We start from the raw sequence: 57,454 nt of genomic DNA on the forward strand, positions 1-57,454 counted from the left end.
AGGTTCAGGGCCAGGACGACGACGAGGGCGATCAGGGCCCAGGCCCATTGCGGGACGGCGGCCATCCAGGGGATGTAGTTGCCGAAGAAGTTCATGTACAGGGCCGCGGCGGTGATGTCCACGATGGTGGTGGTGGCCCAGTTGATCCAGTAGAACCAGCCGGAGACGAACGCTGCTTTTTCGCCGAAGAATTCCCGGGCGTAGGAGACGAAGGACCCTGAGGAGGGGCGGTGGAGGACGAGTTCGCCCAGGGCGCGCAGGATCAGGAACGCGAAGAACCCGCACACGGCGTACGCGATGACCAGGGACGGGCCCGCGGCGTTGAGCCGGCCGCCGGCACCCAGGAACAGGCCGGTACCGATCGCACCGCCGATCGCGATCATCTGGATCTGCCTGGGCTTGAGGTTCTTGTGGTAGCCCTTGTCCTCGGCATGCAGCGCCGACTCAGAAGCATGGGCATGGCCGCCGTCGGCCTGTATCAGTACAACCTCGTCATTGGGGTTGATGGGCATGGGTGATCCTTTCGATCCGGTGAAGATCTGACTGGGTGGGAAAGAAGTAGTGGTGGGCCCAGTGGCGCAGGTCAGAAAACGGACCAGCCGGTACGGTCGGAAAGGTCGGCGAGGGCGGCAGTGCCGGCTAGTGAGTTTCCCTTGGCGTCCAGCCGAGGACTCCATACGGAAATGGCGCATTCACCCGGAACGATGACCAGGATGCCGCCGCCCACACCGCTTTTGCCGGGAAGGCCTACACGGTAGGCGAACTCTCCGGCGGCGTCGTACATGCCGCATGTCAGCATGATGGAGCCGATGCGTTTCGCGTCGCTCGGGGACAGGACAGCCCCAAGCCTTCCCGGTCCTTCCTTGGCCAGGAAGAGCCCTGCCTGGGCGAGTTCAGTGCAGGTCATCATGATGGAGCACTGGCGGACATAGTTTTCCACCACTGATTCAGCCGGCTGCTTCAGGTTGCCGAAGTCTTTCAGGAAGTGCGCCAGCGCCAAATTGCGGCTGCTGCTGGATAGCTCGCTGGCGGCCGCGCCCTCATCGATGAACGGCCCGGCGCTGCCCGCCTCCAAGGTGAGGAACCGCAACAGCTGCGTGGCGGCGTCGGACGTTTCTTCCATCAGGTGGTCCGTGACCACCAGCGCGCCGGCGTTGATGAATGGGTTCCGCGGGATGCCGTGCTCCACTTCCAGCTGGACGAGGGAGTTGAACGAGGTACCGGAGGGTTCGCGCAGGACCCGGGACCACAGTGTTCCGGATTTATCGCCCCCAAGGGCCATTGCCAGGGTGAAGACCTTCGAGATGCTCTGGATCGAGAACGGGACGTCCGCGTCGCCCGAACTGAATACATTGCCGGAGGTCGTGGCAACGGCTATCCCGAATTTATCGAAGGGGACCGCTGCCAGGAACGGGATGTTGGCGGGGACAGATCCCCTTTCACGCTGCGGCCTGTGGTAGCGGACGAGGTCGTCGAGGATGGGGCCGAGCGGCGGCGCCTCAAGTGCTGTTTTCATTTCCTGCCTGAATGTTCTTTGGACGTTCCGGCCCATTCCTGGATATGGAGCAAGGCCACCAGTGAGTCCCGCGGGTTGCCGAAATCCAGCCCTGTGACCCGGGAGGCTTTGCTGATCCGGTAGTAGACCGTGTTCTTATGCAGTCCCATCCGCTGGGCGCATTCAGCGACATCGAGCGAGGCGTCGAAGTACGCCCGCAGGGTTTCCGCGAGTTCGAGGTCCTCCTGCAACAGGGTGGAAAGGCCGCGGTGGCGGAAGGTTGAGGATGTGAAATTGTGGACTGCCTCGCGGAAAAGGATTTCTCCCTCGAAGTCGTCCACTGTGGCCACGGACGTGTCGGGAGAGGTGCCTACGCAGCTCAGCAGCGCTTCAGTGATGCTGGTGATTGAGTGGATGGACAGCAGGTCCGGTACCAACGGGCCCACAGCCGCAAACGGGCTGATGCCCAGGTGTTTGGCAGCGTCGCGGACGATGGCCTCGGCCAGGCTCCGCAGCCCCGACTCCGTCGCAGTGGATTGCAGGCCGGGAACAATCACGGCGGTATCGCCCTTGAACTGCCCGACGACGGCGGAGGCCTTGAAGGCAGCCGCATGGATGGAGGCCAGGTTGGCGAGTTCGCCGTGCTTCAGTGCGGCGTCGTCGGCCTGCGCTTCGGCATCGGAGATGCCGATCAGGATCAGCGCGGCAGGGCGCTCAGCCGGAATCTTCTCGCTGTGCGCGCTGGCTGCGGCTTCCGCAGGCCCCGACAGGATCCGCGCGACGCGGTCTTCGCGCATGTGTACGGACTGCTGGTTGCGGTACCTGATCAACTCTGCTGCGGTCCGGGCGGCCGACCCCTTCAGCACATGATCCACGTCGGGGCCAAAGCCGGCACCGGTTTCCTGGAGCCAGATGTAGCCCATAATCCGGTCTCCGGCGAAAAGCGTGATGGCCACCCGTTCCCGCAACCCGTCCTGGGGGCGGGCCGGCACCCTGACGGGCAGCCGTGTTCGGTGCAGCTCCCGGTAGGCGCCGAGGTCCTTCAGCAGCAGCTCGTATTTCCGCGGGCCGCGGCGGGCCAGGATGGAGGCTTTGCGCAGTTCGTCAATGTCGTTCGAGACAGTGGAGTACGCAAGCACCTTGTTGGCGGCGTCTTCGATGAGCACGTGGCTGGATGTAAGCCGCGCAGTGGTTTGGGCGATGGCAAACAGGTCTTCCTCCAGCAGCGTCAGCACTTCACTCTGATAGCTGCGCGGCTGGATCCGGTCCTGGGCGATGGACAACAGCCGGTCCCAGTCAGCTGCAGGGTTCACCAGGAGCAGGCCCGTCCCGGCGTCGCGCAGCAGTTCTTCGGCTTCGGAGAGCTCTTCCCGGGTTCCCTTTACGGCGACTACCGGTGGCGGGTTCTGCAGGAGCCGCCGCAACGCGGGCAACGCCGACCGCCCGCGGACGCCGATCAGCAGGACCAAAGCAGCGCCGCCGTCGGGTGCAGCATCGTCAGCATCCACGATAAGGAAACGCTCGATGGCGGAACCGGTAGGAGCGGGCCGGAGGATGAGGCTGGCGAACCCCAGGGGGAGATCCGAGAGGATATCGTCCACCGTAACCGCGGCCATGGTTTCCTTCGCGTCGATCGGGCCGGACGGCTCTGTCCGGTCAGATCATGGTATCCAGCTCCGATCATCCAAAAATTGGAAGGAGACCCAAAGGGGGAGGCAGTTTTTCGGTTGGCATTCCAAGCCAGGGGTGGGGATCTTGCCGTAGGCCGGGAAGCGGTTCAGCGGCGCGGCAACCACTTGCGCCAAACAAAAGACCCCTGCTTCCCGGTAAACATGAAGCAGGGGTCTTTTCACATGGCGGTGACGGTGGGATTTGAACCCACGTTGGCTTTTACACCAAACAACATTTCGAGTGTTGCACCTTCGGCCGCTCGGACACGTCACCAACCTCAATAGGGTACCGGAGCGAGGGGCCCATCCCCAAAACGGGATCATCGGAGAGCGCCTTCGCCCATCTTCGGTTTTCCTCCTTTTCTTTCTGCCGCGAATGATAGTGGGGGGAGCATGACTGGAGCGCCCCTGAACGATGAACGGTTTTCATCCGTGCGGTTTGAGGAGGTGCGCGAAAAAAGTTTGAAGAATTTTTTTGGGGGCATCCGCTTTTGGGGCCCGGAATGTCAGACCCTTGCAAGAGGATTGGTGCATGGATACGAAACCGGCAGTGGCACAGGCGGAGGCGGCCCTTGTCGCTGCTGTCGCTGCGTTTGCTGCGGTGCTCACTGCCGACGATACTGCTGCATCTGGTGGCGCTGATCCCGGGTCCGCGGTTGAGTTCAATGATCCGTTGCAGCGGGTTGCTGATGGGGCTTTGGATGTTCTTGCCGCGGTGGGGCGGGGGGAAGCGAAGCTGGCGGCGGTGAAAGCGGAGGCGGTGGCGGTGTTTGCTGCGGCCACGAAAGCGCTGAACGCTCCTGTTTCGTCGCCCTATGAGGCCACGGCGCAGGAGCGGAGCCTTGTGGCTGAGGTGGGGTGTGTGCTGGCGATGGGTGACCGGGCCGCCGGTGCCCTGCTCGCCGACTCCCATGCCCTGACCACTTCCCTGCCGCGGACCCTGGCGGCACTGCAGGCCGGGACGATTTCCTGGGCGCATGCCCGGACCATGGTGGACCAGACCGCGAGCCTTGATGCTGCCGGGGCGGCGGCGTTGGAGGCGCACTTCCTGGACCCGGACGTGCCGAGACCCGCCGCGGCCGCCGCGGTCGGGGAGATGCCGGCGTACCGGTTCAAAGCCAAGGCCAGGCAGTGGCGGGAACGCCATCACCCGGAGAGCCTGGAGAAGCGGCACGCCAGGAGTGTGGCGGACCGGCGGGTCGAGTTCTGGCCGGACAGTGACGGGATGGGCTGGATCGCCGCGTGCCTGCCCGCGGACCAGGCGTCTGCGATCTGGGACCGGCTCACCACAATCTCCCGGGACATGCAGGGACCGGACGAACCCCGCACCCTCACCCAACTCCGGGCCGACAACTACACTTCAGCGCTTCTGGATACCGGGCCCGGGATCAGCGCCGGAAACACCAGCACCGGCGCCGGAAACAGTCCCAGCAACGGCGGGGCCAACAGTGCCAACAGCACCGGCGACGCCGGCGGGGAGGGCACCGGTCCCGGGAAGGGATCTTCGATTCGGGCGCAGGTCCTGGTCACGGTGCCGGTGTTCTCGCTGCTGGGCCTGACCGATGAACCGGCGATGCTGGACGGGTCCGGCCCCATCCCCGCCTCAATGGCCCGGAACCTCGTCGCCAATGGGGCGGACTCGTTTTACCGGGTGCTGGTGGATCCGCGGGACGGGGCGCCACTGGAGATAGGCCGCACCAGCTACCGGCTGACCAAAGCGATGCGGAACTGGCTGCAGCTGCGGGACGGTAAATGCCCGTTCCCCGGCTGCAACAACAACTCCCTGGACAACGAAGCGGACCACATCCTCGCCTGGCACAAAGGCGGCACAACCGGAATATCAAACCTGGGACAGCCCTGTCCAAAACACCACAAACTCCGGCACACCGGCGGCTGGAAACCCACCCCGCCCACCAAAAATGAACCGCCCGGCTGGACCTCACCCACCGGCCGGCACTACAAAAGCGAACACCAGGAATGGGAACCACCCCACTGGCCGAAAAGCATTGGAGACGCAGCCATGCCCAGCACTCACGGCTGCCCTGCTGAAGACGCTCTATTTCTGGAGCCCCCACTGGAGGAACCTCCGGGTGACAACTTCCTGGACCCGGACGATCTTCCGGCTGAGGACCCTCTTTGGGAAGACTTCTATGCCGCGCCGATCGTTTTGCCCAAAGACCCGTTCAGGGACTGGGAGCTGGGACTGACCTAGCAGCTTTTGGTGGAGCGAGCCTTCGCCAAGCGCTCCAATGCGGGGATGAGGCCGTCAAACTTTCCCCGGCGAACGCAGGCAGCTAGATTCATCAGCAAGATGACTAATTCACGCGCGCCCATCCATGCAACTGCCTACTGGACCACAACCCGGGAGCACGGCGAGCTCCGGTCGGAGGAGCTGGCGGGGCCCGGTCCCGGCGAAGTGCTGGTCCGGGCCCTCTACTCCGGCATCAGCAAGGGCACCGAGATGGTGGTCCACCACGGCTTGGTCCCGCCACGCGTCGCCAAGGAGATGCGGGCCCCGCATCAGGAGGGCCAGTTCCCGGGGCCAGTGAAGTTCGGCTACCTGTCGGTGGGAGTCGTGGAGAAGGGGCCGGCAGAGTGGATAGGCCAGCGGGTGTTCTGCCTGAATCCGCACCAGGACCGATACGTGCTGCCCCTTGATGCCCTCACCAAAATTCCCGACGCCGTCCCTTCGCAACGTGCTGTCCTCACCGGAACGGTGGAAACGGCAGTGAATGCCCTGTGGGAGGCCGGCCCGCGGCTGGGAGACAGAGTAGCCGTGGTGGGTGCCGGCCTGGTGGGCGGCATGGTTGCCACCCTGCTAAGGACCTTCCCACTGCAGCGGCTTCAGCTCGTAGACGTGGACCCGGGCCGGAAGCAGCTGGCGGACGCCCTTGGCGTCGAATTCACCCACCCGGATGACGCCCTGGATGACTGCGACGTGGTGTTCCACTGCTCGGCATCCCAGGAAGGCCTCGAGCGCAGCCTCCAGCTCGCCGGCGATGAAGGCGATGTGATCGAAATGTCCTGGTACGCCAACCGGGAAGTCACACTGCCGCTGGGCGAGGACTTCCACGCCCGCCGGCTCTCAATCCGCGCCAGCCAGGTAGGAGTGGTGGCACGTGCCCGGCGCCACCGCAGGACCAACGCTGACCGCCTGGACCTCGCCGTATCCCTGCTGACCGATCCGGTGTTCGACGCGTTTGTGACAGGTTCGTCGCCGTTCACCGAACTGCCCGAGATTGTTCAGGGGCTCGCTGACGGCACGCTGGATGCGCTGTGCCACGTCATCGAATACCCCCAAGCCGAAAACCCGCAAGCCGAAAACCCCCAAGCCGAAGACCGGCAAGACCAGTACCCCGAGGATCAGCACGCCCAGGAACCCACCCGCGAAGAGCAGAGGTAGCCCATTGTTCAGCCTGACCGTCCGACGCCACTTCATGATCGCCCACAGCCTTCCGCGGGAGGCTTTCGGCCCCGCCCAGGCCCTGCACGGGGCCACCTTCGTCGCGGAGGTGGCCTTCCGCCGTCGGACGCTCAACGACGACGCGATCGTGCTGGACATCGGCGCCGCCGGCAGCATTATCGAGGAGGTGCTGTCGGGCTTGAACTACCGCAACCTGGACGAGCACCCTGACTTCCAGGGAAAGCTCAGCACTACCGAGGCGCTTGCGGAGTACGTCGCACAGTCGGTTGCCGGCAAGATCAAGGACACCGACGACGGCCGCGAACTTGCGGGCATCGACGTCACCCTGCGCGAAAATCCGGACGCCTGGGCCACGTACTCGCTGGACCTCTCCGCCGCCTGACCATGCGCGCCATCCGGCTCCTCGTTCCTGCCAACATCCGGCATAACTCCGGCGGCAACGTGTACAACGCGCGCCTGGTACAGGCTCTGCGGGCCCTGGGCGTGGACGTGGATGTAGTGGCAGTTGAAGGCTCCTGGCCGGAGTCCACTGCAAAAGAACGACGCCGGCTGGGCAGCTTGCTGGGCGCGTGGGAGCCGGAGCGCCAACACGGGTCCGTCGTGACCCTAGTGGACGGGCTGATCGCCATGGGTGCGCCGGACGAACTGGAGTTCGCGGCCAAAGCCCGGCAGGAGGCCTGGGTGCTGGTGCACATGCCGGCCCCATCGCGCCACGAACTGGAGGCACGGGCCCTGCGCGCGGCATCGGGAGTGATCTGTACCAGCAGTTGGGCGTCCGCCACCCTCGAAGCCCGCCACGGCCTTTCCGGGCTTCGGGTGGCCCTGCCCGGTACAGACCCCGCACCCGTGGCCCAGGGATCCATTCCGCCGCACATCATCACCGTAGCCGCACTCCTGCCGAACAAGTACCAGTTGCTGGCCATTGAAGCACTGGCACGGATCCAGGAACTCGAGTGGACAGCATCACTGGTGGGATCGGACCGGGCGGACCCGGAATACGCAGCCGCCGTACGGGCCGCGGTCGCCGCGCACCGGCTGGGAAACCGGGTGCGGCTAACCCGTGAGCTGAAAGGCCGGGCGCTCGAGGACGAATGGAACCGCGCAGACCTGAGCGTCCTGGTGTCTCAGGCTGAGGCCTTCGGCATGGTAGTGACGGAGTCGCTCGCTCACGGCATTCCCGTGGTTGTCCGCCAGGGAACAGGCGCCGTCGAAGCCCTGAGTTTTGCCGCGCCTGGAATGGAGTCGGGAAAGCGGTCGGGCGCCCACCTTCCCGGAACTGCCGTAGCTTTTCCGTCCGATGCTGACCCAAAAAACCCTGCCCTGCTGGCAGAGGTCCTGCGGCGTTGGCTGCAGGACGGAGCAACCAGGGACACTTGGCGGGCAGCCGCGCTTGGGACGAGGAACCGCCTGCCGGGGTGGGAGCAGACGGCTGCGCACGTGCTGGACATCCTTCGTGGCTAAAGTTTCCACGCGGACCGGAACAAGCACAAGCACCTACAGCCGGCTACGGTGCCCCACAAAGAAGTCACGCAGCAGCCCGCCGCACTCGGCTTCACGCACCCCGGCGTAGACCTCAACCCAGTGATTCAGACGGCGCTCGCGCAACACGTCGAACACGGATCCTGCTGCGCCGGCCTTCTCGTCCCAGGCGCCGAAAACCACCCGGGGAATCCGTGCAAGGACAATTGCACCGGCACACATCGCGCAGGGCTCGAGGGTCACCACCAACGTGCAGTCGGCCAGCCGCCAACCATCTCCGCTCCCGCCGTCGGCCAATCGCAGGTCCCGCAAGCGCGCCGCCGCCTCCCGGATCGCAACCACTTCGGCGTGTGCGGTGGGGTCGCCCAGCTCCTCACGCTGGTTCCGGCCGGAACCGAGCACGGCGCCGTCGGGCCCTAACACCACGGCGCCGATCGGCACGTCCTCCGTGGCAAGGGCACGGCGCGCCTCCGCGAGGGCGAGGCCCATCCAGGCATCGTATTTGCTATCTGCGGAGACCATGGCTCAATGATAGTTTCGAAGGATACCCAGAGCCCGTGACGTATATCCGCCGGGAGGCACAATGAGCACCGTCCGAGACCGCATGGACAAGTGGATCAAGCCCTATGCCGCCCTGTGGCTGACGATGATCATCGGCGGTGCGCTGGTGCTCACCATGGCCCTGCTGGGAGCCGAGGTGTACTCGGACGTGGTGGACGAGGAAGGACTGACAAGCCTCGATATTCCTGCATTGGAATATTCACAATCCTTGCGGAACCCCGAAGTGGATGCCTTCGCTACCGCCTTCACGAACGTAGGCGGCGGGATCGGTATGCCAATCCTCGCAAGCATCCTCACGGCCTGGCTGACACTCCTGAGCCGGACCTGGCGCCCCATCGTCCTGGTGGGCGGCGCAGCCCTTGTTTCCACCACCGCCACCACGCTGGGCAAGCGCCTGGTGGGCAGGACCCGCCCGGACCACTCCGAAGCAGTACCGCCCTTCGAGACCACGCCATCATTCCCCAGCGGCCACACCCTGAATACAACAGTGGTGATCGGCGTCCTGGTGTACATCATGTGCCTTCAGTTCCAGATGCTCTGGGCAAGAATCACTGCCATCACCGCCGGGGCAATTTTCATCATCGCCATGGGCTTGAGCAGGGTGTTCCTGGGGCATCACTGGATGACCGATGTGATGGCGGGATGGTTCCTGGGGCTGGCATGGGTGTGCATGGTGATCCTGGCCCACCGGCTGTTCCACCTGGTCCGGAAGCGGGAACATGCCGGTCCGGCACCCACCTTCGAGCACCCGGTCCTCCGCGAGGACCACAGCGGGGACCCTCTCACAAACAGCGCGGGCACCTCCGGACAGCGCGACGCCGGCTCCTCGCGAGGGACCGCCGGCACCTCCGAAAGGAACGACGGCGGCACCGCGGGAGCGTCCGACGGCGGCACGTTCCGTGGGAGCGACGGCGGTTCCTCACGGACGGGTGCAGGAGGCTAACGGCAGGAAAAGGCCCAGCGGCCGGGTGATAGTTTTGACCCATGCGCACTCTCGTTGTGGACCACCCGCTGGTCGCCCATAAGCTCACTGTCCTGCGGGACAAGAACACCCCGTCCCCGGTCTTCCGGCAGCTGACGGAGGAGCTGGTGACGCTCCTTGCCTACGAGGCCACCCGCGAGGTCCGCACAGAACCTGTCACCATAGAAACGCCCGTCAGCACCACTGTAGGTACGGCGTTCACCAAGCCAACCCCGCTGGTGGTCCCCATCCTGCGGGCCGGCCTGGGCATGCTCGAGGGCATGACCAAGCTCGTTCCCACCGCTGAAGTCGGCTTCCTGGGAATGGCCCGGGACGAGGAAACCCTGGACATCATCACCTATGCCGAGCGCCTCCCCGAGAACCTCACGGACCGGCAGATCTTCGTCCTGGACCCCATGCTGGCCACAGGCGGAACCCTGCGCGAGGCCATCAAGTTCCTCTTCAAGCGCGGCGCTTCAGACGTGACCTGCATCTGCCTCCTGGCCGCCCCGGAAGGTTTGGCCAAGCTGGAGGAGGAACTCTCCGATGCCAACGTGACCATAGTCCTGGCCTCCATCGACGAAAAGCTCAACGAGAAGTCATACATCGTTCCAGGGCTGGGGGATGCGGGCGATCGCCTTTACGGCATCGCAGGGTAGTCCTCAAGCCTTTTTCATTCCGCCTCCCGCCGTTAGCCTGTGCGGATGGACTGGAAACTCGAACTTGTGTACGTCCCTGTGTCCGATGTGGACCGCGCCAAGGACTTCTACGTCAACAAGGTGGGCTTTGTTGCCGACTTTGATGAGCGGCCCACGGACTCCATCCGCTTTGTCCAGCTGACGCCTCCCGGCTCCGCCTGTTCAATCTGTATTGGCGACGGGCTTACGGAGGCGCCTCCCGGTACCGGCTCCAACCTTCAACTGGTGGTCAGCGACATTAATGCCGCCCACCAGCAGCTCAAAAGCAACGGAGTGGACGTCAGCGATGTGGATGTGCAGGACTGGGGCCACTTTGTGTACTTCGCCGATCCCGACGGCAACAGGTGGGCGGTCCAGTACATCCCCGGCCGCGGCGCCTGACATGCCGTAAGCGGCAACGGGATCCGGGAGGCGCAGCAGTGATCCCCGAACGCAGAGCCTGAGGCACAATGGGGACCGTGAACGCCTCCATGCCGGCTGCTGTCCGGACCCTGACCTGCCGCGCCGTCCTCTTCGACATGGACGGCACCCTGGTGGACTCCACGGCAGTGGTGGAACAGGTGTGGGGTGAGTTCGCGGCGCGCTACGGGCTGGACATCGAGGAGATACTCCGGACGTCGCACGGGGTCCAAGCCGGCGATACCGTCAGGCGTTTCGCGCCGCCAGGGGCGGACGTGCTGGCGCTGACAGCGGAACTCGGTGCCATGGAACGGGTCCGGACCGAGGGCATCCTGCCGCTGCCCGGAGCCGCCCGGCTGCTGGCCTCCCTGCCGGCGGACGCCGTGGCGCTGGTGACATCAGCTGACCGGGTCCTTGCTGACATCCGGATGGCTGCAGCGGGGCTTGCCATGCCGGCCACCGTGGTGACGGCCGAGCTGGTGACCCGGGGCAAACCGGATCCCGAGGGATACCTGAAGGCCGCTGCCGGTCTTGGCGTGGATCCCTCCGACGCCGTGGTGTTTGAAGACGCTCCCGCCGGCATTGCGGCCGGCGTGGCCGCCGGTATCCCAACCGTAGCCGTGGGGCGGAACACCGGTCCGCTTCCGGCGGGGGGTCCTGCACATTCCTGATTACAGTGCCATCGCCGCCCGCGTGGACAAGGACGAGGAGGGCCGGACGGTCATTTCTTTCCGGCTTTGAGGTCCTCCACCACTTTGGCAATGCGTCGCGACCGGGTCTCGGGAGTTTTGGCTTCGCCCAGCGGCTCCACGTACCGCCGCTGGGCGCTGTAGCTCAGGGTCGCGTAGAACTCCTGCGCCGCCGGCTCCGCAGCCATTGCAGCGGCAAGATCCTCAGGGACCTCAACAATCCGGGGCTGCGTGTCCAGTTCCACGTCCACGTCAACGGTGTCTCCGGCTTCGACGCCAACAAACTCCTTGTTGGCTGCGCTCAGCGATATCAGGTTTTGCCCGCCCATCACTGCGATGCTGCTGCGATAGCTTTTGCCGTTGATGCTGACCACCACAGGCGGCCGCTTGCCAGCTCCCAGCTCCGAAACAACCTGCTCGGGGACTACGATGCCGGTTTTATTGCCGCTGCCCTGGATGGTGGTAGTGAACTTCATGGACCACAGTATGCCGGGCGCCCCGGTCCTTCAAAAGGTGCGCGGCGTTTAGTACGCCGCCCGCGTGTTGCAGCACCGGGTGTGCCAGGACTGCTTAGTACCAGTTATTCGACAGGTGGAAGTTCAGCGCACCACACGGGGACTGGTAACGCTCCTGGATGTAATTCAGGCCCCAGTTGATCTGCGTGCGGTAGTTGGTGAGGTAGTCCGCACCGGCGCTGGCCATCTTCTCGGCGGGCAGGGACTGCACGATGCCGTAGGCGCCGCTGCTCGGGTTGGTGGCCGTGGTGGTCCAATCCGATTCCTTGTCCCACAGGGTTACCAGGCACTGCATCTGGTCAGGAGCCCAGCCGTAGTTCGCGAGCTGGCCAGCGGCGTACGCCTGGGCGCCTGCGGGATCGTTGACCGCGACGACGGGCGCAGGCTCGGGCGCTGGGGCCGGAGCAGGTTCGGGAGCAGGCTCGGGCGCTGGGGCCGGAGCCGGCTCAGGAGCGGGTGCCGGTGCAGGTTCGGGAGCCGGCGCAGGGGCGGGCTCGGCCGCCTGCGGGGCTACAGCTATCTCCGGAGCGGCGGGCTCAGGCGCGGGATTAGAGGTAATCTCGCTCTTCTCGATGCTGAGGTTCGACTGCGCCTGGGCGGCCTGTGTCTCAGTGGCCGCTACACGGATACTGGTTTCTGTAGCCTGTCCCGCAGCTCCCACTCCAACGAGGAGTGCGCAGGATGCGGCAACAACGGCCGCGCGCTTTCCGAAGGAAGGGATTTTGCCGGTTTCCGCTCCAGCGTGCGGTGCGGAATCGGTTTTCGGACGTGGTTTTGCCAGGATTTTGAACATGATGGATCGCCTCTCACACCTGCGGAGTTAGCTGTCGGGTTCGGATGAGGGCATCCGGCCACACGGAAAGATCACGTGCTGGCTTAACCCCAAGGGCAATCAGTGCCCGGGACGGTGGGTCCCCCGCCTCTGCCTTTGTTCAAAGGGAATCCGGGAAGTGGCAGAGCTTGGCGTCATCCGGATATGCGGCTCGAACACGAGCTGCACCCAATCGACGGTACAGGAATGCAGCGCGTAAGTCACATTTTGGTAACAGAGATCACGACGGCGGCGCGTCGCCTTGCCGCTAGCGTCACCGCAAGGGGAGCTGTAAGGCGAACTCTGTGCGCCCTGGTCGTGATGTCACCGTTACCCTTCCGCCGTGGGCCTCCACGATGGATTCCACGATGGACAACCCCAGGCCGCTGGTGCCTTCGGCTGCTGCAGCCCCCGCCTCATCTCCCGCGCCCTTCCGGGCCGCGTCTGCGCGGGCGAAGCGCGAAAAAACATGGTCCACAAACTCCGCCGGGATTCCGCCGCCGTCGTCCGTTACCGTTATCAGCGCGGCACCTCCCGCCGTCTTTCCAACGCCGGAAACAACAGTGGTGCCGGCAGGGGTGTGTTTGCGCGCGTTGGAGAGCAGGTTCATCAGCACCTGGCGCAGCTGGGAGGCGTCACCGGTGACCACCACGGGCTCATCTGGAAGTTCCAGCCGCCAGTTGTGGCCCGGCGCCATCACCTTTTCATCACTGACGCTTTCCACCACCAGCTGCGTAAGGTCCACCTCGCTGAGCTTCAGCGGCTGGCCCTCATCGAGCCGGGCCAGCAGCAGCAGGTCTTCCACCAAGGCGGTCATCCGCTCTGACTGGCTCTGTACACGGGCAAGGGACTTTTGGCCGTCGGGGGTGAAGTCCTCCGTCATCCTCATCAATTCGGTGTAGCCGCGGATGGCGGTCAGGGGAGTACGCAGCTCGTGGGAGGCGTCGGCCACAAACTGTCGCACCTTTGTTTCGCTCTTCTGCCGCGCCTGCAGCGCGTTCGCCACGTTATCCAGCATGAGGTTGAGCGCGTGACCGACGCTGCCTACTTCCGTTCCCGGATTGGAGTTCGACGGCGGCACCCGCACCGCGAGTGCCACCTCGCCGGCATCCAGGGGAAGCTGCGAAACCCGGGTGGCAACCTCCGACAGCTGCTCGAGAGGTTTCATCGTGCGTCGGATCAGGACCGTGCCCACTAATCCGATCAAGAGCAACCCGCCAAGCGAGACGACCACAAAGGTCCACACGAGGGAGGCAAGCGTGCTTTCTTTGGCAGCGAGGGGGAGCCCGGTGACCAGGACATCACCGAAGTTCGTTTTCACCGCTACCAGCCGGTAGTCACCGTTTGAAAGGCTACGGTCCACGGGCTCCACGTCTGCCGCCAGTGCCAGCAGCGTCTGCTTGTCCTCGGCGGTCAGCGCAGAACGCGTGGTGTCCGAGGTGAGGAATCCTCCACTGTTCACCTGGCCGTTCAGGATGCGCGCGTTCATGGTTCCCACGCTTTGGCCGCGGGCGTCCAGGGGGTCCCGTCCGTTGAAGCCGCCCATGGGAGGGCGGCCCGGATTGTTGGACCGGTCTGCAGCCTGGCTCAGCTGTTCATCCAGCTGGCGGGTCAGGAACGCATCCATGGAAGCATAGCTGGCAACGCCCACGGCACCGCAGATGGCGATGAGCAGGGCCATGGCCAGGAGGATGAGGCGGGTACGCAAGTGCCAGGTGCCGGGTTTGAGCCAGCTCCGGCGGTGGGGATCGGCTGCCTGGTGTGACGCCATGGTGCGACTACTCGGCAGGCTTGATGACGTACCCGGCGCCGCGCACGGTGTGGATCATGGGCGGGTGAACTGCGTCCACCTTCTTGCGCAGGTACGAGATGTAGAGCTCCACAATGTTGGCCTGGCCACCAAAGTCGTAGTCCCACACGCGGTCCAGGATCTGTGCCTTGCTGATCACGCGCTTGGGATTCTCCATAAGGTAGCGGAGCAGTTCGAACTGCGTGGCCGTGAGCTGGACCTCCGCCCCGGCCCGGGTCACTTCCCGGGTATCGACGTTGAGGACGAGGTCCCCTACCACCAATTCGGCCGTGTCCATAGCGGCAACTCCGGAGCGCTGGACCAGGCGGTGCAGCCGAAGCAGGACTTCCTCCATGCTGAACGGTTTGGTGACGTAGTCGTCGCCACCGGCCGCCAATCCCACGATCCGGTCCTGGACCGCGTCCTTGGCAGTGAGGAAGAGAGCGGGTACCTCGGGCGCGAACGTGCGGATCCTTCCCAGCAGCTCGACGCCGTCGAACCCCGGCAGCATCACATCAAGGACCAGGACGTCGGGACGGAAGTCCTTGGCCAGTTTCACTGCTTCCGGGCCGTCGGCCGCCACCGCCACCGACCAGCCGGCCATGCGCAGGCCCATGCTCATCAGCTCCGAAAGGCTTGGCTCGTCGTCGACCACCAGGGCGCGGATGGGGGAGCCGTCGGGGTGGGAAAGCTGGGGGAGGTTGTTGGTCATGGAGTGCGAAGTGGCCATGGAACAACTCTCCGATCAGTCGTTTAGCCGGGGCTATGGGCTTCCTGTGCCTCAGCTGTGAATACCAGCCTAGCCAGCTGGGCAGGTAACGGCGGGCGGCGGAAGGGGCGGCTGCTGCCCGGCGGCTGCTGCCCGGTCAGCGGCGGTCGACGGGAAGCTGGGCAGTCGGGTGCCCTGCAGAGTTGGCCTTACAGCGGAGGAGGTGCGATTTTTTCTTCTCCAGCTCCGGCTCCCACTGGACAGGCGGGGCGCACAAGGAGGGCAATTTCGGCATTCCCCGTCCAACTGAAGAAAAGGGCGGCTGCTGGAGCAATGGACGAATTAAGTTCACCAGTGGTGGTTTTCACGCCCTGAAAGCGGGACAATGATCAGCAATCTGACCATTGTCCAGAATCGTGATCTGTGCCACATCAAGCGCTTTTGTCTCATAATGCGGACGGAAGCGTCCATTGTTACTTGCAAGTTCGCATTGTTACGCTGCACACTTCCATTGTGAACAAGAACTCAACAGCACCTGCAGCCGCAGACTATTGGCCCAGCACATCCGCTGCTGCCTACATGCGCTGTTGTCGAATGTACGCCTGATCTTCCCACCCCTCGAAGTTCGTCGGCATACGCCCCCAGCCCAGCGTCGGGCGTCCCTCCCCAGCTACATTGCGGGGAACCCAGCATTCGAGCCGCGATGACGGCCATTCACATTGAGGTAAGCAATACATGTCAGTTGCATCCGGATACGTCCACATTTCTGTCCGTAACGCCGCCAAGGGTGGCCAGCCTTCCGGCCTCCGCCCCGGCTTCGGACCACGCACGGCGCTCGCTCCCGCCACGTCCGGAAGCAGCTTTCCTGGCTCGGGATACGGCCCCCAGGGCTATAACCCCAACTCCTACGGCCAACTCCGCGCCGTTCCGCCGGCCGAGTCGGCGCCGGTCACTGCTCCCACTCCGGTAGTTGCCGGGCCCAACCAGGTCCGCCCCGTGGCCAGCGACACCGTGGCCCGTGGATTTGTTCTCTACATGGGGATCGACGAGGAAACCGCAGCCGCCGCAGGCACCTCCATCGCCAAGCTCGCCCAGGAGATCCGCGCTTACGCCCAGTCCCTGGTATCGGGAGCCGAAAGCTACGCCGCCGTCGCCGTCGCCCCTGCGGGCACGCCCGGCTCAGCACTCGACGTCGTCCGCTCCACCTTCGGTGACCCCACCGTCAACACCCGCCAGCGCACCGAAAGCCCGCGGCCGCAGCAGCCGCAGGAGCCGCGCCCCTCCGGCGTCCTGATCGACCTTGCACGCCGCGAAGTGCACCTGGACGGTGAATCCCTGAACCTGACTTTCAAGGAGTTTGAACTCCTCAACTACCTCGTGGAAAACGGCACGCGCACTGTTGGCCGTGACGAACTGCTCGAGGGCCTGTGGCGCAACGCCGAAGAGGTGCCCAACGAGCGCACCATTGATGTCCACATCCGCCGTCTCCGGTCCAAGCTTGGCCGCCTCGCCAACACGGTGCGCACCGTCCGCGGCCAGGGCTACCGGTTCTACGAGCACCCCGAGGTTGTTGTCTGGGCCGCTCCGGAATACTCGATCTAGCACTCAGAGGCACGCAGGAGGCATGTGGGCGGTGCCTTAGGCTTGGGCCATGAGCCAGCACCATCTTCGACGCCTTGTGATCATGCGCCATGCCAAGGCCGATTGGCCCGGTGGCGTGGCTGATCACGAGCGGCCGCTGGAAGAGCGGGGCCACCGGGAGGCGCCGCTTGCAGGACGCTGGCTGCTCAAGCACAACATCGTGCCTGACTTCATCCTGTGCTCAAGCGCGCTGAGGACCCGCCAGACCTGCACGTGGGTATGTTCTGAACTGGGGGACAAGGCGCCCACGCCCAAGCTCGAAGACGGCCTCTACGCTTCGTCCGCCCTGCGCATGCTTACCGTGGTCAACCACGTGCCCGATACCGTCACCACGCTGATGCTGATAGCGCACCTGCCAGGGGTACAGGACCTTGCCATGCACCTCGCCTCACGCGATTCCGACCACGATGCCTACATGGACGCCGCAACGAGGTACCCCACCAACGCGCTCACCGTCCTCGAAACGGAAAAGTCCTGGGCTGAGCTGGACGGACAGGACGCACGGATCACCAAATTCAAGGTGCCGCGGGCGCATTAGCGCAGCTATTTCCTCGTTGCTGCGCGGCCCTGAGGCAGCTTTGCGGAACTTTGTTTTGTGGCACTTTGCCTGGCGGCGCCCTGCCTCGCCGCGCCTGGTCCCTGGGATGACTGTCCCTGGGACGCCTGCCGGGCGGACGACGTCGGCTGCCGCACTTGCGCCCGCGCCCCGGACGGGGTGCGCGGCTGCGCTGCGCCGGCCTGCCGTGTCGGAGCACTCCTCGCGGCGTTGCTGCTGCCGCGCGCAGCGGTCCGGACGCCGGCAGCCCGGGAGGCGCTGCCTTGGGTGCGCCGGCGTCCCGGCCACATGGCCCCCGTGAACAGTGCCGCCAGGGCGGTCAGTGCGGAGAGCGCGGCCAGGAAGAAGTAATTGTCCGGATCCGAGGTGGGCAACGGGGTGCCAAACAGCGACGACTCGTCGGTGAAGGCCAGCTCCCACGTGCTCAGGAAGGCCAGCGACCCCGCCACTGCGAAACTGGTGGACAGGCCTGCAATGCCGAGCATAACGAAGCGCCGGCGGCGCAGGACCTCCACGATGCAGGCAAGGTAGGCGAGCCCCAGCACGCCGAGGAAAGCCATGAACACGGGCTCCGCCAGCGTCATGCCTGTCAGGACCAGCAGGCCGGCAGCCACGATGCCTGTGATGACCGCGAATTTTCCGCTGTTCCCCATGTGCCGCATGTCCACCATCATCCCTGAGGAGCGGGCTGCTGGATTACGTAGCCGCGCATGATGGCCATGATTGCTGCAACGCTTTGGTTACGGGTGCGCTCCGGGTTGTAGGTCTGCCGGTCAAGCCCCACCACAAAGCAGGCTCCAAAAATGGCTGTTTCCAGGCTGCCCCGCGAAACGGAGGGATCCACAGGGTAGGCCTTGGCAACGTTTTCCACCGCTTCACTGATGACCGCCAGGAGCTCTGCCCGCAGGAGCGTAAAGGTCCCCTGCCATTCGCTGGGCGTACGCCAGTTCTCGCTCACCCAAAGCCGGGCGAAGGACGGGTACTCGGCCATGAAGTCCATGGCCTGGCCAATCATCGCCTCCATTGCCAGCAAGGGATCCTGGCCCGTCCCGCCGTCCGGCGCCCCCATCAGACGGGCCTTGAGGATATCCACGCCATGCCGCAGCAGCTGCGCGATAAGGTCGGACTTGCTGCCGAAATTGTAGTAAACCGTTCCCTTGGAGACGCCTGCAGCAGCTGCAATCTCGTCAACAGTCACACCGGCAGCACCACGCTCGCCGATCAGCTCCATGGAAGCGTCAAAGAGTCTCTGCCGCGTGGCTGTCGTCCTGGCAGGGCGGAGTTTTTTCGCTGGTTCCGCGGGTCTCATACTGCAATCTCCGGTTTCAGCGTCTTGAGCGTCCAGTATTTGCCCTTGCGCACGGCCAGGGTGGACATGGCCAATCCCAGCGCCGTATACCCCGCGAGTCCCAGCACCGTGGGGATGATCATCGAGAGGTCGGCCCCGTAAATCAGGTGCCTCATCCCTGTCACCACATAGCCCATGGGCAGGATCTGGTGCACCACGTGAAGGGGTTGTGGTGTGGTCTGCCAGGGGAAGGTGCCACCGGAAGAAACCAGCTGAAGGACCAGCAGGATCAGGACCACGAGTTTTCCGGGGGAGCCCAGCAGTGCCACGATTCCCTGGATGAGGGCACTGAAAGCCATGGCTGCGGCCAGCATAAAGAGCCACATCAGGACGGGATGGGCGGCGTCCAGGCCCAGGGCCAGGTTGACCACCAGGGTGAGGAGGGTGGCCTGCACCACCGAGACGGCCAGGAAGGGCAGCCATCCTCCCACCGCGATTTTCCAGGAGCGGGCGTTGGATGCCAGCGCCCGCTGCGTCAGGGGCCGCATGGCCTGGATCAGCATAAAGATGCCGATCCACAAAGCGAGGGTGAGGAAGAACGGTGCCAGCCCGGCGCCGTAGGACCCGGCTTTCGCCTGTGAGACATTGCTGACCGCCACCGGATCTGCGATAACCCGCGACAGGTTGCTCTTCTGGGCGGCGTCGGGATGTGGAACCTGTCCTGCACCGCTGCCAATCTCGTCGGCCAGGGTTCGGGAACCGTCTGCGGCCGTACCTGCGCCTTCCTCGAGCTGCGCGGCGCCGGCGTCGAGCTTGCGCGCCCCGTCCGCCAGGGCTGCAGTGCCATCCACCGCTGACTGTTCTCCGGTGGCGAGCGTCGCTGCGCCGGTGTGCAGCCGGTCAGCGCCTCCGGATGCCTGTGTAATCGCTTCTTTCAGTGCCGGGGTTCCGGCAGCCAGTTGTGCCGCACCTACGCTGACGGCATCGGCTCCGTCTGCCAGCTGTTGGATTTGCGCGGCGTCGGCCTGGAATTGTGTTTTGGCAGCTGTCACCGGGTTGGAGGCGGCCACCGAGTCGAAGTCGGCCAGAATGCTGTCCGCCTGGGCCTGGGTGAGGACGCCGGAAGCGATCAGCCTGTTGTTCGACTCCACCACCCGGGTGCGAAGTCCCTGGTCAGCGGCCTCCAGTTGGGCAGCGGCGTCCTGGACCTTGGTGTTCAGCTGGGCGTTTCCGGCAGCCACCTGCGCGGCACCCGCTGCCAGTGTCCGGGAATCCCCGGGCAACGTGGCTGTCTTGTCCTTCAGTACGGAGAGCCCGCTGCTCAATTGGCCGGCGCCGTCGGTCAGCTCGTTGGCGCCGTCGCGCAGCTTGAGCTGGCCCGCGTAAAGCTCATCAACGCCGCTGCTCAGGCCAGCGGTCCCGTCATGAAGGGCCGCACTCCCGTCCCGCAGGGTGGCCGCCCCGTCCGCAAGGCGACCGGCGCCGTCGGACGCCTTGACCATCTGCGTATGGATGGTGCCGAATCCGGTGAGCAACTGGTTGGCGGTTTCTTCTCCGACATCGGCAGCAACGGTGCTGTGTACGGAGGTGGTCAGCTTGTCCACGATGGTGCTCAGCAGATAGTTGTTGGCATCGTTCGTGGTGACGTTGAGCATGGCCTGGCTGGCGGAGTCAAAGCTGCCGGGGGACACGAGGTGGTCGGAAAAGTCCTGGGGTATTTTCAGTGCGAAGGCGTACTTGCCGCTGGCGACGCCCTCATCCGCCTCGTCTCCGCCGGCTACCGGGATCCAGTGGAAGACATTGCCCTCCACCAGGCTGTCCGCTACTTCCCTGCCCGCCTGCAGTTCAGAACCGTCGCCGGCGGTGGCGCCGGTGTCCTCCACTACCAGCGCGGCGTCGATCTGGTCCAGGTTGCCGTACGGATCCCAGTTGGCGTAGAGGTAGACGGCGCCGTACAGCAGCGGGACCATGGTCAACGCGAGGATGGTCAGCTTCGGCAGCAGCCCGCCCGTCATCCGCTTGAGTTCAGAGCGGGCCAGCCGCAGTACAGTCACTTCGCATCCTCGGTTTCGAGTTCGAGTTCGTGGGTAGCCGCCGGGCTTTCCGTTCCAGCTTCCGCCTCGGCAACATGTTCGCCGGGCACAGCGTTGCCAATCGCAAGGATCGGTCCGGACCACGACGGCGGAGGGGCAGCTACCGTCGCAACGACAGCCAGCGGCCGCCCGGCGTCGGATGCCAGCTGCTCCAGGCGCGGCAGCCAGCTGCCGGGATCGGTAGTGTGCCGGTCCGGTGAGTCGACCACCAGCAAGTCCGTATGCGGGCTGGCCAAAGCCAGCGCCGTCAGGAGTTCCAGCCGGCGGGAAGGATCCAGCTGCTCAGTCCACAGGTCGGCGATGTCCTCAAAGCGGTTGACCTTGAGCCACGGACTGCTGAGCAGGGCACCCCGGTACCGGCGGGGGATTAGGGCCAGGTCCTCCGTCACGAGGTCGCGCACGCTCAGGTGCGGTTCAGGCTCGTTGACGCCCGGGGCGTCAACCAGAGCGCTGGCCGTGCGGAGTGCCTTGATGCCGCGGCTGCCATCCCAGTTGATGAAGCCCCCATCGGCCTTCATCCGGCCGCTGAGCACAAGGGCCAGCGCGGTCCGCTGATCCTGCCGGTCCCCGCAGGCAAGGACCAACTCCCCGCGGCGTGCCTGGAGGGAGGTCGCAGGGAGCAGGGGATCCCGGCGGCCGCGGACATGGAGCTGCTGGGCAAGAAGCAAGGGTGCCTTTCACTGTAGTGGTCTTGCACCCAGTCTATTCAAACTGACCAGTCAGTTCAAATAGGAACCGCTAGAGCCCGTACTTCTCCAGCAGGCGCAGCCAGACCTCGCTGATGGTGGGGTAGGAGGGAACTGCATGCCACAGCCGGTCCAGCGGCACTTCGCCCACCACCGCGATGGTGGCCGCGTGCAGGAGTTCTGCCACGTCCGGCCCGGCGAACGTGGCTCCCAGGAGAACCCTGCGGTCCTCATCAACCACCAGTTGCGCCCACCCCTCGTAGTTCTCCGAGTGCAGGGAAGATCCGGCTACCTGGATGGGAAGTTCAACGGAGGAAGCGTTGTAGCCGTCCTTCTGCGCGATTTCCAAGGTGCGCCCGACGGTGGCCAGCTCAGGGTCGGTGAAGACAACACTGGGTACAGCATGCTCGTTGGCAGTTTGCGCGAAACGGCTCCAGTCCCTGGCGGCGCCTGCCAATTCCCCCTTGGCCCGGGCGGCGATGGCGTCTCCGGTGGCGCGGGCCTCGTACTTTCCCTGGTGCGTGTAGAGGTTCTTGCCGGCGGCGTCACCCACTGCATAAAGCCAGGGCTCTCCCCTGGGGGCTCCCTCCACCACCCCCGAATTGTCCGTGCGAAGGGTGAGGTGCCCCTCCTGGCCAGGTTCGAAGCCCACGCTCTCCAGCCCCAGGCCTTCCAGGGCGGGGTGCCGGCCTGTGGCCACGAGGACCTTTTCGGCGGTCACGCTGGAACCGTCAGCCAGTTGCAGGCTCAGCGTTCCGTCGTCGTTCTCGCTGATGCTTTCCGCCGTGGTGTTGAGCCGGATCTCCACGCCGTCGGCACGGAGCCCGGCCGCGACCAGGTTTGCTGCCTCCGCCGGGAAGGCCCGGAGCAGTCCGCTGCGTGCCACGAGCGTCACAGCAGAACCCAGCCGGGCATAGGCCTGCGCCAGTTCTGTCCCGGCGACCCCTCCCCCCAGTACTGCAAGCCGTGGCGGTACTTCCTTGGCTGAGGTGGCCTCCCGGGTGCCCCATACCTGCACGTCCTCGAGTCCCTCGATTGGGGGAGTGTTGGGTGCGGAACCAGTGGCCAGGACTACCGCATGACGCGCGTGAAGCTGGTACGGGTTGCCGTCGAGCCCGGCGACTTCAACCGACTTGGGCCCAGTCAGCCACGCGTGCCCCCGGACCAGTTCGATGCCTGTGTCCTCCACCCACTTGACCTGCCCGTCGTCCTGCCAGTTGGACGTCATGTAGTCCCGGCGCTTGAGGACGGCCGCGGCATCCAGGGTCCGCGTCACCGCTTCCTTGGCCCCCGGTGCGGTCTGGGCTCCGTGGAGGGCCGTGCCGGGGCGAAGCAGGGCTTTTGACGGCATGCATGCCCAGTAGGAACACTCGCCGCCCACCAGCTCCGCTTCCACCAGCACGGCCGTGAGGCCGCCCTGCACCACCCTGTCAGCTACGTTTTCCCCCACGGCGCCTGCGCCGATCACCACAACATCAAATTCACGCGAAATCGCCTCGGGCATCATGGGGAAAGCCTACGCCCGGGATCCCGGCCTGCTGCTGGAGGGGGCATCCGCCACGTGGGCACTTTCGTGGCGCAAAACAAAAGGTCCGCACCGGCGAACCGGTGCGGACCTTATCTGTGCGCCCAAAGGGATTCGAACCCCTGACCTTCTGTTCCGTAGACAGACGCTCTATCCAGCTGAGCTATGGGCGCATCTTGTGTCCGGGGAGAAGAACCGCTCTCCCTGAACCTCGAATTACTTTACGCGAGGGTTGGCCACGATGCCAAATCGGGAGGCGTGTAATCTCGACGACTAGACCGGTATAGGTGACCTTCGTCACTTAATCCTCGGATTTGCATGCCAAATTCCTTGATTTCCCGCGGAAACGCATTTCTGTTGCGCCAAATGCTCAGCATACGTCCCAAAAACTCCGGTGGTCCGGACCATAGCATTTAGCTCACACCGATGAACCCGAGGAAGGGAACCGAAATGGGCGATCTGGCGCAAAAGCCGCTGCTTGAGAATGCACCCACTACACATGCCGGTCTGCTGGCATGGGTCGAAGAGGTTGCTGAGCTTACGCAGCCGGACCGGATCTACTGGGTTGACGGCTCCGAAGAGGAGAACACCCGCCTTACCGACGAGCTGGTCGCGGCAGGAACCCTCAGGCGCCTGAACCAGGACCTCTTCCCTAATTCCTTCGCCGCTTTCTCCGATCCCGCTGACGTGGCACGCGTGGAGGAGCAGACCTTCATTTGCTCCGAAAAGGAGCACGACGCCGGGTTCACGAACAACTGGATGGCGCCGGCCGAGATGAAGGACAAGCTTCGCGGCCTGTTCGCCGGGTCCATGCGGGGCCGGACCATGTACGTCATTCCATTCGTTATGGGCCACCTCGACGCCGAGGACCCCAAGTTCGGCGTCGAGATCACTGACAGCGCCTACGTTGTCGCTTCCATGCGCATCATGGCCCGGATCGGTACCGATGTCCTGAACCGCATCACCGAAACCAACGCGTTCTACGTCCCCGCGCTGCACTCACTGGGTGCCCCGCTGGAGGCCGGCCAGGCAGACGTCCCGTGGCCCTGCAACCCGGACAAATGGATTGTCCACTTCCCCGAAGAGCGGTCCATCTGGTCCTTCGGCTCGGGTTACGGCGGCAACGCCCTGCTGGGCAAGAAGTGCTACGCCCTGCGCATCGCCTCCGTCATGGCCCGTGACGAGGGTTGGCTGGCCGAGCACATGCTCATCCTCAAGCTCACCTCGCCTGAGCAGAAGACGTACTACGTCTCCGCTGCCTTCCCGTCCGCCTGCGGCAAGACCAACCTTGCCCTGCTGGATCCCACCATCAAGGGCTGGAAGGTCGAAACCCTCGGCGACGACATCACCTGGATGCGGTTCGGCAAGGAAGGCGAACTTCGCGCCGTCAACCCTGAAGCAGGCCTCTTCGGCGTTGCCCCGGGCACGGGTTGGGGCACCAACCCCAATGCCATGCGGGCCATCGCCAAGGGCAACAGCATCTTCACCAACGTGGCACTGACCGATGACGGCGGCGTCTGGTGGGAGGGCATGACCGAGGAAGTTCCCGCCCACCTCACGGACTGGCAGGGCAACTCCTGGACCCCCGACTCCGACAAGCCCGCTGCCCACCCCAACTCGCGCTTCTGCACACCGATCGACCAGATCGACATGCTCGCCGAGGAGTACCACAGCCCCAACGGTGTTGAGCTTTCCGCCATCCTGTTCGGTGGCCGGCGCAAGACCACCATCCCCTTGGTCACCGAGGCGCGCAGCTGGTCAAACGGCATCTTCATGGGCGCAACGCTGTCCTCCGAAACCACTGCTGCCGCTGCAGGCGCTGTGGGCGTGGTGCGCCGCGACCCCATGGCCATGCTGCCCTTCATCGGCTACGACGCAGGCGACTACCTGAACCACTGGGTCAACCTTTCAGCGAAGGCCAACCCCGAGCGGTTGCCCAAGATCTTCCTGGTCAACTGGTTCCGGCGGAACTCTGAGGGCGGCTTCGCCTGGCCCGGATTCGGCGACAACGCCCGTGTCCTCAAGTGGGCCATCGAGCGCCTTGAGGGTAAAGCGGATGCTGTTGAGACCCCGATCGGCTTCGTGCCTACCGGCGATTCGATCGATCTCGAAGGCCTGGACATGACCCCCGCCCAGGTGGAGGAAGCAGTCAAGGTGGACCCGACGGAGTGGGCGGCGGAACTGGCCTCCATCGAAGAATGGTTCGCCAACTTCGGCAGCTCGCTCCCCGACGCACTGCAGTCGGAGCTCACCAGCCTGAAGTCCCGGCTGGGCTGAACCCCTTAAGTACAACGGCGTCTTAAGTGCGAACGCGGCCCCGCACCTTTCCAACGAAAGGTGCGGGGCCGCCGTCGTCCTCCCCGGAGTTTTTGTCCAGCTATGCAGACCTAAACCGCCTCCACGTCCGCATACATGGACAAAAACTCCATGGGTAGGGGTTCAGCCGGCCAGCCAGATGTCCGGGCCGAAGACCTCGTAGTGGATTCGGGTGGCCGGGATGCCGGCGTTGATTGCCTCGTTGCGGATGTTCTTCATAAAGGGCAGCGGGCCGCAGAGGTAGAGGGACGCATCGGCCGGCAGGTCCACTTCGCGCAGGGACATGAAGCCTTCCTTCGCTCCCGCCTCCGGCTGTTCCAGCCACAGCTGCAGCTCGGCACCGTCCAGGCGCTCGACGTCGTCGGTCATCTGGCTGCGCAGGGCCCAGCTTTCCAGGGTGCTCTCGGCGTGAAGTACCAGCACCTGCCGTTCGGACCCGGAATCAGCCAGGGAACGCAGGATTGATGCGGTGGGCGTGCAGCCGATGCCGGCGGACGCGAGCACCACCGGACGGTCGCCATCCTTGAGGGTGATCTCGCCGTACGGATTGGAGATTTCCAGGATGTCTCCCACCTGCACGTTGTTGTGGAGCACGGGCGAGACGTCGCCGCCGTCGTCCAGCTTGGTAGTGAAGCTGCGGGTGGTGCCCGCCTCGCCCGAAAGGGAGTATTGGCGGACCTGGCGAAGGCCTTCCGGCAGGATTACTTTCACACTGATGTACTGGCCGGGAAGCGCCTGCGTCACGGGGGTCTCGTCGGCGGGCTCGAGGGCGAAGGTCATAGATCCGGCCCCCGCGGGAGTTTTCGCAGCTACCCGCCATGGCGTCCACATCATGCTGTTGGCCTGCCCTGCGTACAGCGCCTTCTCGAGTTTGATCAACGCGTCCGCCATGAGCCAGTACACCTCTGTCCAGGCTTCCGCGATTTCGGGTGTGATGACCTCTGCCAAGTCTTCCGCAACGGCCGCGAACAGGTGCTCGTAGACCACCTGGTACTGCGGTTCGGTGATGCCCAGGGAGGCGTGCCGGTGCGCGATGCGCGAAAGGACAGTCTCGGGGAGGGTGCCCGGGTTGTTGACGAGGTGCGTGGCAAAGGCCGCAATGCTTCCTGCCAGGGCCTGCTGCTGGTTGCCGGAGCGTTGGTTCGAGCGGCTGAACAGGCCGTCCAGGAGTTCGGGGTGCGCGGCGAACAGCCGTTGGTAAAACTTGGGCGTAATTTCGCTGATGCGTGAACCAACAAGCGGCAACGTGGCTTCGATGACAGGGCGGGATTTGTCCGAGAGCATAGGAACTCCTGAGGTAGGGACCGGGGCCTTCGCCCGGCCTTTCTGAATACCCGCATTCGCAATGCTTGTATTCATATCCCAAGTTCTACACGCTGTAGAAGTTGCGATCAAATCTTAGGATTGCCCTGGCCGTCCCGTTGCTGAGGAGGCAGCTTGCGCAGGGCTAAAGCCCGGGGCGCAGTCCGATCATTTCGAAGACCGGAGTCATCTGCCGGGAGGCCGGCAGATTAGCGATTACTACCCCGTCGAGCTCGCGGTAGAAGGACTCGCGGGCGCGGGACAGGGCAGCGCGGAGCTTGCACTCGTTGATGAGGGGGCAGTTGCCGCTGGGGGCGACGCATTCCGCCGCATCCGTTCGGGTGTCGAGTTGCCGAAGAATTTGACCGACGGTGGCACTCCGGCCACCATGGCTTAGCCGGGAACCGCCCGTCCGGCCCCGCTCCACCTCGATCAACCCCAGGTTGCGCAGTTTGGCCATCGCCTTGCTGACATGGTTGTAGGGCGTTCCCACCGTATCGGCAATGTTTTGCGTGGTAAGCAGGGTGCCGTCAGGCGCAGCCGCAAGCACCATGAGGGCCCGCAGGCTCACGTCGGCAAAAGCATTGATTTTCATGGCGGGGGCCGGTCTAGTCCACCCAGATAACGGGCTCGCTGGCGTCAGCCGCAAGCTCGCCGAACTCCCACGTCCGGGTGACGGCGTCGGCGGAGTAGGGCAAAACGGCGGCGAATACCGGGCCTTCGCGGTGCTCGGTGGCCACATGGATCGCGTCCGAGTCCTCCTCCACCAGCAGAATGTCACAAACCACCGCAGCGGCGCGAAAGTCCTCCCGGTTCTGGCGCAGCAGGGCGGTGAGGTCACTGATCATCGCATCGGCATCAAAGTCGCCGTCGGAACCTTCCCGGGCATCCGCCGGGGAAACGGCGACCAAGCGGACCTCGCCGTCGTTTTGCACAGTCAGGGCGAAGGGCAGGAAGCCGCCATTGCGCTGGAGCTGCTCCTGTGCGGCGCTGATGCCCGTTCCTAGAAGGTTCTCAAGGTCCGTGGCCGTGCTCTCGGGAACGGTGTCGCGCCAGGAGGCTTGCCCGCCTGTCCCTGCTCCCGAGCCGAATGCGCTCTCTTCAGCCATGCGTGGACTAGGCCCGGACGATCGACAGGACGCGGTCCCGGATCCGCTCCATTGTTGTGCGGTCCGTAGCCTCAGCGTTGAGCCGGAGGAACGGCTCGGTATTGGACGGGCGCAGGTTGAACCAGTAGCTGCCGTCATTGGCGGTAAACGTGCTGCCGTCCATCCCGTCGATGGTGAGGTCTTCGTCGGCAAAAGCCAGGCGGACGCGCTCGACTGCTGCGGCCTTGTCCTCCACTTCGGAGTTGATCTCGCCGGACGACACGTAGGGCTCGTACTCGCGGCCCAGTTCCGAAAGCGGACCGTCCTGCTCGCCCAGGGCAGCCAGGACGTGCATTGCCGCCAGCATGCCGGTGTCTGCGTTCCAGAAGTCACGGAAGTAGAAGTGGGCTGAGTGTTCTCCGCCGAACACCGCCCCTTCCTTCGCCATGACTGCCTTGATGAAGGAGTGGCCAACCCGCGTACGGACAGCCCTGCCGCCGTCGTGTTCCACGAGTTCGGGCACGGCACGCGAAGTGAGGAGGTTGTGGATGATGGTGGGGGTGGCTTCTCCCTGCGCTTTGGCGCGGGCAATTTCGCGGCGGGCAACCATCCCGGTGATGGCCGACGGCGAGACCGGCTCGCCCTTCTCGTCGATGACAAAGCAGCGGTCAGCGTCGCCGTCGAACGCCAGGCCGATGTCCGCACCGTGCTGGAGCACTGCAGCCTGCAGGTCGCGGAGGTTCTCCGGCTCAAGCGGGTTGGCGGGATGGTTTGGGAAGGAGCCATCCAGCTCGAAGTACAGGGGAACGATGTCCAGGGGCAGTTTGGGGAGCAGGGCGTCGCCCAGGACTGCCGGGGTGGTGAGGCCGGCCATGCCGTTGCCTGCGTCCACTACCACCTTCAACGGACGTGTTCCGGAGAGGTCCACCAGCTTGCGGAGGTACTCGGAGTAGTCCTTGAGCACGTCGCGGACGCTGACCTGGCCGCGCTTTTCCGCCGCTGGAATGGAGCCGGTGTTCAGGTACTGCTCGGCCAGGGCCTGGATGTCCTTGAGGCCTGACTCCGAGGAGATGGGCACGGCCCCGGCCTTGGACATTTTGATGCCGTTGTAGCCTGCAGGGTTGTGGCTGGCGGTGAACGTGGCACCTGCACGGTTCAGGTAACCGCAGGCGAAGTACAGTTCGTCAGTGGAAATCAGGTCCAGGAGCTCAACGTCGGCGCCACGGGCGGTTGCGCCGCTGGCGAAAGCCTTGGTGAACTCCGGGGAGGAAGGGCGCATGTCGCCGCCCACCAGGATTGTCTGGCCCTGGAGCTGGAGGATGTCCACGAACGCGGCCCCCACGGCTTCAACGATTTCGGCGGTGATGGACTCGCCCACGATGCCCCGGACGTCGTACGCCTTGAAGGATGCCGAAAGGTCGAAAGTCGTTGTCTGTTCGCTAGTCACGGGATTTATCTTACGTGGACGGCGGAAGTGGCTGTGGAGGACGGGTTGGCAAGCGCGCTATGTGACGGCTGTTCCGGCGACCATGCGCGTTTTGTATCCCTGCCGTATCCCTGACGTATCCACGGAGGGGCGGCGTTTGGAGCCGCGTGTCAGGGGCGGCTGGGATACTGAATCAATGGTCGATAACCAGCACTCCACAGCAACCGCAGAGCCAGCCGGAGGCTCCGCCTCCAACTCCGCAACCCACCACCAGGCACTGGAGGTGCTGCGCGAGCTTGTGGGACACCCCGGGGCTGCCTTCCATGAGGGGCAGTTTGAAGCCATTGAAGCGCTGGTCGACGGCGGCAGGCGGGCCTTGGTGGTCCAGCGCACGGGCTGGGGCAAATCGGCCGTCTATTTTGTGGCGTCCCTGCTGTTGCGCCGCCGCGGCGCCGGGCCCACGCTTATCGTTTCGCCGCTGCTGGCCCTGATGCGGGACCAGGTGGCTGCCGCTGCCAGGGCAGGGGTGCGTGCCGTCGCCATCAACTCCGCCAACCAGCTGGAATGGGACGCGGTCCGTGAGCAGCTAGCCAGTGACCAGGTGGACGTGCTGCTGGTCTCCCCGGAGCGGCTCACCAACCCGGCCTTCCGGGAAACCCAGCTGCCGGAGCTCATCCGGCGCACCGGCCTGCTGGTTATTGACGAGGCCCACTGCATCTCGGACTGGGGCCACGACTTCCGCCCTGACTACCGGCGGATCGCGGACTTGATCACCCAACTGCCGGATAACGTTCCGGTCCTCGCTACCACCGCCACGGCAAACTCCCGGGTGGTGCACGACATCGAAGAGCAGCTTGGAGACGGGGTCCTCACCATCCGTGGTTCCCTGGGGCGTGACTCCCTGCGGATGGGCGTCCTGTCCTTGCCGGACTCGAAGCAGCGGCTGGGCTGGCTCCTGACGCATCTGGCCGACCTGCCCGGAAGCGGCATCATCTATACCTTGACTGTGTCGGCGGCGGAAGACACCGCGCGGCTCCTCGCCGAAGCCGGGCATGACGTACTGGCCTATACCGGCCGCACCGATCCCGCAGACAGGGAACGCGCCGAGCAGCTGCTAAAGGACAACCAGGTCAAGGCGCTGGTGGCCACTTCGGCCCTGGGCATGGGCTTCGACAAACCTGACCTGGGCTTTGTGGTCCACCTTGGGGCGCCGTCTTCCCCGGTGGCCTACTACCAGCAGGTGGGCCGTGCCGGCCGAGGCGCCGCCAATGCCGACGTCCTGTTGCTTCCCGGCTCGGAGGACCGCGACATCTGGCAGTATTTCGCCACCGCGTCCATGCCCTCCGAAGAGAAAGCAGCGGCCGTCCTCACTGCCTTGGCTGAAGCCGGCACCGCACTCTCCACGGTGGCCCTGGAAGCGCGGGTTGACCTCCGCCGCACCCCGCTGGAACTGCTGCTTAAAGTCCTGTCCGTTGACGGCGCAGTGGAACGGGTGGGAGGCGGATGGCGGGCCACGGGCCAGCCGTGGGTTTACGACGCGGAGCGGTACAGCCGGATCGCTGAGGCGCGCGTGGACGAGCAGGACTCTATGGTGATCTACCAGGACACCGCCGGATGCCGGATGGAATACATCACCTCCGTCCTCGACGACGAAACCGCGCAGGCCTGCGGCCGGTGCGACAACTGCGCAGGGCGCTGGTTCCCGGCAGACATAGCGGAAACCGCCACGGAGGCTGCCGGCCAGACCCTCAGCAGGGCAGGTGGGGTCCTGGAAGCCAGGCTCCAGTGGCCCAGCGGCATGGACCGCCTTGGCGTGCCGGTCAAGGGGAAGCTCAAGCCGGGGGAAGGGCTCGCCGAAGGGCGCGTTTTGGCCAGGCTGACGGACCTTGGCTGGGGTGGCGCCTTGCGCGCGCTGTTTGCGGCCGGCGCCGAAGACCAGCCCGTGGATCCGGCCATGCTGCAGGCCTGCGTGCAGGTCTTGCGGGAGTGGGGTGCCGGCGACGCCCGCAATCCTGGCTGGAGCGGAGTCGGCCGGCCTGCCGCGATAGTAAGCATTCCGGCGCGGAGCAAGCCCGAGCTGGTGGGTTCCCTGGCCAGGGGAATCTCCGAGATCGGGCGCATTCCCTACCTTGGGGAGATGCAGCTCGCGCATGGTGGTCCCACCGGAGGCCGCGGCGGCAACAGCGCCTACCGGCTGGCCGGCGTGTGGGAGCGGCTGGTGGTGGGTCCTGAGCTCCAAGCTGCGCTGGCCGCTGTGCAGGGCCAGCCCGTGATGCTGATCGATGACCTGGCAGACAGCCGCTGGACACTCACGGTTGCTGGCCGGGCACTGAGGCAGGCCGGGGCGGGAGCTGTCCTTCCGTTGGTCCTTGCCCAGGCCGGGTGAGCCCAGGCGGGGTGAAACCAGGCCGGGTGAAAACCAACGCGAGCCGGTTTGCAGCCTGATCAGCCAGGGCAGCGGGCTTATGGCCGGTCAGGAGTGCGCTTCAGGGAGGGAGTGCCAGTGGTCGGGCCCATGTAACCGGCTTCAGCCTGGCAGGGCCGGGGGATGGGAGCCTAGACCCGCTGGGCGTTGCGCTGGCTGACTTCCGCACCGGCATGCCGTGGCAGGAACAGGCTGTCTGCCGTGCTGGCCAGCATCAGCACTGCCATGGCGAGAAAGGCGCCGCGGAAGGGTCCGGCGGCGTCGTCAGGAAATGTGCCCAGGCCGTCAAAGAGCCGGATCAGTAAGGCTCCCACAGCGATGCCTGCGGCAGCGGCCAGTTGGACCAGGGTGGCAGAGACCGTGTTCGCCGAGGTGAGCTGTGCCGGTGCGATGTCGGCGTACTGAACCGACGCGTAGGCCGAGAAACCGATGGAGCGAAAGGCTCCACTGCAGACCAACAGGGCGAAAGTCAGCGGCTCGGGCGTCTCCGGCGTGAGCAGGGCGCAAAGCACAAAAGTAGCCGCAGAGGCAACCGACGCAAAGACGAGCACCGCTTTGAAGCCGAACCGTCGAATCAGGGGAGTTGTAGCGGGCTTGATGCCGATGTTGCCGATGAACACAGCGGCCACCATGGCCCCGGCGTGCAGCGGGGTCCAACCGAACCCGGCTTGGAACATCAGGGGCAGCAGGAAAGGGACCAAACTGATGGTCAACCGGTAAGCGAACCCGCCGGTGGCCATGGCCCGGAACGTCCGGGTGCTGAAAACCCCGAGGTCAAAGAGCGGATAGCGAACCCGCCGCATCCACAGCACGGCACAGGCGACAGCAACCGCGCCTGCTCCTGCACTCAGGGCGGCCCAGGGAGCGGGGTGGGTGCTCACCAATTCGAGGCCCCCCACCAGGGCCCCCACGCCGAGCGTCGTGAGGAACAGCCCCAGCCAGTCCAGCCGCCGCCCCCGGTCGCCTGCCGCTGCCGGGACCAGTCGGAGTGCGGCCAGGAATGCAGCGGCACCCAGCGGGAGGTTGATCAGGAAGATCCAGTGCCAGGACAAATAGGTCGTGAGGGCCCCGCCCACCAACGGAGCGAGGACCGGTGCCAGGAGGCCGGGCCACACAAGGAACGCCGTAGCGCGAAGGAGTTCCGCTTTCGGCGTCCCGCGAAGGACCAAAAGAGTTCCGACGGGAACCATCATGGCCCCGCCAAGCCCCTGCATGATCCTGCTGAGGGTGAGCGCGGTAAGGTCCTGGCTCAGCGAGCAGGCCAAGGATGCCAAGGTGAAGATCGCGATGGCAAGGCAAAACACAAGCCGGGCGCCAAACCGTTCAGCCAGCCAACCGCTCAGCGGGATGCCCATGGCAACGGTCAGCAGGTATGCCGTCATCGTGATGTTCACGTCTGCGGGGGGAACCCTGAAGTCGTCAGCGATGTTGGGGATGGCCGTGGTGAGGACGGTGCCGTCCAGGAACTCCATAAAGAAGGTCGCGGCCACCAGCAATGCCAGCCGGGGACTCCAGGCCTGCGTGCTGCCTGGCGTCTCATCCACCGTGTCGCTTGCTGCCATCCGTTCATCATTCCACCGCCGCGGGATCCCGGGATGCATCTGTCCGCACCGCGGACGGGGAGGGCAGCCGGGGCAGCAAGCAGCACCATCGGCGGGTACGCAAAAGGCCCCGGTCCAGGACCGGGGCCAAACGCGGAGACGGGGGGATTTGAACCCCCGGTGGAGTTGTGCCCCACACTTCATTAGCAGTGAAGCCCATTCGGCCGCTCTGGCACGTCTCCAATTGCTATTCCTAGCCCACCAAGGATACGCAGAACGTGGCACGCAGTGCAAAACGGGCCGCAAGACCCTTCAAAGTGCCCGCGGGGATCGCCCGCCGGCTACGAACGCGGGACCTGCCCGGGCCGCACCAACCTGATTTCGCGCAGGTTCTCCCAGTCGGGGATCACGTCCGCCGCGCCGTCGGGTGTGAAGCCGAAATGGCTGTAGAAGCCAATCGCACGCCCGTTCTCAGCAGCCACCCACAGGCTTGCCGCGCTGTCGCCCAGTGCTGCCTCCAGGAGCCGGCGCCCCAGTCCCAGCCCCTGGTGCGATGCCAACAGGTAGAGTCCCCACAATTCCAGGGCCCCGGACGAGGGCGGCCCTGCTGAATGCCAGGAGTCGCCGGAAGGCACACGCCGGATACCCGCGAACCCCTCGATCACGCCGTCGTCGCAGGCCACCCAGGCGTCCGCAGGCTCCGTGCTCTCCAAGAGGTGGCGCCACAGCGGCAGGCGGTTATCGGGAGTCTGTGACGCCAGGAACCCCTCGGACAGCATGCCGCGGTACGTCTCCTGCCAGCAGCGGACGTGGACCTCCGCCAGCCGCTCCACGTCAGTCCGCGCGGCCCGCCGCACGGCCAGGGACACCGCTACGCCGTCCCGCCCGCCAGCGCCTTCCAGAGGAAGTGCTGGCTTCGGGCCTGCAGCGCTGCCGCCTGCCGGTTGTCGGACGCTCCGGCGTGTCCGCCCTCAAGGGCCTCGTGGAACCAGACATTCGGGATGCCCATGGCCAGCATGCGGGCAGCCATCTTGCGGGCCTGCACCGGTCCCACGCGGTCGTCGGAGGTGGCCGTCCAAATGAACGTCTCCGGGTAATCAACCCCATCCTTGAGCAGGTGGTACGGCGAAAACGTCCTGATGTACTCCCACTGCTCCGGCACATCCGGGTCACCGTATTCGGCGATCCACGAATGGCCGGCGGACAGCTTGGTGTAACGGCGCATATCAAGCAGCGGCACGCCGCAGGAGATTGCCCCGAACAGCTCGGGGTACTGCGTGAGCATGTTTCCCACCAGGAGTCCGCCATTGGACCCGCCCACACAGCCCAGCCGCTCCGGCGAGGTGACACCGCGGGAGATCAGGTGCCGGGCCACGGCCGCGAAGTCCTGGTAAGCCTTGTGCCGGTTCTCCTGCAGGGCTGCCCTGTGCCACCCCGGACCGTATTCGCCGCCGCCGCGGATGTTGGCCACCACGTACACACCGCCCCTGGAGTGGGATGCTTCCCCATTGGTGCCGGCGGTAGTGGAAGTCCGGCGTTCCAGCCAGGCCCTGCCCACAGTGCCGCTGTAGGCCGGAGTGCGGGAAACCTCAAAACCGCCATAGCCCGAGAGCTGGGTGGGGTTCTGCCCGTCCAGCGGGAGGTCCCGGGAGGCGACCTGGAAGTAGGGAACCCGGGTTCCGTCGTCGGAAACGGCGAAGTGCTGCTGCACTTCATAGTTTTCGTCGGCAAAGAACGACGGCGAGGCCTTGACTGTCTCGTGCCGGCTCACCACCCCGGGCGTCCCCGCTACGGCACGCTCCAACGTGCCCCGCATCAGCGTGCTGGGGGTGGTGAAGCCCGTGGCGACGAGCCAGAAGTCGTCACCCGCGCCGCCGTCGGCTTCGTCCTCATCGTCCACCGCGTAGGCGTTGACGTCGTGCAGCGGCGGGCAGGCATCCAGGAGGGTAGACTCCCAGGCTCCGTTGGCGTCACCCGTTGGCCGCGACGGGTCGAGAACACGGATCTCGGAGGAAACGTCCTTCAGCAGGTTGAGCAGCAGGAAGTTCCGGGTCCAGCTCCAGGACTGCAGCGAGGTGTAGGCGTCCGGAGTGAACAGCACTGCCACGTCGCGCACACCGGCCAGGTAGTCCTCAAACCGGGCGGCCAGGAGCGATCCCGCCGGATAGGTTGACCCGTTCAGCACCCAATCCTGCTGGGGACGGAACAGCAGCCATTCCCGGTGCGCGCTGACGTTGACGTCGGTGGGGACGTCGATGAACGTCCAGGAACCGTCGCGCAGTACGGAATTGCTCCTGTTGTAGAAGTCGATGTAGTCAACCGCGAAGGTCCTCTCGAACCCCGGTGTGGAGTCGTGGGCCACCACTGCCATCATGTGGTTCTCCGGCACCTCGAACAGGCGGGGCGCTTCGGCCAGCGAGGCGCCGCGCTTAAGGGTGACGGCAGTCCGGGCATAGGACGAAGCCGTCCTCGGAAGCCCCTCTGCGGTGGAGGCCACCAGCAGCGTGTCCGCATCCAGCCACGACACGTTCCCCTTCGCCGTCGGCAGGTCAAAGCCGCCCCGCGCGGGGTCCACGAACGTCCGGGATTCCACATCGAACTCCCGGTAGCGGTTGGCGTCGCCGCCGTCAGGTGAAAGCGCCAGCAGCGCCAGACGGTAAGGCGCACCTGGCGCAGGGCGGAGGAAGGTTGCCCCGTGGAAGACCCATTCTTCGCCCTCTGCGGCGGACAGGGCGTCGACGTCCAGCAGGACATCCCAGACCGGGGTATCAGTGCAGTAGCTCTCCCACGAAGTGCGGCGCCACAGGCCCTTGGGGTTCTGCTGGTCCTTCCAGAAGTTGTAATACCAGTCACCGCGCTTGCCCACCATGGCGATCCTGTCCGTGGAGTCCAGCACCTCAAGGATCTTGCCCTCGAGTTCCACGTAGTCGGCGTCCTCCAGCAGGTCCTCCGTGCGTGAATTCTGTTCCTTCACCCAGGCCAGTTGCTGCTCGCCGTAAATCTCCTCGAGCCAGGCATTCTCGTCAATGGGCTCGGGCGCGATGCCCGAGGGCGCGATGCCCGAGGGCGCGGTGCCGGTGGTATCGCCGGAGGCGGGCGCTGGATCAGCTGCAGTGGTGGTCATGCGCCCCATCCAAACAACATCCGCGGACGGCTGGCAAGTCAAGTGTTCAGCGCGGACTTTGTTTCAGCCCGTACTCTGGATGCCGTGGAAAAAACGCAGAGCATCCGGACCGCCATTGTTGGGGCGGGTCCCCGCGGCACCAGTGTCCTGGAACGCCTGCTTGCCCGCACCGCCGCGTTGACCGCGGCCGGCCCTGGCCCGGTGCGGCTCCACATCGACGTCATTGATCCCTATCCGGCAGGTCCGGGCCACGTGTGGCAGCCAGGGCAGTCGCGGCTGTTCCTGATGAACACGCAGTCCTTCTATCCCACCCTGATCCCGGAGGACCCCGCCCTGGCGCCGCCGGTCGCCGGCACCACCTTCGACCGGTGGCGGGCCCGGCAGCAGAAGGACCCTGCCCCGTCCCTGAGCGAAGAAGAACTGGCGGAACTTGCGGTCCTGACCGCCAGCGATTTCCCCAGCCGTGCACTCTACGGCCGGTACCTCCGCAGCACGGTGGAGGAGCTGATGCGGAATTTACCCGACGGCGTCACCATCGACTTCCACGAAACGTCCGCCCTGTCGGTGCGCCCCTCAGGTGACGGAACGTTCGACGTCGGCCTGGCCACCGGGGCAACGATCCGCACCGGATCCGTAGTGCTGGCGCTCGGCCACATCCCGTCCCGGCTGAATCCTGAACAGCGTGAGCTGCAGTCTTCGGCCGAGCAGTTGGGCCTTCGGTATTTTCCTCCTGCGGTGCCGGCGGACGTGGACTGGTCCCTGATTCCGTCCGGGGAACCTGTGCTGGTCCGCGGTATGGGACTGAACTTCTTCGACACCATGGGCCAGCTGACCGAGGGCCGCGGCGGGAAGTTCATCAGCAACGGGACGGTGCTCCGTTACGAGCCCTCAGGCCAGGAACCGCGCATCATTGCTGCCTCCCGGCGGGGAACGCCGTATCGGGCCAAAGCCGCGCTGAACGGCTACTACCCGGCATCCGTGACCCTGCGCTACTTCACCGAGGCTGCGCTGGAACGCTTCAAGAAGGCGGGTATCCGCCCTGCATTCGACCATGATCTCTGGCCCCTCCTGCACCGCGATGCGCTCTGGGCCTACTACTCCACCCTGGTGCGCTCGCAGCCCAATGCCGTGCCTGATTCGCCCGCCTTCCTCGAGGCATTGGACGAGGCACTCCACCCGCACGCACACAGTGCCGCGAACTGGGAGGACAGCGTAGAGAGCGTCCTCGCTGTCCACGTTGGGCCCCGGCACCGGCTGGATCTTCCGGGGCTCGCTGCGCCGCTGGCGGGCCGGTCCTTCGGGTCGCGGGCCGAGCTCGACGCCGCTATCGTGGAGTACCTGCTGGACGATGCGCGCCGCTCCGCCCTGGGCGAGGATGACCCGGTGAAGATGGCCATCGGTGCCCTCCACCATGGCCGCGCGGTGCTGAAGACAGCTGTAGCCGACGGCGGCATCACCGATGAATCCTGGGTCGCGGGACTGCGTGGCTGGTTCGAGTCGTTTGTGGAAGGACTGGCCAGCGGGCCTCCTGCGCTGCGCTCCGAACAGCTCGCGGCGCTGGCGAGGGCAGGAGTGGTCAGTTTCGTGGGGCCGGACCCCAAGTTCGGGGTGGACCGCAGGAACGGTGTCTTCACTGCCTTCTCGCCATGGGTGGACGATGAACCGGTGGCAGCACGGACCATGGTGGAGGCGCTGGCTCCCGGCAACAGAGTCTCCGCCAACGATTCGCCGGTATTGGAGCAGCTGCTGGCCGACGGCCTGGTGCGGCCACGCCTCATGATGTCGGTGGAGGGTGCCCCTGTGCAGTCCACCGGCCTGGATGTTGAGCCGCACCCTTACCGCCCGCTGGCAGCGAACGGTTCCGTGACGGAAGGCCTCTACGTGCTGGGACTGCAGCTCTCCTCCACCCAGTGGGGCACCGCCATTGCGGCCGAAGCCGTCCAGTCCGGCGGACCGAACTACCGCAGCGGCCAGCGCACGCTACGCGACGCCGACGAGATCGCCGGCGCCATCCTCGGGCTCTAGCAAACCCCAACGCTCTCTCAGTTGATGCGCCTTAAACCCCAACGCTCTCTCACTCGATGTGCCTTAAACCCCAACGCTCTCTCACCCAGTTGAACTGGTCCCCGATGGTTGGACTGGCTAAATGGGATTCTAGGCCGCGAGGGTCTGGGCCCGGTATTGCACCGGGCTCATACCCTTGAGTTTGGTTGAGATTCTTTCGTTGTTGTACCAGTGGATGTACTCGTTCAGGGCTGTTGCCAGGGCATCGGTGCTAAGGAATCGGACGTGGTGGAAGAGCTCTTCCTTGAGATGTCCGAAGAAGTTCTCCATGACTGCGTTGTCATAGCAGTTGCCCTTGCGGGACATCGACTGGGCGGCGCCGGCATCGTTGAGAAGGATCCGCCATGAGGCGTGTTGGTATTGGACGCCTTGGTCCGAATGCACCAGGGGCCGCTGCCCCGGCTCAAGACAGGCGAGGGCACCGCGGAGCGAACTGTTGGTCAGCTCCAGGTTCGGCGAGCTGCCAACGGAATAGGAGATGATCTGCCGGTTGAAGAGGTCCATGACCGGGGAGAGATAGAGCTTCCGGTCCCCGACGCGGAACTCCGTCACGTCCGTCACCCACTTCTGGTTCGGCGCATCAGCATCAAACTTCCGGTTCAGCAGGTTCGGGGCAATAGCGCCCTGCTCGCCTTGGTAAGAGTTATAGCGCTTCCTTCGCCGGACCCTGCAGAACAGCTGAAGTGAGCGCATCAGTTTCAGCACGGTCTTCTTCGCAACCGCCCACCCTTGCCGGGTTAGCTCGCTGTGGATCCGGCGGTGGCCGTAGCGGCCATGGTTTGTCGTGAAGATCTCAGTGACCGCGGCCTTGAATGCTTCCTTCGGATCTGGAGACCGGAGCCGGGCCTGTTGGTAAGAGAACGTGGAGCGAGCCAGACCCGAGACCAGCAGCAGGACCGGGAGGGGGAAGTCAGCCTTGAGGGCAATGAGGGCTTGAACCTTCACTGTCGTTCCTGAGCCCTCAAGGCCCGCAATTTTCCCAGATACGCCACCTCCGCGCGCAGCCGTTCGTTCTCCCGGCGCAACCGTTCCAGTTCGGTTAATTCGGCCCGTGGAAGTGGAGCTGAGGACTTCGCCGGCCTGCCTTTGGCCTTGGGACGCAATGCCTCCGGACCATCACGGCGATACGCCCGGACCCACTTTTGCAGCAACTGGCGCGAGGACAAGCCAGCCTCTACAGCCAGGTCCGGGCCGGTCTCGCCCGCGAGGAACCGTTCCACTAAGGCCAGCTTGAACTCGAACGAGTACGACTTTGCCGGTTTGCTCACCAGCACTCCTTGCCCATGAATCCTCCACCGCCCATACAGTGCCCTTACCGGCACACGAGGCGCATCAAGCAGCCGGGACGCTGCCCGATACCCGATGCCCTTCTCAAACCACGCTACCGCCGCCTCGCGCTGGACCTCAGATAACGAACTACGTGCACGCATAAAACTGCTCCCCGGAAGTCGGAACTGAAATTCTCAGTCCAACTTCCGGGGAGCAGTTCACAGTTCACTTGGGAGAGAGAGCGTTAGCGGAATACGCGCATTAAGTGAGAGAGCGTTGACGGCGGCTGCCGAAACCGGTCCCTTAGCCCCGGAGGCACACCTGGTACTGGAGCCAGGCTGCAGCGTAGCGGATCCAGTCCAGGACGTCGTACCACTTGGTCGGCTTCGTCGGCGGGGTACACACCGGCTCAACCGGAACGCTTGCCACCGTCACCTCAACGGTGACTGCGGTGCCGGATTCAGCTGCGGTGAGGACAAGGGTTCCTGTGCCGGCAGCGGCGCCCGAGGGAACGGGCAGGCTCACGTTCGCTGCGCCTGCTTCCACAGGCACGGATCCGAGCTGGGTCACCGTGCCGGCAGAGTCGGTGAATACGGCTGACAGGGTCTTGTTGACCGGGCTGCCGAGCGACGTCAGGTCCAGCTTGGACACTGCCAGCGTGATGGCCTCACCCGGCTTGACCTCGCCGGCGGTGGTGTTGGTGACGGCCACAGAGCGGCGGGCAAAGTCAGGCGAAACGGGGCTGCTCTCCTGCAGGTATCCGATCCAGGCGTCCCGGTCCACCAGGCCTGAGTCCTTGGTGTTGGACCCTTCAGTGAAAATCCGGAAGTTGTCGCCCCCGGTAGCCAGGAAGCTGAACGTACCCACCCGGTAGGACTTGGCCGGATCGAGCGCGGCCCCGTTCACCCGGACGGAGGTGATGCGGTCCCCGGCGGGCCGGGCTGCATCATAGGTGTAGTTCACGTTCTTGGACAGGCCGAGCTGGATGTAAGCCCGGCTGGGTACCGTGCCGTCCGGGTTGGTCTGCCACTGCTGCTCCAGCAGCGTCTTGAACTGGGCGCCGGTCAGGGACGTGGTCCACAGGTTGTTCACGAACGGCAGCACAGCGTTCGCCTCGGCATACGTGATAGTTCCGTCCGGGGCGTAGTAGAGCTCGTTCCGGAGTCCGCCGGCATTGACCACACCGATTTCGGCGCCGCCCAGTTCCGCCGGCTGCAGCGAATCCAGCAGGGAATCGGCCACCAGGTTGCCCAGTGTTGACTCGCTGCCGCGGTCATCACGTTTGGCAACACCCGCGGCGTCAGTGGTGAAGGCCGTCGTGATGTCCGCCGTGACAGCGCCAACCGGCTGGTTGCCCACGACGGCGGCATCCGCGAGTGCCTTCTTGACGATGGCGTCGACGGAGGCAACCCGCGGGAAGGCGGCGATCAGGTCAGCGGCGGGATCGGTGGTCCGCTTGACGTTGCCGGCCTTGTACGCCGTCACCTCCTTGGTGGCGGTGTCGACGGTGAGCTGGATCTGCCCCACATTCTCGCCGTAGTTGCCCGTCTGGACGATCGGGCGGGTCTTGCCTTCATCGCCCGGGACCGGGGCCTCCCAGGAGTACTCCTTGTGGGTGTGCCCGGTAAAGATCGCGTCGACGTCTGAAGAGGTCTGGGTGACCAGCTTCGCGAAGGGTCCGCCGGCGGCCACTTCCTCCTCCAAGGTGGCGCCTTCCACAGTTCCCGAACCCGCGCCGTCGTGGTTTTCCACGATGATGACGTCGGCAAGCTTCTCCGACGTGATGCGTGCCGCTGCCCGGTTGATGGCGTCCACCGGGTCGCCGAACTCAAGGTCGGCGATGCCGGCGGGGGTCACCAGGGAGGGAACCTCCTGGGTGACGGTGCCGATGACGGCCACCTTGATCCCGTTCATGTCCAGGACGGTGAACTCGGGGAGGACCGGTTCGGTGGTGCCCTTCTTGTAGACGTTGGCTCCCAGGTAGGGGAACTTCGCGTTGGCACCGCCGGCGACGACGCGGTCCCGCAGGTCCGCCCAGCCGCCGTCGAACTCATGGTTGCCCACGGCGGATGCCTGCAGCTCCAGGGCGTTCAGCACGTCGACAGTGGGCTGGTCTTTGGCGACGGCTGACGCAAACAGCGACGCCCCGATGTTGTCGCCGGCCGAGAGGAAAGCGGTGGCGCCGGGGGCGGCTGCGGCCCGGAGCTTCTCGATGGTGCCGGCAAACTGGACCGTGTTGGTGTCGATCCTGCCGTGGAAGTCATTGATGCCCAGGAAATTCAGGTCAACGGTGGCCGGTGCGGACGCCAGGTTCATGCCCACAATCACAGGGTCGTGGTCGCTGGCGCGGTACTGGTCCGGCGCGTAGTAGTCGGTGACATTGTTGTTGTAGCGGCTGTACTCCAGGGCTACGGATTCCACCGAGTTGATGTTCCAGATGTCGGCTCCGGTGACCGTGGCGTCTGCTGCCGGGGAAGCCAAAATGTGGTCCAGGGAGCCGACCATTCCGCCGAACAGGTAGGAGTGCTTGGCCGTGCCGTCGGCGTTGCGTGCCTTGTCGTCCTGGTTGACGTAACCCTCGGCCGTGAAGACGTTGATGGGGTCTTCCTTGGCGTACGCGTTGAAGTCGCCGATAAGGAAGACCTTGTCCGTGCCCTTGGACTGCTGCAGGGACTTAGTGAACCCCAGAAGGGACTTAGCCTGTGCTGTACGCGCCAGGTTGGACGCACCTTGTCCCTTGTCCGTGTCCTCCGGAGTGGCAGCGGAGCCCTTGGACTTGAAGTGGTTGGCGACGGCGATGAACTCTGTCCCGGCGCCGCCGCCCACTGGCTTGAAGACCTGGGCAAGCGGCTTGCGTGCGGTGGCGAATGCCACGGTGTCGTTGTGGATGATGGACTCACCCACAGGTTCTGCAACGGCCTTTTTGTAGATGAAGGCGGTGCGGATCATGTCCTCGTCGCTGAGCGGCGGCGCGTTGGCAGGCGAACGGACGTAGTCCCAGATACCCGGGGTCTGGACGTTCAGCGCATCCACCAGCTTGGCCAGGGCGTCATCCCGGTTCTTGCCGAACTGTGCGGAATTTTCGATCTCCATCAGCGTGACAACATCCGCGCCGGCCTTGGTGATGGCCGCGGCGATCTTGTCCTGCTGCCGTTCAAAGTTCTCAGCGTTGGCGGCGCCGCGGGCATCACAGCCGCCGCGGACAGTGATGGGGTTGCCGGCCCGGTCCTCGTAGAACGTGCAACCCGCCAAGGTGTCGCCTGTGGTGGGGAAGTAGTTGAGGACGTTGAAGGAGGCGAGCTTCAGGTTGCCTCCTACCGCGGCGGGAGCTTCAGTGCGGGTGGCACCGAACGTGGCGGGCTGTACCGTGGCCTTGTTGCCCTCCGTCAGGTGTGTCAGTGGCTGGAGCTTCCAGGCATCGTTGGCATAGCCGAGGACCACGTTGGTGGTGAACGTGACGGGGGATCCCACCCGTACCGGTTCAGTGGTGGTCAGGTAGGGCAGGACCTGCGCCTTCGTGGCCGCGTCCCTGAGGAAGTTGGTGCTGGAGCCGTCGTCGAGCTTGATGCCCCGGGCGGCATTTTCCGCCACAGTTGCCGTATGCTGGGCTGAGCCGTAGGGGGCGACGGCGGTGGGCTGGACCAGCGGAGTTGTTCCGCCGGCGAGGCCGATCTCACCGTACTGGTTCAGGGTGTAGTTGTCCGTCACCGTCAACGGGCCCTGGGGCGCCAGGAGCATGCCTTCCAGGGATTCACGGAAGGTCTCGTTGGCGGGCAGCGTGAAGGTGGTGGCCTTCACTTCGGGTGCCGGCTCTGTCAGCTTGGTGAGCCCTGCCGCTGCCGTAACGTTGAGCTGGGTCATGCCAAAATACTCGGCCACCGTGCCCGTGACCTGAACGTGGTCTCCGGCCTGGACCGAAGCCGCCGTTGCCGGGGAGTAGACAAAGATCCCGTCCGACGCCGCGTGGTTGGTTGCCGTCAGATCCCCGCCGGTTCCCGGGGTCTGCACGTAGTAGCCGTTGAGCCCCCCGGTGGGGAAGACTGCCGTGACCTTGCCCGTGGTGGTCACCGTGGACCCGGTCAGCGGGCTTTCGGTGCCCGTGCCCTGGATTTCCGCGATGGTCCGGATTGAAGGCGTGGGCGTGGGGTCAGGGGTTGGATCTGTGGGCTCCGGATCGGGCGTCGTGGTGCCACCCGCCGCCGTCGGGGTAATGCGGGCACTGAGCGAGAAGTCTGCGGAGTTGCTGTTGCTGTCCGCGCCGGCTTCGCGGTTCAGGCTTCTGACGTCGGTGTTGGCGGACGGAGCCTGGGCTGCCTGTGCTTCGAAAGTGTTCGAGGTGCCGTAGCCGAGGAGGTCGGCCACGCCGGCAGGCTCCACCTGGGAACCGGTGCCCAGCACGACGGCGGTGCGCTGCTTTGCAAGGATGAGTGTCCCGGCGCCGCCTGCGGGGTTGATGCCGGTGGCCACCAGGTCCGCTGCCGGCAGGTCTGCTCCGGCAGCGCCACCGTTATTGCTTCCTCCCTGGATGAGGTAATGCCCCTTGGCTGGGATGGAACCGGTCAGCGCAGCCACGCCGGTGGGGGCTGCGCTGCCTGAGGCGGAGCGGTACTGAACCGACCAGCCCTCCAGGGAAACCGGAGCGTCCGAGGAGTTGTACAGCTCAACGAATTTGTTTTTGTAGGCAGCTCCTTCGCTGCCACCGCTGAGATAGGCCTCGTTGATCACAACGGGCGAGGTTCCCGCCGCGGCTGAGACCTCCGCGACAGGGTCGGCAGCAGCAGGAAGCGCCGCCAAAGGAGCTATGAGCCCCGCCGACAGCGCTGTCCCCAGCGCTAATTTCCAAGGTGATTGATGCATCCGCTCTTACTTTCAGAAGGGTCTCCCCGGTAGGGGAGCCGATGGAAGGTGTCCAGGTTTTACCGACGGACAAGGGTCCGGATCCTGCTCCTGGTCAAGTGGTATCCGGCACATCACAACAGCGCTGAATGAACGCAAGGTTGATAGCGCGTGCATTCGGCAGGACGTTCCCCAGCGGAACGTCCCGCCTCACCGGCCGGCGCCCCAGTAGCCCGGTCCGGTGATGCTGTCAGCAGTGGTTGGGTTGGTGGCCGGAACCCCATGTGCCGGCCATCACAAAAGAATACCGGCCGGTAGCTTCAGGGGAAGCTCCGGCGGCAGTTCTTTTAACTTTTTTGCGACGCGTGGAACCAGGCTCCTGCCTACTGGTCCTGCATAGACCCGGAGGGGCTCGAAATAACCTTGAACATGCCGCCCATGGGATCTGCCAGTTGCGCAACCCTGCCGAAGTCGCTGTCTGCCGGTCCGTCCAGGACGGAGCCTCCCATCGCCACGGTGCGCTCAACCGCGGCGTCGGTATCCTCCACGGCGAAATACACCTGCCAGTGGGACGGGACAGCGTCGGGAAGATACCCGGAAGCGTCCATGATCCCGGCCTGGGCGGTTTCCCCCGCGCCCGAGGTGGTGTAACGGAACTCGGGAGCGTCGCTCATGACACTCGTCTGCCAGGCAAAAACGTTTTCGTAGAACCTGACAGCATTGTCATAATCCTTGGTGTGCAGTTCATGCCATGCGGGGGCGCCGGGTTCGGCCGCGATTTCAAACCCGCCCATCGCGCCGGGCTGCCAGGCACCCACGGACGCGCCGCTGGAATCGGCAAAATAGGCCATGACTCCCTGCGCCGGGACATCCATGGGCTCCATGTAGACCTCTCCGCCGTTGGAGGACGCCGAGGCTGCCGTGGCGGCGGCGTCTTCGGTACACAGGTAGGTGGACCACATGTCCGGGAGCCCGGCCTGGTCCTCCTGCTTCTGCATAATGCCTGCCACCGTTTTCCCGTTCTTGCGGGCGGTGATGTAGCCGCCGTAGAGTTCCTGGTCACCCGCTTCGAACTGCCAGCCAAAGAGTCCGCCGTAGAACTCCCGGGCCTTGGTGGTGTCGGAGGTCATGAGGTCGATCCAGCAGGGGGAGCCGGGTTTGATATCGGGAGCGGGCATAGCGGTCTCCTGGTGAGGGGTGATCGGTTGTGTAGGAACGGATGGATCTCCGTTCCTGGATGAACACCATGAGGCTATGCGGGGGGTCTGACACTTTCAATGGTCCGGGCCCGTCCCGGCACATTGCCGCCAGTGCCGGGATAAACGAAGGACCCCTGCCGGCCAGCGTGCTGGCGGACAGGGGTCCCAATCGCGGAAGGTAAGAGATTCGAACTCTTGGTACGGGGTTACCGCACACTAGTTTTCAAGACTAGCTCCTTCGGCCGCTCGGACAACCTTCCTCGACTAGTAGTGTTTCATAGGCACTTGCCTGCAACAAAACAGAGACCGGAAGCTGTCCGGTGCACACTGGTTGCAGCCAGTATTAAGTCAGAAACGGGAGTGTTCCATGAAAGCCGTCTACATATCCGAACCGGGCGGCCCGGAAGTACTTGAGGTCCGCGAGGCGGACGCTCCGGTACCCGGACCCGGGGAGGTGCTGATCGACGTCGTCGCCGCCGGCCTGAACCGCGCGGACGTGCAGCAGCGCAGGGGTTTTTACCCGCCTCCGCCCGGCGCTTCCGAGATTCCGGGGCTGGAGGTTTCGGGCCGGATCGCAGGCTTTGGCCCCGGCGTCAGCAAGCCCTTTTCCCTTGGCGACAAGGTGGTGGCATTGCTGGCCGGCGGCGGATATGCCCAGCAGGTGGCGGTTCCGGCTGAGCAGGTCCTGCGCGTGCCCGACGGCGTGGACCTGGTCACCGCGGCGTCGCTGCCTGAGGTGGCCGCCACTGTGTACTCCAACCTGGTGATGACTGCCCAGCTCCAGGCCGGCGAAACGGTCCTGATCCACGGTGCCACCGGCGGTATCGGTACCATGGCCATCCAGCTGGCCAAGGCCCTGGGCGCCAAAGTGGCAACGACGGCCGGCACGGACGAAAAGGTGGGGACGGCAAAAGCCTTCCTCGGTGCCGATATTGCAATCAACTACGCCGAAGAGGATTTCCCTGCGAGCCTCCGCGAGCAGAATGGCGGGCGTGGCGCTGACGTGATCCTCGACGTCGTCGGTGCCAAGTACCTGGCGCAGAATGTGGATGCGCTCGCCGACTACGGACGCCTGGTGGTGATTGGCCTGCAGGGCGGCACCAAGGGGGAGCTGGACCTGGGCCAGCTGCTGAAGAAGCGGGCCGCAGTGGTGGCAACGGCGCTAAGGCCACGGCCGGTCGAAGAAAAAGGTGCCATCATGAACGCGGTCCGCGATGCCGTCTGGCCTCTGGTCAGCGACGGCAGGATCCGTCCGCTGGTGGCCAAGACCTTCCCGCTGGACCAGGTCCAGGCCGCGCATGAGTACTTTGACAGCGGCGACCACGTGGGGAAGATTCTCCTCCTCATGTAGCGACCTCGGGTGGCATAGATACTGAGTATTGCTTCCGCACCCCTCCTGCGTTACGCTCCAACATACGCGGTATGCACGCGCCTTGGGGGAGCGTGCATACCAAAGCTTTCAAGCGCAAGGAGCGCCATGTCCATCCGCCACAGCCTCCTCGCCCTGCTCCAGGACCAGCCGCGCTACGGCTACCAGCTGCGGGTCGAGTTCGAAAACCGTACAGGAGCCACCTGGCCGCTGAATATCGGTCAGGTTTACACCACGCTGGACCGGCTGGAACGCGACGGCCTCGTCTCCAAGGACGGCGACGACGGCGAGGGCCACGTGATCTACAGCATCACCGACGCCGGCAAAGCCGAGGTGGGGAACTGGTTCGCGGCCCCGGTGGAGCGGAACAACCCGCCGCGCAACGAGCTTGCCATCAAGCTGGCGCTCGCCGTCACCATCCCGGGCGTGGACGTGCAAGGCATCATCCAGGCGCAGCGGGTGGCATCCATCAGGGCTTTGCAGGACTACACCAAGGCCCGCAGGGACACCGCCACGAGCCAGCGCCCGGGAGACACTGCCTGGCTGCTGGTCATTGATTCCCTGATCTTCCAAACGGAAGCAGAGGTCCGCTGGCTGGATCTTTGTGAAGCCAGGATGGTCCAGCAGGCGCAGTCTGCCGGGCAGGCACGCAGGACGTCCACCGGGGTCACGGAAGCCGCGGCCGCGCTACACGCGGACAACCGACGGTGAGCGTCCAGGGGCCGCAGCAGGTCCTGGAACTTGCCGGGGTCAGCAAGACTTTCGGGGAGGGCGCGACGGCGGTTGCCGCACTTCGCGACGTTGACCTCACCATCAGTGCGGGAGAGTTCGTTGCGGTGATGGGACCGTCCGGGTCCGGCAAGTCCTCCTTGCTGGCGCTCGCCGGGGGACTGGACCGCCCGACGTCAGGCAGTGTCTTTGTTGAGTCCACACCGCTGGCGGGGTTGGGGCTGAATGACCTGGCGCGCCTCAGGCGCCGCGCCGTCGGCTACGTCTTCCAGGACTTCAACCTCGTCCCCACCCTGACGGCGGCCGAGAACGTGGCGCTGCCGCTGGAGCTGGACGGTACGGCCTCCAGGAAAGCCCATCGGCAGGCGATGGACGCGCTGCGGCAGGTGGGAATCCCCGAGCTGGCGGACCGTTTCATGGACCAGATGTCCGGAGGCCAGCAGCAGCGCGTGGCCATAGCCCGTGCCGTCGTGGGACAACGGCGCCTGATCCTTGCGGACGAGCCGACGGGAGCACTTGATTCCACTACCGGCCAAGGGGTCATGGAAGTACTGCGCTCCCGTGCGGAGGCAGGTGCCGCCGTTATGCTCGTCACCCATGAGGCCCGGCACGCGGCCTGGGCGGACCGCGTGGTGTTCCTTCGCGACGGCCGCATCGTGGACCAAGCGGCTGCACTGCAGGACCCCGCTGTTCTGCTGGCGCAGGCAGGCCTCTGATGCCGCTGGACCTCGCTCCGGCCCCGGGCGGGCGCCGGGGCAGTTTCCGCGTTGCCCTGCGCATGGCCCGCCGGGACATCAACCGGCACAAAGGGCGCTCGCTGCTCATCATCCTGCTGATCATGCTTCCGGTAGCCGGCATGACCGGGGCGGTTACTCTGTTCCAGAGCACGCAGAAAACTTCGGAAGAAATTGTCCGGTACGAACTCGGGGGCACGCAGGCCCGGTTCAGTGCCCTGCCCGTGCCCAACGCGGATTCTGTCCAGGATCCGCTGAACGACACAATGGTTGCGCACAGCACCGGAGTCCATGATGCGGACTTCACCAGCGCGGACCCTGCGGAGCTGATCCCGCCGGGTTATGAGGTTCTGCCGCAACGCGAGTTGGACCTGACAACGGGTGTGGGTGCGGCTACGGTGTCCCTGCAGGGCTGGCTGGTTGACGCACTGCATCCCGCCTTTACGGGAAAGTACTCACTCCTTGAGGGAAGGGCTCCCCGGTCCTCGGAAGAGATCCTGGTTTCTCCCGGCTTGCTGGAACGGTTCAGTCTTGGGCTGGGCGAGCAAATCACGACGTCGGCGGGTTCTTTTGTGCCCGTCGGAACCCTCCGCGATGCCGATGCTTCGGACCGGAACTCTTTTATTTTCCTGCGTGACGGGCAGGTGCCGGATTCTGTCCTGAACCAGCAGCCCGGATCTGCGCAGGCAGTGTCCTACTACCTTGTTGGCCCGGAGCCGGTCACGTGGGCCCTTGTTCGGGCGGCCAACAGCCAGGGGGTGGGGGTGCTGTCGCGCAGCGTTGTGTTCGATCCGCCGTCCGCCGATCAGCAGGCTATCCAGGGCGTCCCACCTCCCCAACGGGGTTCAGACTTCATGGCGCTTTATGCCACGTTCGGCCTGATCGCCGCGCTGGCGCTCCTGGAGGTTGGCCTCCTCGCAGGAGCCGCTTTCGCGGTTGGTGCCAAAAGACAGGTTCGGGAGCTGGCGCTGCTGGCGGCGTCAGGAGCCGATTCACCGACAGTCCGCTCCGTGGTGACGGCAGGGGGACTGTGGCTGGGCGGCATTGCCGTCCTGTCCGGTGCCGCATTGGGCCTCTGCTCGGCAGCAGCCGTGGTGCACTTTGTTCGCTTTATGGGTTCCCCGCGCTTTCCCGGCTTCCATCCCGACGTGCCGCTGACACTGGTCTCCATGGTCATGGGCCTGGTGTGCTGCATCCTTGCGGCGATGGCTCCGGCGAACCAGGTGGCCCGGCAGGCGGCGCTCGGCGCCCTCAAATCCGGCAGGGCCCCTGCCGGCAATGGAAAACGGACAAGCCTGGCCGGGGCCGCGTTGCTGCTCGTGGCAGGCGGGCTTCTGGCCACGGGATGGCTGCTCGGGCAGTCAGCCGCCGATCCGGACATCAAAGCCGGGCAGCTCCCACTGGTTGCGGGGTTGTTGATTGCGGGAGCCGTCCTTGCCGTCGTCGGCTTTGTGCTCATCGTCGGCTGGACCATTGCTGTCCTGACCGCCAGAACGGACTGGTTGCCGCTGTACGTGCGGCTGGCTGCCCGCGACTCCACCAGGAACCGTGGCCGCACCATACCGGCAGTGGCCGCTGTCCTGGCCGCCGCCACCCTGGCGAGCGCTGCACTGGTCCTCTTGGCCAGTCAGCAGGCCGGGATGCGGGAGAACCATCACTGGAATGCCCTGGAGAACCAGACCTTTCTGCCGTTGTCCATCGAGCGTCCTTTCCTGGCTGACGGCAGCAGCCAGCCGCCGGTCGACGTCGAAGCAGCGGATCTTTCTTCCGCCCTAACGGGTGCCCTCGGCAGCAGCGTTGCCTGGACGAAGACCATCAGTGCGCCAGCCTATGTTCGAAACTGCGCGTTCGGGCCCGGCTCGGACTTGTCGGTGCCGGCCAGGACGGCCACCTCCAACTGCCTGCAGTATTCGTTGGCCAAGCCCCCGGGCAACGAATGCCCCGTCACGCCGCAGGGGAGGGTTGTGAACCGTGATGACTGGCGGTGCCGGGGCTCCCTCGCCCAGTCGCCGGGATCCCAGAGTTCGATCATGATTGGTGACGCTGAGGTCATTGGGGCCGTGCTCGGGCGTGAAGCAGGTCAAGAGGCTTTGGCTGTCCTGGACGCGGGAGGCATGGTGGTGACCAACCCCGTCTTCGTCCGCGATGGGGAAACCGTGCTGCTGGCGCAGAATGTCCGCACCCAGGCCGAACACCCGGACCCCTACTTGATGCATAAAACTGTCAGCAGTACTGTACTTGCCGCCGCGGTTGTTGAGCCTGCTGAAGCCGTTCCGTACTACGGCTTCATTTCGGAAGAGACGGCCCAACGGCTCGGTATGCAGCCTCGGCCCGCTGAGCTCCTGGTCCAGTTGAACCGGCACCCGTCCGCGGCTGAGGCAGATGCGGCATCTGCCGCCGTTGCCGCCGTGTACCAGCAACCCAGGGCAGGGTTCTGGGTGGAGCCGGGCATTTCGCAGGAGAATCCGTGGATGACCTGGTCGATTGTTGCCGTCAGCGCACTGATCACGTTCAGTGCTGCCGGTATTACCGCCGGCTTGTCGCTTGCGGATGCCCGTCCGGATCACGCAACGCTTGCTGCAGTGGGCGCCTCACCCCGGCTGCGGAAAGGATTGGCCGGTTCGCAGGCGCTCCTTACGTCCGGTCTGGGGACGTTGCTCGGCTGTTTGGCGGGTGCTTTGCCCGCAGTTCTCATTGCCAGTGCTACCGGAATGAGCGCTTTGGTGGACGTTCCCTGGCTGCACCTGCTGGCACTCCTGGTTGCAGTTCCGCTGACCGGTGCTTTCCTCGCATGGCTCTTCACCCGGGCCCGACTGCCGGCATCGCGGCGCGCGGTGGGAATATGAGCAATTAGGTCACTAAATTGGGTCTTTTTGATTGTTCCCAACAGGCTTACCGTGGGGTTCAGGAGCCGCCCGGCCAGGGCGGCGAAACCCAGGAGGACTTTCCATGACAACGCACGTCGCAGACTGCAGCGTAACGAACTGTTCCTTTAACGACCACACCAACTGCAATGCCGCCGCCATCACCGTGGGCGGTGCCGAAAACCACGCACATTGCGCCACGTTCATTGACACCGGAATGCATGGCGGATTGCCCAAGGTGCTGGCCGACGTCGGAGCCTGCCAGCGCTCCGAATGTGTCCACAACGACCACCTGATGTGCAAGGCAGCTGAAGTGCACGTTGGGCCGGGGGCCGACAACGCCGACTGCCTTACCTATTCACACGCCTAGCAAACCCGTTCCGCCGCCGGCGGGAGTGGGGGCCTCCGTCCGGAACACCGGGTGGGGGCCCTCTTTGCGTGGAGCCGCACGCAGGCCGGCTGCGCCGCGGACCGCAGCCGCAACATGTCGTTTGGCGCTGGCCGCCAGCCGTTTGGCGCAGGGCTTTCCATAAGCGGCAAAATCCAGCGCGATACGCACCGGTCGTTGGTAGGGTGCCTGTCAGCAGAAGCGAAAAAAGAATCTCAAGGAGGAGACATGGCCGAAACGCCTGATCGACGGAGCGCAGCCCGGGGCGAAGGTGCGGTTGCCACCGACACCGATCTGCCTCCCTCGGCCCTGGATGAAAAGGTCCGCGAGGCGGAAGACAAAAAATGGACGCCGGGGAAGATCGCCCTGTGGGCCGCGATTGCCCTGCTGGGCGGCGTGGCATGGTTCATGCTCGCGATCATCCGCGGCGAAACGGTCAACGCCATCTGGTTCGTGTTTGCTTCGGTCTGCACCTACCTGATCGGCTACCGCTTCTATTCCAAGGTCATCGAGCGCTACATCACCCGGCCCGATGACCGGCGGGCCACCCCCGCCGAGTACAAGGCGGACGGCAAGGACTACGTCCGCACGGACCGCAATGTCCTGTTCGGCCACCACTTCGCCGCCATCGCAGGAGCCGGTCCGCTGGTCGGACCCGTCATTGCAGCCCAAATGGGGTACCTGCCCGGCACTATCTGGATCATCATCGGCGTCGTCCTGGCTGGTGCAGTGCAGGACTACCTGGTCATGTTCTTCTCGATGCGGCGCGGCGGGCGCTCCCTGGGACAGATGGCCCGGGAGGAGCTCGGTGTCATCGGCGGCACCGCAGCCCTGATCGCCACCCTCCTGATCATGGTCATCATTGTGGCCATCCTGGCCCTGGTTGTGGTCAACGCCCTTGGTGAAAGCCCGTGGGGCGTCTTCTCCGTTGGCATGACCATCCCCATCGCCCTGTTCATGGGCGTCTACCTCCGATACCTGCGGCCCGGCAAGATTATGGAAGTCTCCCTGATCGGCTTTGTCCTGCTGATGGCGGCGATCATCGGTGGCGGCATTGTTGCAGAGACCCCCTGGGGCGCCGACATCTTCACGCTGGATAAGGTGACCATCGCCTGGGGACTCATCATCTACGGCTTCATCGCAGCCATCCTGCCGGTGTGGCTGCTCCTGGCCCCCCGGGACTACCTGTCCACGTTTATGAAGATCGGCGTGATCGTGATGCTCGCGCTCGCCATCATCGTGGTGCGCCCCGAGATCACCGTCCCGGCCTTCAGCGAGTTCGCCAGCAGGGACAACGGCCCGGTCTTCCCCGGCGCACTGTTCCCCTTCCTGTTCGTCACCATCGCCTGCGGCGCCCTTTCCGGGTTCCACGCCCTGATTTCCTCCGGCACCACACCGAAGCTCGTCGAAAAGGAACGGCAGACGCGGTTCATTGGCTACGGCGGAATGCTGATGGAGTCGTTCGTGGCCATCATGGCTTTGGTCGCTGCAATCTCCATCGACCGCGGCCTCTATTTCGCCATGAACTCTCCTGTCGCCCTCACCGGCGGAACTGTTGAGACAGCCGCCACCTGGGTCAACAGCCTGGGCCTTGCCGGCGTCAACATCACGCCGGACTTCCTCGCGCAGACCGCCGCGAACGTTGGTGAGGAAAGCATTGTCTCGCGCACCGGCGGTGCCCCAACCCTCGCCGTCGGCCTCGCACACATCATGCAGCAGTTCATCGGCGGCACGGCCATGATGGCGTTCTGGTACCACTTCGCCATCATGTTCGAGGCCCTCTTCATCCTCACGGCAGTGGACGCCGGCACCCGCGTGGCCCGGTTCATGCTGCAGGACTCCATTGGCAACTTTGTTCCCAAGTTCAAGGAAGCATCCTGGCGGCCCGGCGCGTGGCTTTGCACGGCCATCATGGTGGGCGCCTGGGGCGCCGTGCTGCTCATGGGCGTGACCGATCCGCTCGGCGGCATCAACACGCTGTTCCCGTTGTTCGGCATCGCCAACCAGCTGCTGGCGGCCATCGCCTTGTCCGTCTGCCTGGCCATCGTCGCCAAGCAAGGAACCTTCAAGTACCTGTGGATCGTGGCGCTGCCCCTGGCCTTCGCCGCGGTGGTCACCATCACGGCGAGCTACCAGAAGATCTTTTCGTCCACCCCGGCAGTGGGCTACTTCGCCAACAACGCAGCCTTCAGCAAGGCACTGGCGGAAGGGAAGACGGAGTTCGGCACCGCGAAGTCCGTGGCAGCGATGGAGGCCGTGGTGCGCAATACCGCCATCCAGGGCTGGCTGTCGGTGATCTTCGTGGTGCTGAGCATCATCGTGATCGCGACGGCGTTGCTCGCCACAGTCAGGGCGTTCCGCAACCGGACGGATGCCACAGCCGCCAGGGGCAATGAGGACCCCGCCAGGCCTTCGCGCGTCTTCGCACCGGCCGGGCTCATTCCGACGCCGGCCGAGCGGGAATTGATGGCTGAGTGGGACAAGGTTCCGGCCGAGCTGAGGTTCGAGAGGGCCGGCCACTGATGAGCTCCGGACTCGCCGCGGTTGCCAAAGGCTTCCAAGGGTTTGCGCGCTATTTTGGCGGCGTGCTGGGGGCGGATGCGTACGCGAAGTACCTGGAGCATCACCGGGCTGCAGGCCATAGCGCTCCGCCCCTCAGTGAGCGTGAGTTCTGGCGGGACCGGACGGACCGCCAGGACTCCAATCCCCAGGGTCGGTGCTGCTGATTTAGCCTGCAGCGGACAAACCCTCGGCGGGCTTCCTGGAGTGGACTCCGGGCGGATCGCTCATGAGAGTATGAACGCATGAGCGATCCGAAAGACACTCAGGCACCTGAGGACCTCCCGGTAGAGGGCACCACCATCGACGACGGGCTTCCGGCCCCTGCGCCGGCTGCCCCGGACAACGGCGGCAAGCCCAAAGGCAGCAACCTGCAGGATTTGGTGGACGAACCAGCCAAGGTGATGCGGATCGGAACCATGATCAGGCAGCTGCTGGAAGAGGTGAAGTCCGCCCCGCTGGACGACGCCGCCCGAGGCCGGCTCGCCGAAATCCACGAGCGTTCCATCAAAGAGCTGGAGGATGGGCTTGCCCCTGAACTGGTGGAGGAACTGGACCGGATCAGCCTCCCCTTTTCGGATGAGGCCACGCCCTCCGACGCTGAACTGCGTATAGCCCAGGCCCAGCTGGTGGGTTGGCTGGAGGGCTTGTTCCACGGCATCCAGACGGCCATTGCTGCCCAGCACGCCGCCCGCGAGCACGCGGCCGCGCAGCTGCAGCTCCGCCAGCTTCCTCCCGGCACGGTGATCGCGCCCGGCGTCGTTATTGGGGAAAACGGAGAGCCCCAGCGTGCGTCGGCCGGCCACCGCGCGGGGGCTCCGGCCCGTCCAGGGCAGCCCAATGATCCGGACCACGGTCCGGGACAGTACCTCTAGGGTCATTGGGCTTTTTCAGCGCCGCCAGGCAGGGGCGCAAGGACGATGCGGAACTTGGGAAGGGATTGTGGCGCCGGGCCCACGACCGTTTCCACCGGGGGCTGGACCGATTCCACCAGGTCCTCGAAGGGGTTGAGGACGACCAGCTCTATGGGGAACTGGTGGACATCGCCAACGAGCTGGCCGCGCTGTTGGACCGCGTCCGGGCGGTCTGTGTGGAAGCACAGCAACGGTCGCCGAGTGAGGGCCTGGACATCCCGGTTGCCCTCGCACCCGTCCACCGCTCGCTGTCCAAGGCGGGCAACTCCCTTGCCACCACCGCCGAAGCCGCTGCGATGCTGCGCCTCGCCGTAGGCCCCGTCCCCATAGGAGCAGCCTCCGTGCGGCGCCGTGCGGAGGCTGTCTTCCAGCAGGTGGCCGACGCCGAAAGGCAACTGCGGGAGGAAAGACTGGGCTCCCGCCAGAAAGATATTCCTGGTTAAGCGTGTGGCTTAGTCCGCGCCAATCGTCCTGTTAAGGGCAGCGGATTTGGCAAGATATAAAGCATGACTTTTTCACCGACACTGACTTTCAACGACGGTAACCAGATCCCCCAGCTCGGCTATGGCGTATGGCAGGTCGAGGACGGAGTGGCGGAAAAGGTTGTCCGCCAGGCCTTCGAGGCGGGCTACCGCCACATCGACACCGCCAAGATTTACGGCAATGAGGCGGGAGTTGGCCGGGCCATTGCCAGCTCGGGCCTGTCGCCGGAGCAGCTGTTCATCACCACCAAACTCTGGAACTCAGACCAGGGCTACGAGTCCACCCTCGCCGCTTTCGAGGACTCGATGGACCGGCTGGGCCTCGAGACCCTGGACCTTTACCTGATCCACTGGATGACGCCCAAGCGGGACAAGTACGTGGATACGTGGAAGGCCCTGATTGAGCTGCAGAAGCGCGGACGGGTCAAATCGATTGGTGTTTCGAACTTCACCGTCGAAGGGCTGGAGCGGATCATTGATGAAACCGGCGTGGTCCCGGCTATCCACCAGATCGAGCTCCACCCGTACTTCAGCCAGCGCGAACTGCGCGAGTTCGGCGCATCCAAGGGGATCCTGACCCAGGCCTGGTCTCCGCTGGGCCAGGGCGGCGAACTCCTCGAGGATTCAACCGTAGCCTCCATCGCTGCCAAGCACGGTGCCACGCCTGCACAGGTGGTTATCGCCTGGCACCTCGCTATCGGCAACGTGGTCATTCCCAAGTCCGTCACCGAATCCCGGATCCGCGAGAACTTCGCGGCGCTGGATGTTTCCCTGGACGCTGACGACATCGAGGCCATCAACGCACTGGACCGCAGCGCTAAGGGCGAAGGCCGTATCGGAGCCGATCCTGCGGTTGCCGACTTCGCTTAAGCTAAGCCGCACGCAGGCCTAAGCCGGACCGTTGACCCGCGTTTCCTGGGTATTCCCCAGGAAACGCGGGTCGCTGCTTTAAGCGGCCTGGACTTTCGCCGGCCTCGACTCAGGCGGCAATACGCTCGTGCTGGACCGGGACCGCGTCCACGACGGCCCAGCTGTCTTCGCCGGCACAGTGCCGGCTGGCGAACCGCTCGGCTTCCGCCAAGGTGTCAAAGACTTCAGCGCGTGCGCGGCCACAGTCGGCATCGAAGTAGGTGACGTGAAATTCCTGTACAAGTTGGTTTTCCATAAATCCAGTGTGCAACCGGGGTCTGACATTCCTCGGAATCAGCCCCGCGTGTTGTCCAGGCGGAGGACCCGTTCCTGCGCGAGCATCGCCGTCCGCTCCGCTTTGTCCGCGGCCCGCGCGGCCTGTTTAGCCTCAGCAGTTGTGCTTGCCAGCCTCTTGCGGGACTGCTCCAGCCGGTCCTCGGCCGCTCTAAGGCGGGCCCGAAGATCCGCTATCTCCTGTTGCAGCTCAGCAATTTCAGTCCGTGTTTCGTCCGCCTGGTCCTGCAGGTCCCGGGCGAGCTGCGCTGTCTCTGCTTCTGCCGCCTGTGCTTCGGCCAGGGCGGCTTTGGCTTTCTCCAAGGCGGGTGGTGACGTTGGCCGCGGTGTCTGCCGGACTGCCTCAAGCCGCGGCTTGTCCGGCTTGGGCCGGGTGGTGCCGGCCGCCGTCGTACTCCTTGCCTGTTCCTTCCGGGTGGGCGCCTTAGGCGGAGCGGGAGCTGCCTTGGGTGCGGGCAGGGCGGCAGGAACCGCCACCGAGCCCTCAAGCTCCACGGCATTAACGCCGTCGGCCGAGAGTGTCTTCAGGAGCCTTCCGCTCTGGACAGCAGCAGCTGCGCCTTCATCCGCCGTGAGGGCCCGCAAAGTCTCCTCGATGTCCGTCGCCATGGCATCGCTGATGGCCCGGCCCTG

The 57,454-nt window shown here is 65.0% G+C and carries 49 protein-coding genes, 4 tRNA genes and 1 riboswitch (1 of these 54 cut by a window edge); of the genes, 23 read left to right on the forward strand and 30 right to left on the reverse strand.

Features of this window, described 5'->3' with window-relative positions; genetic code table 11:
• The 4 genes from G6R19_RS19060 to G6R19_RS19075 all read right to left on the reverse strand — a co-directional run.
• The coding region (locus G6R19_RS19060; protein ID WP_163167908.1) for an amino acid permease at window positions 1-512 on the reverse strand (512 nt) is incomplete at its 3' end.
• A 71-nt stretch (window positions 513-583) separates the two neighbouring features.
• Complete coding sequence (locus tag G6R19_RS19065) at window positions 584-1,516, reverse strand: glutaminase (protein WP_163167910.1); 933 nt, start codon at window positions 1,514-1,516, stop codon at window positions 584-586.
• Complete coding sequence (locus G6R19_RS19070) at window positions 1,513-3,111, reverse strand: helix-turn-helix domain-containing protein (protein ID WP_163167912.1); 1,599 nt, start codon at window positions 3,109-3,111, stop codon at window positions 1,513-1,515. The genes G6R19_RS19065 and G6R19_RS19070 overlap by 4 nt, the downstream gene beginning before the upstream one ends.
• Before the next feature lie 238 nt (window positions 3,112-3,349).
• A tRNA-Ser gene (locus tag G6R19_RS19075) sits at window positions 3,350-3,439 on the reverse strand.
• Window positions 3,440-3,697: 258 nt separating this feature from the next.
• Here G6R19_RS19075 and G6R19_RS19080 point away from each other — a divergent pair.
• The 4 genes from G6R19_RS19080 (at window position 3,698) to G6R19_RS19095 (ending at window position 8,050) form a co-directional block, all read left to right on the forward strand.
• Window positions 3,698-5,377, forward strand: a complete 1,680-nt coding sequence (locus G6R19_RS19080; RefSeq protein ID WP_163167914.1) for an HNH endonuclease signature motif containing protein — start codon at window positions 3,698-3,700, stop codon at window positions 5,375-5,377.
• A gap of 99 nt (window positions 5,378-5,476) precedes the next feature.
• Complete coding sequence (locus G6R19_RS19085) at window positions 5,477-6,568, forward strand: zinc-binding alcohol dehydrogenase (protein WP_163167916.1); 1,092 nt, start codon at window positions 5,477-5,479, stop codon at window positions 6,566-6,568.
• A 4-nt stretch (window positions 6,569-6,572) separates the two neighbouring features.
• Complete coding sequence (locus G6R19_RS19090) at window positions 6,573-6,971, forward strand: 6-carboxytetrahydropterin synthase (protein WP_163167917.1); 399 nt, start codon at window positions 6,573-6,575, stop codon at window positions 6,969-6,971.
• 2 nt (window positions 6,972-6,973) lie between these two features.
• The gene (locus G6R19_RS19095) at window positions 6,974-8,050 is read left to right on the forward strand and encodes a glycosyltransferase family 4 protein (protein ID WP_163167919.1); all 1,077 of its coding nucleotides are present in this window, start codon (window positions 6,974-6,976) and stop codon (window positions 8,048-8,050) included.
• A 33-nt stretch (window positions 8,051-8,083) separates the two neighbouring features.
• Here G6R19_RS19095 and G6R19_RS19100 read toward each other — a convergent pair whose 3' ends face one another.
• A complete protein-coding gene (locus G6R19_RS19100; RefSeq protein WP_163167921.1) occupies window positions 8,084-8,590 on the reverse strand; it encodes a nucleoside deaminase in 507 nt (168 codons plus the stop codon).
• A 61-nt stretch (window positions 8,591-8,651) separates the two neighbouring features.
• On the opposite strand from G6R19_RS19100, the gene G6R19_RS19105 reads away from it, so the two are divergent.
• The 4 genes from G6R19_RS19105 to G6R19_RS19120 all read left to right on the forward strand — a co-directional run bounded on the left by G6R19_RS19105 (window position 8,652) and on the right by G6R19_RS19120 (window position 11,358).
• Window positions 8,652-9,572, forward strand: a complete 921-nt coding sequence (locus tag G6R19_RS19105) for a phosphatase PAP2 family protein (protein WP_240341973.1) — start codon at window positions 8,652-8,654, stop codon at window positions 9,570-9,572.
• 41 nt (window positions 9,573-9,613) lie between these two features.
• Window positions 9,614-10,249 carry a uracil phosphoribosyltransferase gene (gene upp, locus G6R19_RS19110; RefSeq protein WP_163167923.1) on the forward strand — a complete coding sequence of 212 codons (636 nt, stop codon included), beginning with the start codon at window positions 9,614-9,616 and terminating at the stop codon, window positions 10,247-10,249.
• Between the two features lie 45 nt (window positions 10,250-10,294).
• On the forward strand, window positions 10,295-10,669 hold the full coding sequence (locus G6R19_RS19115; RefSeq protein WP_163167925.1) for a VOC family protein: 375 nt from the start codon (window positions 10,295-10,297) through the stop codon (window positions 10,667-10,669).
• 77 nt (window positions 10,670-10,746) lie between these two features.
• Window positions 10,747-11,358, forward strand: coding sequence for an HAD-IA family hydrolase (locus G6R19_RS19120; RefSeq protein WP_346010091.1), 612 nt, complete (start codon window positions 10,747-10,749; stop codon window positions 11,356-11,358).
• 50 nt (window positions 11,359-11,408) lie between these two features.
• Here G6R19_RS19120 and G6R19_RS19125 read toward each other — a convergent pair whose 3' ends face one another.
• From G6R19_RS19125 to G6R19_RS19140, 4 genes are all read right to left on the reverse strand, one after another.
• On the reverse strand, window positions 11,409-11,852 hold the full coding sequence (locus G6R19_RS19125) for a YdeI/OmpD-associated family protein (RefSeq protein WP_163167927.1): 444 nt from the start codon (window positions 11,850-11,852) through the stop codon (window positions 11,409-11,411).
• 94 nt (window positions 11,853-11,946) lie between these two features.
• Entirely contained in the window at window positions 11,947-12,684 is a 738-nt protein-coding gene (locus tag G6R19_RS19130) for a hypothetical protein (RefSeq protein ID WP_163167929.1), read from the reverse strand.
• Between the two features lie 5 nt (window positions 12,685-12,689).
• Window positions 12,690-12,867: riboswitch (cyclic di-AMP (ydaO/yuaA leader) on the reverse strand.
• A gap of 109 nt (window positions 12,868-12,976) precedes the next feature.
• Window positions 12,977-14,473, reverse strand: coding sequence for a HAMP domain-containing sensor histidine kinase (locus tag G6R19_RS19135; protein WP_163167930.1), 1,497 nt, complete (start codon window positions 14,471-14,473; stop codon window positions 12,977-12,979).
• Window positions 14,474-14,480: 7 nt separating this feature from the next.
• A complete protein-coding gene (locus G6R19_RS19140; protein WP_163167931.1) occupies window positions 14,481-15,221 on the reverse strand; it encodes a response regulator transcription factor in 741 nt (246 codons plus the stop codon).
• A gap of 714 nt (window positions 15,222-15,935) precedes the next feature.
• Between G6R19_RS19140 and G6R19_RS19145 the strand changes: the two genes are divergently transcribed.
• Both G6R19_RS19145 and G6R19_RS19150 read left to right on the forward strand, forming a co-directional pair.
• Entirely contained in the window at window positions 15,936-16,802 is an 867-nt protein-coding gene (locus G6R19_RS19145; RefSeq protein WP_163167932.1) for a winged helix family transcriptional regulator, read from the forward strand.
• 49 nt (window positions 16,803-16,851) lie between these two features.
• Complete coding sequence (locus tag G6R19_RS19150; RefSeq protein ID WP_163167933.1) at window positions 16,852-17,379, forward strand: histidine phosphatase family protein; 528 nt, start codon at window positions 16,852-16,854, stop codon at window positions 17,377-17,379.
• Between the two features lie 5 nt (window positions 17,380-17,384).
• Here the strand turns inward: G6R19_RS19150 and G6R19_RS19155 are convergent, their stop codons facing one another.
• From G6R19_RS19155 to G6R19_RS19180, 6 genes are all read right to left on the reverse strand, one after another.
• The gene (locus G6R19_RS19155) at window positions 17,385-18,059 is read right to left on the reverse strand and encodes a hypothetical protein (RefSeq protein ID WP_163167934.1); all 675 of its coding nucleotides are present in this window, start codon (window positions 18,057-18,059) and stop codon (window positions 17,385-17,387) included.
• Between the two features lie 8 nt (window positions 18,060-18,067).
• A complete protein-coding gene (locus G6R19_RS19160; RefSeq protein ID WP_163167935.1) occupies window positions 18,068-18,706 on the reverse strand; it encodes a TetR/AcrR family transcriptional regulator in 639 nt (212 codons plus the stop codon).
• Complete coding sequence (locus G6R19_RS19165; protein WP_163167936.1) at window positions 18,703-20,739, reverse strand: YhgE/Pip domain-containing protein; 2,037 nt, start codon at window positions 20,737-20,739, stop codon at window positions 18,703-18,705. The genes G6R19_RS19160 and G6R19_RS19165 overlap by 4 nt, the downstream gene beginning before the upstream one ends.
• A complete protein-coding gene (locus G6R19_RS19170; RefSeq protein ID WP_163167937.1) occupies window positions 20,736-21,446 on the reverse strand; it encodes an ABC transporter ATP-binding protein in 711 nt (236 codons plus the stop codon). The genes G6R19_RS19165 and G6R19_RS19170 overlap by 4 nt, the downstream gene beginning before the upstream one ends.
• A 70-nt stretch (window positions 21,447-21,516) precedes the next feature.
• Window positions 21,517-22,971 (reverse strand): NAD(P)/FAD-dependent oxidoreductase, encoded by a 1,455-nt coding sequence (locus G6R19_RS19175; RefSeq protein ID WP_163167938.1) that lies wholly within the window; start codon window positions 22,969-22,971, stop codon window positions 21,517-21,519.
• A 117-nt stretch (window positions 22,972-23,088) separates the two neighbouring features.
• A tRNA-Arg gene (locus G6R19_RS19180) sits at window positions 23,089-23,162 on the reverse strand.
• Window positions 23,163-23,439: 277 nt separating this feature from the next.
• Between G6R19_RS19180 and G6R19_RS19185 the strand changes: the two genes are divergently transcribed.
• Entirely contained in the window at window positions 23,440-25,266 is a 1,827-nt protein-coding gene (locus G6R19_RS19185; RefSeq protein WP_163167939.1) for a phosphoenolpyruvate carboxykinase (GTP), read from the forward strand.
• Between the two features lie 162 nt (window positions 25,267-25,428).
• Here G6R19_RS19185 and G6R19_RS19190 read toward each other — a convergent pair whose 3' ends face one another.
• The 4 genes from G6R19_RS19190 to G6R19_RS19205 form a co-directional block, all read right to left on the reverse strand.
• Window positions 25,429-26,589, reverse strand: a complete 1,161-nt coding sequence (locus G6R19_RS19190) for a globin domain-containing protein (RefSeq protein ID WP_163167940.1) — start codon at window positions 26,587-26,589, stop codon at window positions 25,429-25,431.
• A 163-nt stretch (window positions 26,590-26,752) separates the two neighbouring features.
• Window positions 26,753-27,202, reverse strand: a complete 450-nt coding sequence (locus tag G6R19_RS19195; protein WP_163167941.1) for an Rrf2 family transcriptional regulator — start codon at window positions 27,200-27,202, stop codon at window positions 26,753-26,755.
• A 13-nt stretch (window positions 27,203-27,215) separates the two neighbouring features.
• Window positions 27,216-27,716, reverse strand: a complete 501-nt coding sequence (locus G6R19_RS19200; protein ID WP_163167942.1) for a hypothetical protein — start codon at window positions 27,714-27,716, stop codon at window positions 27,216-27,218.
• A gap of 7 nt (window positions 27,717-27,723) precedes the next feature.
• Window positions 27,724-29,142 (reverse strand): phosphomannomutase/phosphoglucomutase, encoded by a 1,419-nt coding sequence (locus G6R19_RS19205; RefSeq protein ID WP_163167943.1) that lies wholly within the window; start codon window positions 29,140-29,142, stop codon window positions 27,724-27,726.
• 175 nt (window positions 29,143-29,317) lie between these two features.
• Here G6R19_RS19205 and G6R19_RS19210 point away from each other — a divergent pair, with 175 nt between their 5' ends.
• A complete protein-coding gene (locus G6R19_RS19210; protein WP_163167944.1) occupies window positions 29,318-31,507 on the forward strand; it encodes a RecQ family ATP-dependent DNA helicase in 2,190 nt (729 codons plus the stop codon).
• A gap of 170 nt (window positions 31,508-31,677) precedes the next feature.
• Here G6R19_RS19210 and G6R19_RS19215 read toward each other — a convergent pair whose 3' ends face one another.
• From G6R19_RS19215 to G6R19_RS19230, 4 genes are all read right to left on the reverse strand, one after another.
• Window positions 31,678-33,108: an MFS transporter gene (locus G6R19_RS19215; protein WP_163167945.1), complete on the reverse strand. Its 1,431-nt coding sequence runs from the start codon at window positions 33,106-33,108 to the stop codon at window positions 31,678-31,680.
• A gap of 133 nt (window positions 33,109-33,241) precedes the next feature.
• A tRNA-Ser gene (locus tag G6R19_RS19220) sits at window positions 33,242-33,329 on the reverse strand.
• A gap of 99 nt (window positions 33,330-33,428) precedes the next feature.
• Window positions 33,429-33,956 (reverse strand): GNAT family N-acetyltransferase, encoded by a 528-nt coding sequence (locus tag G6R19_RS19225; protein WP_163167946.1) that lies wholly within the window; start codon window positions 33,954-33,956, stop codon window positions 33,429-33,431.
• Between the two features lie 2 nt (window positions 33,957-33,958).
• Window positions 33,959-36,211, reverse strand: coding sequence for a prolyl oligopeptidase family serine peptidase (locus tag G6R19_RS19230; protein ID WP_163167947.1), 2,253 nt, complete (start codon window positions 36,209-36,211; stop codon window positions 33,959-33,961).
• An 84-nt stretch (window positions 36,212-36,295) separates the two neighbouring features.
• Between G6R19_RS19230 and G6R19_RS19235 the strand changes: the two genes are divergently transcribed.
• Complete coding sequence (locus tag G6R19_RS19235; protein ID WP_163167948.1) at window positions 36,296-38,236, forward strand: FAD/NAD(P)-binding protein; 1,941 nt, start codon at window positions 36,296-36,298, stop codon at window positions 38,234-38,236.
• Window positions 38,237-38,365: 129 nt separating this feature from the next.
• Here G6R19_RS19235 and G6R19_RS20295 read toward each other — a convergent pair whose 3' ends face one another.
• The 5 genes from G6R19_RS20295 to G6R19_RS19255 form a co-directional block, all read right to left on the reverse strand.
• The gene (locus G6R19_RS20295; RefSeq protein ID WP_205484634.1) at window positions 38,366-39,220 is read right to left on the reverse strand and encodes an IS3 family transposase; all 855 of its coding nucleotides are present in this window, start codon (window positions 39,218-39,220) and stop codon (window positions 38,366-38,368) included.
• Window positions 39,217-39,543 carry a helix-turn-helix domain-containing protein gene (locus G6R19_RS20300; protein ID WP_205484636.1) on the reverse strand — a complete coding sequence of 109 codons (327 nt, stop codon included), beginning with the start codon at window positions 39,541-39,543 and terminating at the stop codon, window positions 39,217-39,219. Before G6R19_RS20300 ends, G6R19_RS20295 begins: the two co-directional genes overlap by 4 nt.
• A 304-nt stretch (window positions 39,544-39,847) precedes the next feature.
• The gene (locus G6R19_RS19245; RefSeq protein WP_163167949.1) at window positions 39,848-44,401 is read right to left on the reverse strand and encodes an ExeM/NucH family extracellular endonuclease; all 4,554 of its coding nucleotides are present in this window, start codon (window positions 44,399-44,401) and stop codon (window positions 39,848-39,850) included.
• Between the two features lie 362 nt (window positions 44,402-44,763).
• Window positions 44,764-45,558 (reverse strand): VOC family protein, encoded by a 795-nt coding sequence (locus tag G6R19_RS19250; RefSeq protein WP_163167950.1) that lies wholly within the window; start codon window positions 45,556-45,558, stop codon window positions 44,764-44,766.
• A gap of 193 nt (window positions 45,559-45,751) precedes the next feature.
• Window positions 45,752-45,839: transfer RNA gene (locus tag G6R19_RS19255), tRNA-Ser, on the reverse strand.
• A 107-nt stretch (window positions 45,840-45,946) separates the two neighbouring features.
• Here G6R19_RS19255 and G6R19_RS19260 point away from each other — a divergent pair.
• The 10 genes from G6R19_RS19260 to G6R19_RS19305 all read left to right on the forward strand — a co-directional run bounded on the left by G6R19_RS19260 (window position 45,947) and on the right by G6R19_RS19305 (window position 56,488).
• Window positions 45,947-46,930 (forward strand): NAD(P)H-quinone oxidoreductase, encoded by a 984-nt coding sequence (locus tag G6R19_RS19260; protein ID WP_163167951.1) that lies wholly within the window; start codon window positions 45,947-45,949, stop codon window positions 46,928-46,930.
• Window positions 46,931-47,056: 126 nt separating this feature from the next.
• On the forward strand, window positions 47,057-47,659 hold the full coding sequence (locus G6R19_RS19265; protein ID WP_163167952.1) for a PadR family transcriptional regulator: 603 nt from the start codon (window positions 47,057-47,059) through the stop codon (window positions 47,657-47,659).
• A complete protein-coding gene (locus G6R19_RS19270) occupies window positions 47,656-48,393 on the forward strand; it encodes an ABC transporter ATP-binding protein (RefSeq protein WP_163167953.1) in 738 nt (245 codons plus the stop codon). Before G6R19_RS19265 ends, G6R19_RS19270 begins: the two co-directional genes overlap by 4 nt.
• Window positions 48,393-51,257, forward strand: a complete 2,865-nt coding sequence (locus tag G6R19_RS19275; RefSeq protein WP_163167954.1) for an FtsX-like permease family protein — start codon at window positions 48,393-48,395, stop codon at window positions 51,255-51,257. Before G6R19_RS19270 ends, G6R19_RS19275 begins: the two co-directional genes overlap by 1 nt.
• A gap of 103 nt (window positions 51,258-51,360) precedes the next feature.
• Window positions 51,361-51,645: a DUF1540 domain-containing protein gene (locus G6R19_RS19280; protein WP_066273802.1), complete on the forward strand. Its 285-nt coding sequence runs from the start codon at window positions 51,361-51,363 to the stop codon at window positions 51,643-51,645.
• 246 nt (window positions 51,646-51,891) lie between these two features.
• A complete protein-coding gene (locus tag G6R19_RS19285) occupies window positions 51,892-54,186 on the forward strand; it encodes a carbon starvation CstA family protein (RefSeq protein WP_205484638.1) in 2,295 nt (764 codons plus the stop codon).
• Complete coding sequence (locus G6R19_RS19290; protein WP_163167955.1) at window positions 54,186-54,389, forward strand: YbdD/YjiX family protein; 204 nt, start codon at window positions 54,186-54,188, stop codon at window positions 54,387-54,389. Before G6R19_RS19285 ends, G6R19_RS19290 begins: the two co-directional genes overlap by 1 nt.
• A 78-nt stretch (window positions 54,390-54,467) precedes the next feature.
• Window positions 54,468-55,097: a bacterial proteasome activator family protein gene (locus G6R19_RS19295; protein WP_163167956.1), complete on the forward strand. Its 630-nt coding sequence runs from the start codon at window positions 54,468-54,470 to the stop codon at window positions 55,095-55,097.
• Between the two features lie 5 nt (window positions 55,098-55,102).
• Complete coding sequence (locus G6R19_RS19300; protein ID WP_163167957.1) at window positions 55,103-55,579, forward strand: hypothetical protein; 477 nt, start codon at window positions 55,103-55,105, stop codon at window positions 55,577-55,579.
• Between the two features lie 63 nt (window positions 55,580-55,642).
• Complete coding sequence (locus G6R19_RS19305; RefSeq protein WP_163167958.1) at window positions 55,643-56,488, forward strand: aldo/keto reductase; 846 nt, start codon at window positions 55,643-55,645, stop codon at window positions 56,486-56,488.
• A gap of 109 nt (window positions 56,489-56,597) precedes the next feature.
• Here G6R19_RS19305 and G6R19_RS19310 read toward each other — a convergent pair whose 3' ends face one another.
• Together G6R19_RS19310 and G6R19_RS19315 are read right to left on the reverse strand one after the other, a co-directional pair.
• Window positions 56,598-56,783 carry a hypothetical protein gene (locus G6R19_RS19310; RefSeq protein ID WP_163167959.1) on the reverse strand — a complete coding sequence of 62 codons (186 nt, stop codon included), beginning with the start codon at window positions 56,781-56,783 and terminating at the stop codon, window positions 56,598-56,600.
• Window positions 56,784-56,821: 38 nt separating this feature from the next.
• A protein-coding gene (locus G6R19_RS19315) for a hypothetical protein (protein WP_163167960.1) crosses the window boundary here: on the reverse strand, window positions 56,822-57,454 show its 3' portion. 339 nt of this gene lie beyond the right edge of the window; only the last 633 of its 972 coding nucleotides appear in the window; its start codon lies beyond the right edge, outside the window; it ends in the stop codon at window positions 56,822-56,824.

The sequence above is a fragment of the Arthrobacter sp. Alg241-R88 genome, assembly GCF_900537115.1.
Lineage (GTDB): Bacteria > Actinomycetota > Actinomycetes > Actinomycetales > Micrococcaceae > Arthrobacter.

Coding starts and splice junctions, on each gene's coding strand:
- G6R19_RS19065 (WP_163167910.1), bottom strand. CDS start 1,516: ATGAAAACAGCACTTGAGGCGCCGCCGCTCGGCCCCATCCTCGACGAC.
- G6R19_RS19185 (WP_163167939.1), top strand. CDS start 23,440: ATGGGCGATCTGGCGCAAAAGCCGCTGCTTGAGAATGCACCCACTACA.
- G6R19_RS19280 (WP_066273802.1), top strand. CDS start 51,361: ATGACAACGCACGTCGCAGACTGCAGCGTAACGAACTGTTCCTTTAAC.
- G6R19_RS19200 (WP_163167942.1), bottom strand. CDS start 27,716: ATGGCTGAAGAGAGCGCATTCGGCTCGGGAGCAGGGACAGGCGGGCAA.
- G6R19_RS19295 (WP_163167956.1), top strand. CDS start 54,468: ATGAGCGATCCGAAAGACACTCAGGCACCTGAGGACCTCCCGGTAGAG.
- G6R19_RS19135 (WP_163167930.1), bottom strand. CDS start 14,473: ATGGCGTCACACCAGGCAGCCGATCCCCACCGCCGGAGCTGGCTCAAA.
- G6R19_RS19085 (WP_163167916.1), top strand. CDS start 5,477: ATGACTAATTCACGCGCGCCCATCCATGCAACTGCCTACTGGACCACA.
- G6R19_RS19215 (WP_163167945.1), bottom strand. CDS start 33,108: ATGGCAGCAAGCGACACGGTGGATGAGACGCCAGGCAGCACGCAGGCC.
- G6R19_RS19150 (WP_163167933.1), top strand. CDS start 16,852: ATGAGCCAGCACCATCTTCGACGCCTTGTGATCATGCGCCATGCCAAG.
- G6R19_RS19265 (WP_163167952.1), top strand. CDS start 47,057: ATGTCCATCCGCCACAGCCTCCTCGCCCTGCTCCAGGACCAGCCGCGC.
- G6R19_RS19305 (WP_163167958.1), top strand. CDS start 55,643: ATGACTTTTTCACCGACACTGACTTTCAACGACGGTAACCAGATCCCC.
- G6R19_RS19080 (WP_163167914.1), top strand. CDS start 3,698: ATGGATACGAAACCGGCAGTGGCACAGGCGGAGGCGGCCCTTGTCGCT.
- G6R19_RS19160 (WP_163167935.1), bottom strand. CDS start 18,706: ATGAGACCCGCGGAACCAGCGAAAAAACTCCGCCCTGCCAGGACGACA.
- G6R19_RS19115 (WP_163167925.1), top strand. CDS start 10,295: ATGGACTGGAAACTCGAACTTGTGTACGTCCCTGTGTCCGATGTGGAC.
- G6R19_RS19125 (WP_163167927.1), bottom strand. CDS start 11,852: ATGAAGTTCACTACCACCATCCAGGGCAGCGGCAATAAAACCGGCATC.
- G6R19_RS19145 (WP_163167932.1), top strand. CDS start 15,936: ATGTCAGTTGCATCCGGATACGTCCACATTTCTGTCCGTAACGCCGCC.
- G6R19_RS19290 (WP_163167955.1), top strand. CDS start 54,186: ATGAGCTCCGGACTCGCCGCGGTTGCCAAAGGCTTCCAAGGGTTTGCG.
- G6R19_RS19285 (WP_205484638.1), top strand. CDS start 51,892: ATGGCCGAAACGCCTGATCGACGGAGCGCAGCCCGGGGCGAAGGTGCG.
- G6R19_RS19130 (WP_163167929.1), bottom strand. CDS start 12,684: ATGTTCAAAATCCTGGCAAAACCACGTCCGAAAACCGATTCCGCACCG.
- G6R19_RS19195 (WP_163167941.1), bottom strand. CDS start 27,202: ATGAAAATCAATGCTTTTGCCGACGTGAGCCTGCGGGCCCTCATGGTG.
- G6R19_RS19250 (WP_163167950.1), bottom strand. CDS start 45,558: ATGCCCGCTCCCGATATCAAACCCGGCTCCCCCTGCTGGATCGACCTC.
- G6R19_RS19095 (WP_163167919.1), top strand. CDS start 6,974: ATGCGCGCCATCCGGCTCCTCGTTCCTGCCAACATCCGGCATAACTCC.
- G6R19_RS19245 (WP_163167949.1), bottom strand. CDS start 44,401: ATGCATCAATCACCTTGGAAATTAGCGCTGGGGACAGCGCTGTCGGCG.
- G6R19_RS19230 (WP_163167947.1), bottom strand. CDS start 36,211: ATGACCACCACTGCAGCTGATCCAGCGCCCGCCTCCGGCGATACCACC.
- G6R19_RS19190 (WP_163167940.1), bottom strand. CDS start 26,589: ATGCTCTCGGACAAATCCCGCCCTGTCATCGAAGCCACGTTGCCGCTT.
- G6R19_RS19310 (WP_163167959.1), bottom strand. CDS start 56,783: ATGGAAAACCAACTTGTACAGGAATTTCACGTCACCTACTTCGATGCC.
- G6R19_RS19175 (WP_163167938.1), bottom strand. CDS start 22,971: ATGATGCCCGAGGCGATTTCGCGTGAATTTGATGTTGTGGTGATCGGC.
- upp (WP_163167923.1), top strand. CDS start 9,614: ATGCGCACTCTCGTTGTGGACCACCCGCTGGTCGCCCATAAGCTCACT.
- G6R19_RS19260 (WP_163167951.1), top strand. CDS start 45,947: ATGAAAGCCGTCTACATATCCGAACCGGGCGGCCCGGAAGTACTTGAG.
- G6R19_RS19155 (WP_163167934.1), bottom strand. CDS start 18,059: ATGCGGCACATGGGGAACAGCGGAAAATTCGCGGTCATCACAGGCATC.
- G6R19_RS19105 (WP_240341973.1), top strand. CDS start 8,652: ATGAGCACCGTCCGAGACCGCATGGACAAGTGGATCAAGCCCTATGCC.
- G6R19_RS19210 (WP_163167944.1), top strand. CDS start 29,318: ATGGTCGATAACCAGCACTCCACAGCAACCGCAGAGCCAGCCGGAGGC.
- G6R19_RS19275 (WP_163167954.1), top strand. CDS start 48,393: ATGCCGCTGGACCTCGCTCCGGCCCCGGGCGGGCGCCGGGGCAGTTTC.
- G6R19_RS19070 (WP_163167912.1), bottom strand. CDS start 3,111: ATGGCCGCGGTTACGGTGGACGATATCCTCTCGGATCTCCCCCTGGGG.
- G6R19_RS19100 (WP_163167921.1), bottom strand. CDS start 8,590: ATGGTCTCCGCAGATAGCAAATACGATGCCTGGATGGGCCTCGCCCTC.
- G6R19_RS19140 (WP_163167931.1), bottom strand. CDS start 15,221: ATGGCCACTTCGCACTCCATGACCAACAACCTCCCCCAGCTTTCCCAC.